Source organism: Paracoccus isoporae (genome assembly GCF_900101865.1).
GTDB lineage: Bacteria > Pseudomonadota > Alphaproteobacteria > Rhodobacterales > Rhodobacteraceae > Paracoccus > Paracoccus isoporae.
The window spans coordinates 221,654-271,091 of the sequence record NZ_FNAH01000004.1 but is presented as its reverse complement, the minus strand read 5'-3'; the positions used below and the strand labels follow the sequence as shown (position 1 = coordinate 271,091).

52 protein-coding genes and 1 other RNA gene (1 of these 53 only partly in view) are annotated in these 49,438 nt (G+C 66.4%); 26 read left to right on the top strand and 27 right to left on the bottom strand.

Going from position 1 to position 49,438, the window contains the following annotated elements; translation table 11 throughout:
* From BLT73_RS09245 to BLT73_RS09230, 4 genes are all read right to left on the bottom strand, one after another.
* A partial coding sequence (locus BLT73_RS09245) for an adenine nucleotide alpha hydrolase family protein (RefSeq protein ID WP_483874354.1) occupies positions 1 to 244 on the bottom strand: 244 nt, incomplete at its 3' end.
* Complete coding sequence (locus tag BLT73_RS09240; protein ID WP_090523092.1) at positions 244 to 1,002, bottom strand: electron transfer flavoprotein subunit beta/FixA family protein; 759 nt, start codon at positions 1,000 to 1,002, stop codon at positions 244 to 246. The genes BLT73_RS09245 and BLT73_RS09240, both read right to left, overlap by 1 nt.
* 107 nt (positions 1,003 to 1,109) lie before the next feature.
* Positions 1,110 to 1,697, bottom strand: coding sequence for a cob(I)yrinic acid a,c-diamide adenosyltransferase (locus BLT73_RS09235; protein ID WP_090523090.1), 588 nt, complete (start codon positions 1,695 to 1,697; stop codon positions 1,110 to 1,112).
* A complete protein-coding gene (locus BLT73_RS09230) occupies positions 1,697 to 1,897 on the bottom strand; it encodes a twin transmembrane helix small protein (protein ID WP_090523088.1) in 201 nt (66 codons plus the stop codon). The genes BLT73_RS09235 and BLT73_RS09230 overlap by 1 nt, the downstream gene beginning before the upstream one ends.
* A gap of 318 nt (positions 1,898 to 2,215) precedes the next feature.
* Between BLT73_RS09230 and BLT73_RS09225 the strand changes: the two genes are divergently transcribed.
* From BLT73_RS09225 to recN, 15 genes are all read left to right on the top strand, one after another.
* Positions 2,216 to 3,379, top strand: coding sequence for an FtsW/RodA/SpoVE family cell cycle protein (locus tag BLT73_RS09225; protein ID WP_090523086.1), 1,164 nt, complete (start codon positions 2,216 to 2,218; stop codon positions 3,377 to 3,379).
* Positions 3,380 to 4,462, top strand: a complete 1,083-nt coding sequence (gene murG, locus BLT73_RS09220; protein ID WP_090523085.1) for an undecaprenyldiphospho-muramoylpentapeptide beta-N-acetylglucosaminyltransferase — start codon at positions 3,380 to 3,382, stop codon at positions 4,460 to 4,462. It abuts the gene before it with no gap.
* On the top strand, positions 4,459 to 5,886 hold the full coding sequence (gene murC, locus BLT73_RS09215) for a UDP-N-acetylmuramate--L-alanine ligase (protein WP_090523083.1): 1,428 nt from the start codon (positions 4,459 to 4,461) through the stop codon (positions 5,884 to 5,886). Before murG ends, murC begins: the two co-directional genes overlap by 4 nt.
* Before the next feature lie 105 nt (positions 5,887 to 5,991).
* Positions 5,992 to 6,366 (top strand): hypothetical protein, encoded by a 375-nt coding sequence (locus BLT73_RS09210; protein ID WP_090523081.1) that lies wholly within the window; start codon positions 5,992 to 5,994, stop codon positions 6,364 to 6,366.
* Between the two features lie 69 nt (positions 6,367 to 6,435).
* On the top strand, positions 6,436 to 6,882 hold the full coding sequence (locus tag BLT73_RS09205; RefSeq protein ID WP_090523079.1) for a hypothetical protein: 447 nt from the start codon (positions 6,436 to 6,438) through the stop codon (positions 6,880 to 6,882).
* A gap of 299 nt (positions 6,883 to 7,181) precedes the next feature.
* On the top strand, positions 7,182 to 8,114 hold the full coding sequence (murB, locus tag BLT73_RS09200) for a UDP-N-acetylmuramate dehydrogenase (RefSeq protein WP_090523141.1): 933 nt from the start codon (positions 7,182 to 7,184) through the stop codon (positions 8,112 to 8,114).
* Between the two features lie 36 nt (positions 8,115 to 8,150).
* Positions 8,151 to 8,984: a glycosyltransferase gene (locus BLT73_RS09195; RefSeq protein ID WP_090523077.1), complete on the top strand. Its 834-nt coding sequence runs from the start codon at positions 8,151 to 8,153 to the stop codon at positions 8,982 to 8,984.
* Entirely contained in the window at positions 8,981 to 9,853 is an 873-nt protein-coding gene (locus BLT73_RS09190) for an NAD-dependent epimerase/dehydratase family protein (protein WP_090523075.1), read from the top strand. The genes BLT73_RS09195 and BLT73_RS09190 overlap by 4 nt, the downstream gene beginning before the upstream one ends.
* Positions 9,854 to 9,963: 110 nt before the next feature.
* Positions 9,964 to 10,890 (top strand): D-alanine--D-alanine ligase, encoded by a 927-nt coding sequence (locus tag BLT73_RS09185; RefSeq protein ID WP_090523073.1) that lies wholly within the window; start codon positions 9,964 to 9,966, stop codon positions 10,888 to 10,890.
* Entirely contained in the window at positions 10,878 to 11,864 is a 987-nt protein-coding gene (locus tag BLT73_RS09180; protein WP_090523072.1) for a cell division protein FtsQ/DivIB, read from the top strand. Before BLT73_RS09185 ends, BLT73_RS09180 begins: the two co-directional genes overlap by 13 nt.
* Positions 11,865 to 11,883: 19 nt before the next feature.
* Positions 11,884 to 13,221, top strand: a complete 1,338-nt coding sequence (ftsA, locus tag BLT73_RS09175; protein ID WP_090523070.1) for a cell division protein FtsA — start codon at positions 11,884 to 11,886, stop codon at positions 13,219 to 13,221.
* 222 nt (positions 13,222 to 13,443) lie between these two features.
* Positions 13,444 to 15,066, top strand: a complete 1,623-nt coding sequence (ftsZ, locus tag BLT73_RS09170) for a cell division protein FtsZ (protein WP_090523068.1) — start codon at positions 13,444 to 13,446, stop codon at positions 15,064 to 15,066.
* Positions 15,067 to 15,296: 230 nt separating this feature from the next.
* A complete protein-coding gene (gene lpxC / locus BLT73_RS09165; protein ID WP_090523066.1) occupies positions 15,297 to 16,235 on the top strand; it encodes a UDP-3-O-acyl-N-acetylglucosamine deacetylase in 939 nt (312 codons plus the stop codon).
* Positions 16,236 to 16,410: 175 nt separating this feature from the next.
* Positions 16,411 to 17,223, top strand: a complete 813-nt coding sequence (locus tag BLT73_RS09160; protein ID WP_425438814.1) for an outer membrane protein assembly factor BamD — start codon at positions 16,411 to 16,413, stop codon at positions 17,221 to 17,223.
* Positions 17,224 to 17,257: 34 nt separating this feature from the next.
* On the top strand, positions 17,258 to 18,898 hold the full coding sequence (recN, locus tag BLT73_RS09155; protein ID WP_090523063.1) for a DNA repair protein RecN: 1,641 nt from the start codon (positions 17,258 to 17,260) through the stop codon (positions 18,896 to 18,898).
* Between the two features lie 3 nt (positions 18,899 to 18,901).
* On the opposite strand, the gene BLT73_RS09150 is transcribed toward recN, so the two are convergent.
* From BLT73_RS09150 to BLT73_RS09125, 6 genes are all read right to left on the bottom strand, one after another.
* Positions 18,902 to 19,117 carry a hypothetical protein gene (locus BLT73_RS09150; protein ID WP_143025652.1) on the bottom strand — a complete coding sequence of 72 codons (216 nt, stop codon included), beginning with the start codon at positions 19,115 to 19,117 and terminating at the stop codon, positions 18,902 to 18,904.
* 216 nt (positions 19,118 to 19,333) lie between these two features.
* Positions 19,334 to 20,209 carry a 3-hydroxyisobutyrate dehydrogenase gene (mmsB, locus tag BLT73_RS09145; RefSeq protein WP_090523059.1) on the bottom strand — a complete coding sequence of 292 codons (876 nt, stop codon included), beginning with the start codon at positions 20,207 to 20,209 and terminating at the stop codon, positions 19,334 to 19,336.
* Positions 20,206 to 21,222, bottom strand: a complete 1,017-nt coding sequence (locus tag BLT73_RS09140; RefSeq protein WP_090523057.1) for an enoyl-CoA hydratase/isomerase family protein — start codon at positions 21,220 to 21,222, stop codon at positions 20,206 to 20,208. Before BLT73_RS09140 ends, mmsB begins: the two co-directional genes overlap by 4 nt.
* Positions 21,222 to 22,367 carry an acyl-CoA dehydrogenase family protein gene (locus tag BLT73_RS09135; protein ID WP_090523055.1) on the bottom strand — a complete coding sequence of 382 codons (1,146 nt, stop codon included), beginning with the start codon at positions 22,365 to 22,367 and terminating at the stop codon, positions 21,222 to 21,224. The genes BLT73_RS09140 and BLT73_RS09135 overlap by 1 nt, the downstream gene beginning before the upstream one ends.
* Before the next feature lie 83 nt (positions 22,368 to 22,450).
* On the bottom strand, positions 22,451 to 23,581 hold the full coding sequence (locus BLT73_RS09130; RefSeq protein ID WP_090523054.1) for a carboxylate-amine ligase: 1,131 nt from the start codon (positions 23,579 to 23,581) through the stop codon (positions 22,451 to 22,453).
* A 148-nt stretch (positions 23,582 to 23,729) separates the two neighbouring features.
* On the bottom strand, positions 23,730 to 25,229 hold the full coding sequence (locus tag BLT73_RS09125; protein WP_090523052.1) for a CoA-acylating methylmalonate-semialdehyde dehydrogenase: 1,500 nt from the start codon (positions 25,227 to 25,229) through the stop codon (positions 23,730 to 23,732).
* A gap of 112 nt (positions 25,230 to 25,341) precedes the next feature.
* On the opposite strand from BLT73_RS09125, the gene BLT73_RS09120 reads away from it, so the two are divergent.
* The 3 genes from BLT73_RS09120 to coaD all read left to right on the top strand — a co-directional run bounded on the left by BLT73_RS09120 (position 25,342) and on the right by coaD (position 27,322).
* Positions 25,342 to 26,259, top strand: coding sequence for a LysR family transcriptional regulator (locus BLT73_RS09120; RefSeq protein ID WP_090523050.1), 918 nt, complete (start codon positions 25,342 to 25,344; stop codon positions 26,257 to 26,259).
* Positions 26,260 to 26,309: 50 nt separating this feature from the next.
* A complete protein-coding gene (locus BLT73_RS09115; protein ID WP_090523049.1) occupies positions 26,310 to 26,753 on the top strand; it encodes a CBS domain-containing protein in 444 nt (147 codons plus the stop codon).
* Between the two features lie 68 nt (positions 26,754 to 26,821).
* Entirely contained in the window at positions 26,822 to 27,322 is a 501-nt protein-coding gene (gene coaD / locus BLT73_RS09110; RefSeq protein ID WP_090523047.1) for a pantetheine-phosphate adenylyltransferase, read from the top strand.
* An 80-nt stretch (positions 27,323 to 27,402) separates the two neighbouring features.
* Here the strand turns inward: coaD and BLT73_RS09105 are convergent, their stop codons facing one another.
* A complete protein-coding gene (locus BLT73_RS09105) occupies positions 27,403 to 27,921 on the bottom strand; it encodes a bactofilin family protein (protein ID WP_090523045.1) in 519 nt (172 codons plus the stop codon).
* Complete coding sequence (locus tag BLT73_RS09100) at positions 27,911 to 29,161, bottom strand: DUF5930 domain-containing protein (RefSeq protein WP_090523043.1); 1,251 nt, start codon at positions 29,159 to 29,161, stop codon at positions 27,911 to 27,913. The genes BLT73_RS09105 and BLT73_RS09100 overlap by 11 nt, the downstream gene beginning before the upstream one ends.
* A gap of 287 nt (positions 29,162 to 29,448) precedes the next feature.
* Between BLT73_RS09100 and BLT73_RS17290 the strand changes: the two genes are divergently transcribed.
* Both BLT73_RS17290 and gap read left to right on the top strand, forming a co-directional pair.
* Positions 29,449 to 29,592 (top strand): hypothetical protein, encoded by a 144-nt coding sequence (locus BLT73_RS17290; protein ID WP_176805014.1) that lies wholly within the window; start codon positions 29,449 to 29,451, stop codon positions 29,590 to 29,592.
* Between the two features lie 73 nt (positions 29,593 to 29,665).
* The gene (gene gap, locus BLT73_RS09095) at positions 29,666 to 30,667 is read left to right on the top strand and encodes a type I glyceraldehyde-3-phosphate dehydrogenase (RefSeq protein WP_090523041.1); all 1,002 of its coding nucleotides are present in this window, start codon (positions 29,666 to 29,668) and stop codon (positions 30,665 to 30,667) included.
* Between the two features lie 100 nt (positions 30,668 to 30,767).
* Here the strand turns inward: gap and BLT73_RS09090 are convergent, their stop codons facing one another.
* The gene (locus BLT73_RS09090) at positions 30,768 to 31,088 is read right to left on the bottom strand and encodes a hypothetical protein (protein WP_090523039.1); all 321 of its coding nucleotides are present in this window, start codon (positions 31,086 to 31,088) and stop codon (positions 30,768 to 30,770) included.
* A 138-nt stretch (positions 31,089 to 31,226) separates the two neighbouring features.
* Between BLT73_RS09090 and pyrC the strand changes: the two genes are divergently transcribed.
* The 3 genes from pyrC (at position 31,227) to BLT73_RS09075 (ending at position 34,630) form a co-directional block, all read left to right on the top strand.
* The gene (gene pyrC / locus BLT73_RS09085; protein ID WP_090523038.1) at positions 31,227 to 32,276 is read left to right on the top strand and encodes a dihydroorotase; all 1,050 of its coding nucleotides are present in this window, start codon (positions 31,227 to 31,229) and stop codon (positions 32,274 to 32,276) included.
* Positions 32,273 to 32,944, top strand: a complete 672-nt coding sequence (locus BLT73_RS09080; protein WP_090523036.1) for an orotate phosphoribosyltransferase — start codon at positions 32,273 to 32,275, stop codon at positions 32,942 to 32,944. The genes pyrC and BLT73_RS09080 overlap by 4 nt, the downstream gene beginning before the upstream one ends.
* A gap of 198 nt (positions 32,945 to 33,142) precedes the next feature.
* Positions 33,143 to 34,630 (top strand): replicative DNA helicase, encoded by a 1,488-nt coding sequence (locus BLT73_RS09075; protein ID WP_090523034.1) that lies wholly within the window; start codon positions 33,143 to 33,145, stop codon positions 34,628 to 34,630.
* A gap of 148 nt (positions 34,631 to 34,778) precedes the next feature.
* Here BLT73_RS09075 and BLT73_RS09070 read toward each other — a convergent pair whose 3' ends face one another.
* Genes BLT73_RS09070 through BLT73_RS09055 form a run of 4 tightly spaced genes read right to left on the bottom strand, consistent with a single transcriptional unit; the run spans position 34,779 to position 37,633 of the window.
* Entirely contained in the window at positions 34,779 to 35,831 is a 1,053-nt protein-coding gene (locus tag BLT73_RS09070) for a FliG C-terminal domain-containing protein (protein WP_090523032.1), read from the bottom strand.
* Between the two features lie 57 nt (positions 35,832 to 35,888).
* Positions 35,889 to 37,199, bottom strand: a complete 1,311-nt coding sequence (gene purB / locus BLT73_RS09065) for an adenylosuccinate lyase (protein ID WP_090523030.1) — start codon at positions 37,197 to 37,199, stop codon at positions 35,889 to 35,891.
* A gap of 28 nt (positions 37,200 to 37,227) precedes the next feature.
* Positions 37,228 to 37,446, bottom strand: coding sequence for a ribbon-helix-helix domain-containing protein (locus BLT73_RS09060; RefSeq protein ID WP_090523028.1), 219 nt, complete (start codon positions 37,444 to 37,446; stop codon positions 37,228 to 37,230).
* A 10-nt stretch (positions 37,447 to 37,456) separates the two neighbouring features.
* A complete protein-coding gene (locus BLT73_RS09055) occupies positions 37,457 to 37,633 on the bottom strand; it encodes a DUF4169 family protein (RefSeq protein WP_090523026.1) in 177 nt (58 codons plus the stop codon).
* Between the two features lie 137 nt (positions 37,634 to 37,770).
* Here BLT73_RS09055 and BLT73_RS09050 point away from each other — a divergent pair, with 137 nt between their 5' ends.
* Positions 37,771 to 38,004, top strand: coding sequence for a DUF3892 domain-containing protein (locus BLT73_RS09050; RefSeq protein WP_090523024.1), 234 nt, complete (start codon positions 37,771 to 37,773; stop codon positions 38,002 to 38,004).
* A gap of 277 nt (positions 38,005 to 38,281) precedes the next feature.
* Here BLT73_RS09050 and fumC read toward each other — a convergent pair whose 3' ends face one another.
* A complete protein-coding gene (gene fumC, locus BLT73_RS09045) occupies positions 38,282 to 39,676 on the bottom strand; it encodes a class II fumarate hydratase (RefSeq protein ID WP_090523022.1) in 1,395 nt (464 codons plus the stop codon).
* A gap of 80 nt (positions 39,677 to 39,756) precedes the next feature.
* Entirely contained in the window at positions 39,757 to 40,233 is a 477-nt protein-coding gene (locus BLT73_RS09040; RefSeq protein WP_090523020.1) for an SspB family protein, read from the bottom strand.
* Between the two features lie 136 nt (positions 40,234 to 40,369).
* Here BLT73_RS09040 and BLT73_RS09035 point away from each other — a divergent pair, with 136 nt between their 5' ends.
* A complete protein-coding gene (locus BLT73_RS09035) occupies positions 40,370 to 41,593 on the top strand; it encodes a cation:proton antiporter (RefSeq protein ID WP_090523017.1) in 1,224 nt (407 codons plus the stop codon).
* A gap of 18 nt (positions 41,594 to 41,611) precedes the next feature.
* On the opposite strand, the gene ssrA is transcribed toward BLT73_RS09035, so the two are convergent.
* Positions 41,612 to 41,968, bottom strand: a transfer-messenger RNA (tmRNA) gene (gene ssrA / locus BLT73_RS09030).
* A 95-nt stretch (positions 41,969 to 42,063) separates the two neighbouring features.
* Here ssrA and BLT73_RS09025 point away from each other — a divergent pair.
* Positions 42,064 to 42,651 carry a nucleoside deaminase gene (locus BLT73_RS09025; protein ID WP_090523139.1) on the top strand — a complete coding sequence of 196 codons (588 nt, stop codon included), beginning with the start codon at positions 42,064 to 42,066 and terminating at the stop codon, positions 42,649 to 42,651.
* 344 nt (positions 42,652 to 42,995) lie between these two features.
* On the opposite strand, the gene BLT73_RS09020 is transcribed toward BLT73_RS09025, so the two are convergent.
* The 7 genes from BLT73_RS09020 to BLT73_RS08990 form a co-directional block, all read right to left on the bottom strand.
* Complete coding sequence (locus tag BLT73_RS09020; RefSeq protein WP_090523015.1) at positions 42,996 to 44,051, bottom strand: ABC transporter substrate-binding protein; 1,056 nt, start codon at positions 44,049 to 44,051, stop codon at positions 42,996 to 42,998.
* A 105-nt stretch (positions 44,052 to 44,156) separates the two neighbouring features.
* Entirely contained in the window at positions 44,157 to 44,900 is a 744-nt protein-coding gene (locus BLT73_RS09015; RefSeq protein ID WP_090523014.1) for an SDR family NAD(P)-dependent oxidoreductase, read from the bottom strand.
* Positions 44,901 to 44,970: 70 nt separating this feature from the next.
* The gene (locus tag BLT73_RS09010; RefSeq protein ID WP_090523012.1) at positions 44,971 to 45,903 is read right to left on the bottom strand and encodes a TPM domain-containing protein; all 933 of its coding nucleotides are present in this window, start codon (positions 45,901 to 45,903) and stop codon (positions 44,971 to 44,973) included.
* On the bottom strand, positions 45,900 to 46,790 hold the full coding sequence (ppk2, locus tag BLT73_RS09005) for a polyphosphate kinase 2 (protein WP_090523010.1): 891 nt from the start codon (positions 46,788 to 46,790) through the stop codon (positions 45,900 to 45,902). Before ppk2 ends, BLT73_RS09010 begins: the two co-directional genes overlap by 4 nt.
* Before the next feature lie 194 nt (positions 46,791 to 46,984).
* Positions 46,985 to 47,914 (bottom strand): homoserine O-succinyltransferase, encoded by a 930-nt coding sequence (locus BLT73_RS09000; RefSeq protein ID WP_090523008.1) that lies wholly within the window; start codon positions 47,912 to 47,914, stop codon positions 46,985 to 46,987.
* A 3-nt stretch (positions 47,915 to 47,917) separates the two neighbouring features.
* A complete protein-coding gene (locus tag BLT73_RS08995; protein ID WP_090523006.1) occupies positions 47,918 to 48,781 on the bottom strand; it encodes an ATPase in 864 nt (287 codons plus the stop codon).
* 119 nt (positions 48,782 to 48,900) lie between these two features.
* Positions 48,901 to 49,438 carry the 3' portion of an OmpP1/FadL family transporter gene (locus BLT73_RS08990; RefSeq protein WP_090523004.1) on the bottom strand. 623 nt of this gene lie beyond the right edge of the window, so only the last 538 of its 1,161 coding nucleotides appear in the window; its start codon lies off the right edge, out of view — the gene reads right to left on this strand; the stop codon is at positions 48,901 to 48,903.

Here is a 49,438-nt window from a genome sequence, read left to right as displayed (position 1 = left end):
CGGCCAGTTCCACCATCAGCGCCGCGGTGGGTTCCGCCAGGCGGTGGCCGTAGAGATCATCCTCGGCCACCAGCACCTTCGCCACGCCGTCGATCTTTGCGGCGTCCTCAGCCGCCGCCTTCGCGCTCGACCCGGCGCAGAGCACCGTCACATCGCCCAGGGATTTCAGCGCAGCCACCGCCTTGGCGGTGGCGTCCCGGTTCAACTCGCCATTGGTGACTTCACCCAGCAACAGAACAGCCATCACACAACCCCCGCTTCTTTCAGTTTCGACACAAGCGCATCGACATCCTCGACGATGATCCCCGCCTTGCGCCCCTCGGGCTCGGCGGTATGGGTGATCTCCAGCCGCGGGCTCACGTCCACGCCGTAATCATCCGCCGTCTTTTCCTCCAGCGGCTTCTTCTTGGCCTTCATGATATTGGGCAGCGAGGCATAGCGCGGCTCGTTCAGCCGCAGATCCGCTGTCACGATCGCCGGCAGCTTCACCTCGATGGTCTGCAGACCGCCATCGACCTCGCGGGTGACCCTGGCGGCCTCGCCATCGATTTCCAGCTTGCTGGCAAAGGTCGCCTGGCCCCAGCCCAGAAGCGCCGCCAGCATCTGCCCGGTCGCGTTCATGTCGTTGTCGATGGCCTGCTTGCCGGCGATGACCAGCTTCGGGCTCTCCTCGTCGATCACCGCCTTGAGGATCTTGGCCACCGCCAGCGGCTCGATATCCTGATGCACGTCATCGGCGGCGACCACGAGGATGCCGCGATCCGCGCCCATCGCCAGCGCCGTGCGGATCGTCTCGGCGGCCTGTTTCACGCCGATCGACACCACCACGACTTCTTCCGCCGTCCCCGCCTCCTTCAGACGGATCGCCTCTTCCACCGCGATCTCGTCGAACGGGTTCATCGACATCTTCACATTCGCCAGATCGACACCGGAGCCGTCGGATTTCACCTTCGCCTTCACGTTGTAATCGATCACGCGCTTCACTGGCACGAGAACCTTCATCGGCACTCTCTCCCTTTCACTGCTTCAGGCAATTCGCCGCAATAGATAGACAGCATACCGGTCCGGGGACAGGACAAAAATCCGGTGACGCTGCGTTGACGGGCCGGTCAATCGCCGCCCTCCCGGCTGGCGCCGGGCTGCCACAGCACGTCGCCGCCCCGGCCCAGATTGGCGTGGCGCGCGGCGACGAACAACCAGTCCGACAGCCGGTTCAGATAGCGCAGCGCAGCCGGGTTGACATCCCCCGTCGCGGCGGAAAGCGCCGTCGCCGCGCGTTCCGCCCGCCGCGCCACGGTCCGGGCCAGATGCAGATGCGCGGCCAGCGCCGTGCCGCCGGGCAGAACGAAGCTGCGCAGCGGGTCCAGATCCGCGTTCATCGCGTCGATCTCGGACTCCAGCCGCGTCACCTGCGGCGCGATCATCCGCAGCACCGGAGTGGGCGCCTCGGCATCCGCGGCGATCCCCGGCCGTGACAGATCGGCGCCCAGATCGAAGAGATCATTCTGGATCACCGCGATGCGCCCGGCCATCCCGCCCGCCGCATGCAGTGCACACAGGCCGAGCGCCGCGTTCAGCTCGTCCACGTCACCGTAGCACGCGACGCGGCGGTCATGTTTCGCCACCCGGCTGCCATCGGAGAGCGCGGTCTCTCCGCCATCGCCGCTGCGGGTATAGATGCGGTTCAGCACGACCATCAGGCGCCGCGCAGCGCGATGAAGATCAGGATCAGCGCGATCGCCACCGCCTGGGCGATGATCCGCCAGCGCATCATCCGATTGCCGTGCTTGGCGTTGAACTTGCCGCCCATGCCGAACCCGCCAATGCCGGTGGCCAGGATCGCCACCACCGCCAGCAGGGAAAACATCATCACGATGAACAGCGGATCGTCGGACATGTCACGGCCTTTCCTTGATCGGCAGAGCCTAGCCGGGCGCGCGGGCAGGGTCCAGCACTGCGGCGGGACGGCGGGCGGCTTCCGTGGCGGCCACGCAGCACGCCCCTGAGCGGCGCCCGCTCGGCCTGTCCTGCTGCCCAGCCGGGGCAGGCGGCCCCTGTCACCGATCCCGGCCCGTGCCCGTCGGGCGCGGCAAAGCGCCGCGCAGGCCAGGCCGCGGCGCGAATCACCTGTGGCGCGGGGGCGGCAATCGCGCTATGCTGAGCCATCAGACCCGGATAACCGGGCGCAAGTTGAGGCAGTGACGGCGGTATTTCCATGACCGAGATGGTCTTTGGCGCGACCCCTGTGCGGGCGGGCGATCCTATTCTTCCCCGGTGGTGGCGCACGCTGGACCGGTGGTCCTTCTTCGCGGTGCTGTGCCTGTTTGCCATCGGGCTGCTGCTCGGGCTCGCGGCCTCGGTGCCGCTGGCGGAGAAAAACAACCTGCCCCCCTTCTACTACGTGACCCGGCAGGCGGTGTTCGGCGCGATGGGGCTGGCGGTGATGCTGGTCATCTCGCTGATGAGCCCGCGCCAGATCCGCCGCATCGGGGTGATCGGTTTCTTCCTGGCCTTCGCGGTGGTCCTTGCCCTGCCGGTGATCGGCACCGATTACGGCAAGGGGGCGACGCGCTGGCTCAGCCTCGGCTTCGGCTCCTTCCAGCCCTCGGAATTTCTCAAGCCCTGTTTCGTGGCCGCGACCGCCTGGTGCATGGCCGCCAGCCAGGAGGTGGGCGGCCCGCCCGGCAAATGGATCAGCTTCGGCATCACCGCGGCGGTGGTGCTGACGCTGATCGGCCAGCCGGATTTCGGCCAGGCCTCGCTGGTGCTGTTTTCCTGGTGCGTGATGTTCTTCGTCGCCGGCGCGCCGATGGTGCTGCTGTTGGGGGTGGCCGGGATCACCGTGGCGGGCGGGTTCTTCGCCTATGGCGCGTCCGAGCATTTTGCCCGCCGCATCGACGGGTTCCTGACCGCCGAGGTCGATCCGCGCACCCAGCTGGGTTACGCGACCCACGCCATCCAGGAGGGCGGGTTCTTTGGCGTGGGCGTGGGCGAGGGGACGGTGAAATGGTCGCTGCCCGACGCCCATACCGATTTCATCATCGCCGTCGCGGCCGAGGAATACGGGCTGGTGCTGGTGCTGGCGATCATCGCGCTTTACGCCACCATCGTCTTCCGCTCGCTGATGCGGCTGCTGCGCGAGCGCGATCCGTTTGCGCGCATCGCCGGGACCGGGCTCGCCTGCGCCTTCGGCGTGCAGGCGCTCATCAACATGGGCGTGGCGGTGCGGCTTCTGCCGGCCAAGGGGATGACGCTGCCCTTCGTCAGCTATGGCGGCTCGTCGGTGATCGCCTCGGGCATCGCGATGGGCATGCTGCTGGCGCTGACCCGCCACCGGCCGCAGGGCGAGATGTCGGACCTGATCGGGCGGGGGCGCTGAATGGCGAAATACGCGCTGATCGCCGCGGGCGGGACCGGCGGGCATATGTTTCCCGCCCAGGCCCTGGCCGAGATGCTGCTGGAGCAGGGCTGGCGCGTCGCGCTCTCGACCGATGAGCGGGGGGCGCGCTATGCGGGCGGGTTTCCCGCGGCGGTGACGCGCGAGATCGTCAGCGCCGCCACCACCGCGCGCGGCGGTCCGCTGGCCAAGCTGGCCGCGCCGTTCCGCATCGCCTCCGGCGTGCTGGCCGCGCGGCGCAGCTTTCGCGCCGACCGGCCCGATATCGTCGTGGGCTTCGGCGGCTATCCGACCGTGCCGGCGATGACCGCCGCGCGGATGCTGGCCATCCCGCGCATGATCCACGAACAGAACGGCGTCATGGGCCGGGTCAACAGCCTGTTCGCCCGCCGCGTCCACAAGGTCGCCTGCGGCACCTGGCCCACCGAACTGCCCGACGGGGTGGACGCCGTCCATACCGGCAACCCGGTGCGCAGCGCGGTGACGGCGCGGGCGGCCAGCCCCTATCAGCCGCCCGGCCAAGGGCCGTTGCATGTCGTTGTGATCGGCGGCAGCCAGGGCGCGCGCATCCTGTCCGATGTCGTGCCCGCCGCCATGGCGCGACTGCCCGAAGATCTCCGCCCCCGCCTGCGCGTCGCCCATCAGGCCCGCGCAGAGGATCAGGACCGCGTCACCGAAACCTATCGCGCCGCCGGGATCGACGCCCGGATCCGCCCGTTCTTCGAGGATGTGCCGGAGCTGTTCGCGCAGGCGCAGCTTGTCATCGCCCGCTCCGGCGCCTCGACGGTGGCCGATCTGACCGTGATCGGCCGCCCCGCCATCCTCATTCCGCTCGCCATCGCCACCGGCGATCACCAGAGCGCCAATGCGCGGCCCCTTGCCGATTCCGGCGCCGCGCTGATCCTGCCGGAAAGTATAGTTGACCCGGACACGCTGGCGCGCGACATGCTCGCAATCCTGTCGGACCCCGACCGCGCCGCGGGCATGGCTGCCGCCGCCCTGTCGCTGGGCCGCCCCGACGCCGCAAGGCGTCTCTATGACATCGTAACGGAGATCGCCGCATGAATGCCGCCACGAAACTGCCCGGAGAGCTTGGCCCCATCCATTTCGTGGGGATCGGCGGGATCGGCATGTCCGGCATTGCCGAGGTGCTGATGACTCTGGGCTATGACGTGCAAGGCTCGGACGCGAAGCGCTCCAGGATCACCGACCGGCTGGAACAGCTCGGCGCCCGCATCTTCGAAGGCCAGAGCGCCGGCAATATCGGCGAGGCCGGCGTGGTCGTCATCTCCACCGCCATCAAGAAGGGCAATCCCGAGCTGGAAGAGGCGCGCCGCCGCGGCCTGCCCATCGTGCGCCGCGCCGAGATGCTGGCCGAGCTGATGCGCCTGCGATCAAATATCGCCATCGGCGGCACCCACGGCAAGACCACCACCACCACCATGGTCGCCACCCTGCTGGATCACGGCAAATTCGACCCCACCGTCATCAATGGCGGCGTGATCCATGCCTATGGCTCCAACGCCCGCGCCGGGGCAGGCGAATGGATGGTGGTCGAGGCCGACGAATCCGACGGATCCTTCAACCGCCTGCCCGCGACCATCGCTGTCATCACCAATATCGACCCCGAGCATATGGAGCATTGGGGCGATTTCGACCGGCTGCGCGAGGGGTTTTACAACTTCGCCTCCTCCGTGCCCTTCTACGGCCTCGCCGTCTGCTGCACCGATCACGCGGAGGTTCAGGCGCTTGTCGGCAAGCTGCATGACCGCCGCGTCGTGACCTTCGGCTTCAACGCGCAGGCCGATGTGCGCGCGATCAATCTCAGCTACGAAAACGGCGTCGCGCATTTCGACGTGGCCTTGCAGGGCGAGGCCGACATCAATGACGGCGAGATCCCGGTGATCGAGGGCTGCACCCTGCCCATGCCGGGCGATCACAACGTCTCGAACGCGCTCGCCGCCGTCGCCGTGGCCCGCCATCTCGGCATGAAACGCGCCGAGATCCGCGAGGCGCTGGCGGGCTTCGGCGGGGTCGGCCGCCGCTTCACCCGCGTGGGCGAGGTGAACGGGGTGACCATCATCGACGATTACGGCCATCACCCGGTTGAAATCGCCGCCGTGCTCAAGGCCGCGCGTCAGGCCACCAAGGGCCGCGTCATCGCCGTGCATCAGCCGCATCGCTACTCACGCCTATCCAGCCTGTTCGAGGATTTCTGCAGCTGCTTCAACGAGGCCGATGTGGTCGGCATTGCAGATGTCTACGCGGCCGGCGAAGACCCGATCCCCGGTGCCAGCCGCGACGATCTGGTCGCCGGGCTGATCTCGCACGGCCACCGCCATGCCCGCGCCGTGGTGGATGAGGATGACCTGGCCCGGCTGGTGCGCGAACAGGCGCGGCCCGGCGACATGGTGGTCTGCCTGGGCGCAGGCTCCATCTCGGCCTGGGCCAATGCGCTGCCCGCGCGGCTTCAGGAAAAGGCGGCCTGAGACGCGGCCAGAGATGCGGGCTGGCGCGGCCGGAGGCGTCTTTCCAGTCCGTTCCGGGGGCGGGCAGGGCGGCAATCTTTGAGGACGCATCCGAGAGGCCCCGTCATGGAACCGTTTCTGTTCGTCGCGCTGATCCTGATCTTCCTGCTCTACGTCGCCCTTGGCGATCAGCAGGTCGCACGGGGCTATCACGGCCATTACGCTGTCCTGATCGCCGTGGCGCTGATCGCAGCGGTGATCTGCGCCACGATGGCCCGGCGCGCTGTCGGCGGGTCCGAGTTTCTGGCGGGTGTCATTCAACTCGCCATGTCCTTCGCGCTGTTCATCTGGCTCGGCGGTCTCCTGATCGGCGGTCTGATCGGCGTGACCCGATCCCGGCGGGGCGGTGATCGCATTGCGTCTCAACCGCGCCCGATCGGGTTGTCGGTGACCTTCTACCTCGTCAATATTCTGGCGCTGACGCTGTGCATCTATGGCTAGCGCCCAACTGCCAGCAGGCGCGTTGCAGGTGGAAACTCCCCTGCCGCGCAATTCGTGGCTGAGCCAGCAATGATCCCGCCGCTCTCCGATGATCTGCTCTATCTGATTGGCGGAATCGCGCTTTGGTCCGGTGCCGCGCTTGCCGCCTGTATCGGCCTGTCACTGCGCCTTGTCCTGATCCTCGCCCTGTGCGCCGGGGCAGTCGTGGCGCTGCTGCCCGCCCTCGTTCAACTCAGCCCGGTCAGTCTCGGGCTGTCGCTCAGCTTCGCGCTTGTCATGGCCTCCGGCCTCGCATCCGGGCTGCGGCTCGGGTGGCGCCGCGCGCGCCATTTGCTGCTGCGCCCCGCGCTGTGGATCGGCCTCGCCGCGCTCTACACTGCCATCGGCATGGCCTATGCGTGGCTCGGCCTCGGCTCCGGCGGCCGGACCACGGGCTTCGCGCTCGGAGTCCAGGTGCTCGGCCTGCCGATCCTCTCCGGCCTGCTCATCGGCCGCGTGCTGCGCCGCCGCCTCTGACCCGTCCGCGCGTGCCCGCCCCAGCCTCCCGAATGCGTTCAGACGATGCGCCGGTTGCTGAGCGCGCCCGGACGCCGGCCGGCGGCGCATCCGTCACCCCCGATGTCTCGCCTGGGGCATCCCGGCAGTGTACGCCCTGTGTACAGCCGGTGTACGCGCTGTGCACGGGCTGTGAGGCCCCGAAACCCAGCAATTACTGGCCCGCCGCGGCCCGAGCCCCGCAGCGGCGCAACACCCGGCGCACGGTCCCGTTGCGCGGAATGTTGACCTGCGGCGCGGGGCTGGCTACCAGCATCGCCATGACCCGTTCGCTTCCCACGCCGCGCGGCGCGCTGACCGCCGACCGCCCGCTCGACAGCCTCACCTGGCTGCGCGTCGGCGGCCCGGCGGACTGGCTGTTCCAGCCCGCCGATCAGGACGATCTGGCCCTGTTCCTGCGCGATCTCAACCCGGCGATTCCGGTCTTTGCGATGGGCGTCGGCTCGAACCTGATCGTGCGCGACGGCGGCATTCGCGGCGTGGTGATCCGGCTCGGGCGGGGCTTCAATGCCATAGAGTTTTCTGATGATGACGTGGTCACCGCCGGGGCGGCGGCGCTGGATGCGCATGTGGCCCGCAAGGCGGCGGATCAGGGGCTCGACCTGACCTTCCTGCGCACCATTCCTGGCAGCATCGGCGGGGCGGTGCGGATGAATGCGGGCTGCTATGGCAGCTACATGGCCGACCACCTGATCGACGCCACCATCGTGACCCGCAGCGGTGAGACGCTGACGCTCACTCCGGATGATCTGCAATTCGCTTATCGCCAGTCCGAGCTGCCAGAGGGCAGCGTCATCACCCGCGCCCGGCTGCGCGCGGGCCGCGACGCGCCCGCCGATCTCCATGCCCGGATGGAGGATCAGCTTGCCCGGCGCGACGCCTCCCAACCCACGCGCGAACGCAGCGCCGGATCCACCTTCCGCAACCCGGCGGGGTTCAGCTCCACCGGCCGCGATGACGACACCCATGATCTGAAAGCCTGGAAGCTGATCGACGCAGCCGGCCTGCGCGGCCACCGCCTCGGCGGCGCGCAGATGTCGGAAAAACACCCGAATTTCCTGCTCAACGCCGACAACGCCACCGCCGCCGATCTCGAAGCCCTGGGCGAGCTCGTCCGCGACCGCGTCCGCGCCGATTCGGGCCATGAATTGCAATGGGAAGTCATCCGTGTCGGCATGTCCGCAAGCAACTGAACTCGGGCCCGTCCCTGTCCGTCAAAGGAATGGCACATGACCGACGGCTTACAACCGGAACGCGCCGCGTCGAGCCGGAATGCCTATGTCACGCTGGCCACGAATGCGGATTATGCGCTCGGCGCGCTTGCACTTGTCAACTCGATCAAGGCCACCGGCACGGCGGCGGATTGCGTGGTGCTGCACACCGAAGTCCCCGAGGCGTCGCTGGCGCCGCTGCGCGTGGCGGGGGCGCGGCTGATCCGGACGGAACTGCTGGAAACATCACCCGAATTCAACGCCACCCATGCCCGCGACGCGCTCCACGCCCGCGCCGCCTTCACCAAGGGCGTCAAGCCGCCCTTCCATACTCCGCTGGACAATTTCGCCAAGCTGCGCCTGTGGCAACTGACCGAATATGCCTCGGTCGTGTTCATCGACGCTGACGCGATCATGCTGAAGAATTGCGACATGCTGTTCGCCTACCCGGAGTTCTGCGCCGCGCCCAATGTCTATGAAAGCGTCGCGGATTTTCACCGGCTGAATTCCGGTGTCTTCACCGCCCGCCCGTCGCTGGAAACCTTCGCGGCCATGCTCGACCGTCTCGACCGGCCGGGCGTGTTCTGGCGGCGCACCGACCAGACCTTCCTGGAGACGTTCTTCCCCGACTGGCACGGCCTGCCGGTGTTCTGCAACATGCTGCAATATGTGTGGCTCAACCTGCCGGATCTCTGGGCGTGGGAGGAGATCCGCATCCTGCATTTCCAGTATGAAAAACCCTGGCAGGACCATGCGAAAGCGGCGCAGATGCGCCCGCTGATCGATCTGTGGCGCGGCTTTGCGGGGCAGGGTCCACGGCTTGATCCCGCCCGGCTTCCGGCCCCCGAATGAGGCTGGCGATCACCGGCGGAACCGGGCTGGTGGGCCGGTTCATCGTCAACGAGGCACTTGCTGCGGGCGACATGGTGACGGTGCTGTGCCGCACCGCCCCGCGCCCGGATTTCTTCGACGCGCCAGTGCGCCACATCCCCTATGACCTCGCCGCCCCGCCCCCGGATCTGCGCGGGTTCGACGCTGTCATCCATGCCGCCTTCGCCCATGTTCCGGGCCGCTACCGGGGCGGCGAAGGCGATGATCCCGACGGCTTCCTGGCGCGCAATCTCGACGGGTCGCTGCGCCTGTTTGCCGCTTCTGCGGCGGCGGGGCTGCCCGTCGTGTTCCTGTCCTCCCGCGCGGTGTATGGCCCGCAAGACGGCGTGCTGACCGAGGATCTGACCTGCCGCCCGGACACGCTTTACGGCCAGGCGAAGCTGCGGGCGGAGCAGGAATTGCTGGGCAGCGGCGCGCCCGCCATGGTGCTGCGCGCGACCGGAGTCTATGGCACGCCCGGCCCCGGTCAGCGCCATAAATGGGCCGGCCTGTTCGCGGATTTCGCCGCCCGTCGGCCCATCACCCCGCGCGTCGGGACGGAAATCCACGGCGGTGATCTGGCCGCCGCCGTGCGTCTTGGGCTCAGCGGCGCGCGAGGGGTGTTCAACGTCTCCGACCTTTTGCTCGACCGGCGCGAGCTTCTGACGCTCTGGCGGCAGATGAGCGGGCAGGACGGGATCATCCCCGCGGCGGCGGACGGCACCGCATTCAACCAGATGGCGACGGAGCGGCTGTGCGCGCTCGGCTGGCGGCCCGGCGGGCGGGTGCGGCTGACGCAGACATTGCGGCAGATCGCCGCCGATGCGGGTTTCGGTGCGACCCCGGCATGAAGCCTCTTCCCTGATTCGCCGGACTCGGTTAAACTTCCCCGCACAGGCATGACCCGGACCAACCGGGCGAATGAAGACCGGACCCGGATCCAACCGGGCAGAAAGGCAAGATGGCGGGCAGGTCGAGCAGGACAGCCCCGAATGTCGTCGTCCTGATGGGCGGCCCCTCGGCCGAGCGCGAGGTGTCGATGTCGTCAGGCGCGGAATGCGCTGCGGCGCTGCGGCAGGCGGGGTTTGACGTCACCGAGATCGACGCGGGGCAGGATCTGCCCGCGCGGCTGCAGGCGGCCGCGCCCGACGTGGTGTTCAATGCGCTGCATGGCCGCTTTGGCGAGGATGGCTGTGTTCAGGGCATGCTGGACTGGCTGGGCATCCCCTATACCCATTCCGGCGTGCTGGCCTCGGCCATCGCGATGGACAAGACGCTGAGCAAGCAGCTTTTCCGCGACGCCGGTCTGCCCGTGGCCGACAGCGTCATCGTGCCGACCGATCAGGCGCGGCGCGAACATCCCATCTCGCCCCCCTATGTGGTCAAGCCGAATGACGAGGGCTCCAGCGTCGGGGTCTATCTCGTGCGCGAAGGCGCGAACGGCCCGGCCGATATCGGCGCGCAGATGCCCGACAAGGTCATGGTCGAGACGTATATTCCGGGGCGCGAGCTGACCACGCTGGTGCTGGGTGAGCGCGCCCTTGGCGTGACCGAGATCGTCAGCGATGACTGGTATGATTACGACGCGAAATACAAGGCGGGGGGCTCGCGCCATGTCGTGCCCGCCGAGATCCCGGCCGACATCACCGCAGCCTGTCAGGATTACGCGCTGCGCGCGCACCGGGTTCTGGGCTGCGCGGGGATGAGCCGGTCGGATTTCCGCTGGGACGACACGCGCGGGCTGGCGGGGCTGTATCTGCTGGAGACGAACACCCAGCCCGGCATGACGCCGACCTCGCTGGCCCCCGAACAGGCCGCGATCCTGGCGGATATGGATTTTCCGGCGCTGTGCGCATGGCTGATCGAGGATGCGCTATGCAGGGCGTGAGCCACCGTCCCGAGGCCGGGTTCAGCCCGCAGCCGACGCCGCCCCGCAAGGGCTGGAACCGGCCGCAGAGCCACGCCGCCAAGCCGAAGCGCGATCCGGCCCCGTCACGGCTGGCCTACCGGCTCAACCGGATGTGGCTGACACCGGGCTTCCGCAAGCTGACGCGGGTGGGGCTGCCGGCCTTCGTGCTGGCCTTCACCACGCTTCTGTGGCTGTCGGACGAGGATCGCCGCGCCTCGCTGGCCGGCGGGCTGACCGGGATGGTCGAGAAGGTGCAGAACCGCGAGCAGTTCATGGTCAACGAGATGACCATTTCCGGGGCCTCGACGCCGGTGGACAAGGCGCTCAGGATGATGCTGCCGGTGGATCTTCCGGCCTCCAGCTTCGATATCGACCTCGATCAGCTGCGCCAGGACATCCTGCTGCTGGATGCGGTGAAGGATGTCGATCTGCGCGTCAAGCCGGGCGGGGTGCTGGCCGCGACCGTGGTCGAGCGCGAACCGGTGCTGCTGTGGCGTCACGCGCGCGGGATCGAGCAGCTTGACGAACAGGGCAAGCGCGTCGCCTCCGTCACCTCGCGGGCGGTGCGCCCGGAACTGCCGCTGATCGCGGGCGAGGGCGCCGATCGCGTGGCGGAGGAGGCGATCCGGATCTTTGCCGCCTCCGGGCCGCTGCTGCCGCGGGTGCGCGGGTTGCAGCGCCTGGGGGAGCGTCGCTGGGACGTGGTGCTCGATGGCGGGCAGCGGGTGCAATTGCCCGCGCAGAACCCGGTCGCGGCGCTCGAACGGCTCATCGCGCTCGATGAGGCAGAGGATCTGCTGGCGCGCGATGTGTCGGTCGTCGATCTGCGCGACGGGCAGCGCCCGACGGCGCGGCTCGGGATGACGGCACAGAACAGCATCCGCGCGGCGCGGGGCCAGCCCCTGCTGGGGCCGGACGGCAAGGAACTGCCGGCCGCGGACAAGAAAAGCTGAAGGTGAGGGGACAGGCAGGATGAAGGATATCTACCAGCTTCAGCGCGGCATGCGGAACATGCGACAGGCGGCCTTGCAGCGCGGTGTCGTTGCGGTGCTGGATATCGGCAGCTCCAAGGTGGCCTGCTTCATCCTGCAATTCGACGGGCCGGGGGTGCTGTATCGCGAAACCGACGGGGTCGGCCCGATGGCCGGGCAGTCGAATTTCCGCGTCATCGGCGCCGCCACCACCCGCTCGCGCGGGGTCCGTTACGGCGAAATCGAGACCATGGCCGAGACCGAGCGCGCCATCCGCACCGCCGTGCAGGCGGCGCAGAAACTGGCCGGGGTGCGGGTGGACCATGCCATTGCGTGTCTCAGCGGTGCGCGCCCGGCCTCCTACGGGCTGGCAGGCGATATCCCCCTCAAGAACGGCAAGGTCGGGCAGGGCGAGATTGCCCATGTGCTCGCCTCCTGCGAGGTGCCGGATTTCGGGCGCGGCCGGCAGGTGCTGCATGCGCAGCCGGTGAATTTCACCGTTGATGGCCGCTCCGGGCTGATGGACCCGCGCGAACATGCCGGGCAGTCGCTCGGCGTGGACATGCATGTGCTGACGGTGGATGCCGACGCCCTCGACAATCTGATCCACGTCATCCGGCGATGCGACATGGAACTGGCCGGGGTGGCCTCGGCCTCCTACATGTCGGCGCTGTCCTCGCTGGTCGAGGATGAGCAGGAGCTCGGCGCGGCCTGCATCGATCTGGGCGGCGGCGCGACGGGGGTGTCGATCTTCGTCAGGAAACACATGATCTTCGCCGATGCCGTGCCGATGGGCGGGGATCTGGTGACGCAGGACATCGCCAAGGGGCTGCGCATCCCGATGGGCGTGGCCGAGCGGATCAAGACGCTGAACGGCGGCACCGAGGCGACCGGGCGCGACGACCGCGACCTGATCGAGCTGGGCGGGGCGACGGGGGATTGGGAGACCGACCGCCGCACCGTCAGCCGGGCCGATCTGATCGGCATCATGCGCCCGCGGGTCGAGGAGATCCTGGAAGAGGTCGCCGCGATCCTGGATGCGGCCGGGTTCGATCACATGCCCAGCCAGCAGGTGGTGCTGACCGGCGGCGGCAGCCAGATCCCCGGCCTCGACGGTCTGGCGGCGCGGATGCTGGGGCGCAATGTCCGCATCGGCCGGCCGCTGCGCATTCACGGCCTGCCGCATCAGCTGACCGGCCCGAATTTCGCCTCGGCGGTCGGGCTGGCGCTGTTCGCGGCGCATCCGCAGGACGAGTGGTGGGACTTTGAAATGCCCGCCGAAGCCTATCCGGCGCGGTCGATCCGCCGGGCCTATCGCTGGTTCCGCAACAACTGGTGACAGGCGTCTGAAATCGTTGATGGTAGGGGTCTTGGGCGAGGCCCCTATATGCTGCGGTATAAGCAAGATACCGCCGGATACCCATGGAATGCCCACAAGATTTTGCGTCTGAAACGTGTTTTTCGGGTGACGATACCGGCCAGCTTGGTTACAGTTTCAGGAATACGGGGGATTCGGCCGGGCGCCAGACCTGGCCCGCAGTCAAAACAGCAGGCGGACACCATGAACCTCAATCTGACGAAGAACGTCGAAGACGATCTGACGCCGCGCATCACCGTGTTCGGCGTGGGCGGTGCAGGCGGCAACGCGGTCAACAACATGATCGAAAAGCAGCTCGATGGCTGCGTGTTCGTGGTCGCCAACACCGATGCGCAGGCGCTGCAGCAGTCGAAATCGGAATCGCGCGTGCAGCTTGGCCCGAAGGTCACCGAAGGGCTCGGCGCCGGCGCCAAGCCCGAGGTCGGCGCCCGCGCCGCCGAGGAGACGATCGAGGATATCGTCGATCACCTGCAAGGCGCGCATATGTGCTTCATCACCGCGGGCATGGGCGGCGGCACCGGAACCGGCGCGGCCCCGATCATTGCGCAGGCCGCCCGCCAGATGGGCATCCTGACCGTCGGCGTCGTGACCAAGCCCTTCCAGTTCGAGGGCAGCAAGCGGATGCGCCAGGCCGATCACGGCGTGGACGAGCTGCAGAAACATGTCGATACGCTGATCATCATCCCGAACCAGAACCTGTTCCGCCTGGCCAACGAGAAGACCACCTTCACCGAGGCCTTCGCGATGGCCGATGACGTGCTCTATCAGGGCGTGAAGGGCGTGACCGACCTGATGGTGCGGCCGGGTCTCATCAATCTCGACTTTGCCGATGTCCGCGCCGTGATGGACGAAATGGGCAAGGCGATGATGGGCACGGGCGAAGCCTCGGGCGAGAACCGCGCGGTCGAGGCGGCCGAGAAGGCCATCGCCAACCCGCTCCTCGACGAGATCAGCCTGAACGGCGCCAAGGGCGTGCTCATCAACATCACCGGCGGCACCGATCTGACCCTGTTCGAGCTGGACGAGGCCGCGAATATCATCCGCGACAAGGTGGATGGCGATGCCAACATCATCGTCGGCTCGACGCTGGATCCCGACATGGAAGGCACGATCCGGGTGTCGGTCGTGGCCACCGGCATCGATGCCGCCGCGGACGAGATCGTGCCGCCGGCGCCGCGCCGCCGGGTGGATGCCGTAGCTGCCGCGCCGCAGGCGCAGCCGGCCCCGGCGCCCGCGCCCCAGCCCGCCGCCGCCGAGCCGCGGCTGGAGATGGATCACGCCCCGCAGCAGCGCCGCGAGCCGGCCCCCGCGCCCGAGCGCAGCGCCGAGCCTCCGCGGCAGGCCCTTGATGACGAGATGCCCGCCCCGGCCTACCAGCCGAAGGAACAGGCGCCCCAGGCCGCCCCGGCCAGCAACCCGATCGGTGACGATGCCGGCAATTTCGTGGCCCCGCGCAGCAACGCCCCGCGCGGCACCCCGCCCGCCGATGTGCTGGAACGCATGCGCCGCGCGGCTGCCGCGCAGCCCGGTGCCGCCGCCCGCGGCCCGGCCGCCCCGGCGCGCCGCAAGCCCGAGCCGGACACGCAGGGCCGCGAAGGCCGCATGGCCGGTCTGGGCCGGATGATCGAGCGCATGTCGGGCCACCAGAACGAGAAACAGTCGGCCGCCTCGATCGCCGACCGGGTCAGCGAGCGTCTGTCGGCGCGCAGGCAGGGCAACCTGGATACGGATTTCGATGATCTCGCCGATGATTCGCAGACCGACAGCTCCGAGATCCCGGCCTTCCTGCGCCGCCAGGCCAACTGATCACAACCCAATTGATGCGCGGTCACGACCGCGTGTCCCGACGCAGGCAAGGGGCCGCCACATGGCGGCCCTTTTTCCATGCAGGACCGCAATATGCTCAATTGCGACCATTTTCCCGGCGGGCTTTGTTACAGACCGTCACAAATCGTTAATTGAGGCGGACAGCCCGAGCGCCTAGGTCGAAGCTGCGGACAGACCACAGGACCGCATAACAAGAAACGGGCAGTATCATGCAGGCTACCATTGCGAAAGCGACAGAGTTCCGGGGCGTCGGCCTTCACTCCGGCGTGGCCGTGCGCATGGAGATCCGTCCCGCCCCGGTCGGTCACGGCATCGTCTTCGAGCGCAGCGATCTGCCGTCCGGCATGAACCGGATCCCGGCGCTGTGGGATCGGGTCGTGCCCTCGAAGCTCTGCACGCTGATCGAGAATGACGACGGCGTGCGGGTCTCGACCATCGAACATATCATGGCCGCACTTGCCGGGACCGGGATCCAGAACGCCCTGCTGCGCATCGACGCGGGCGAGGTGCCGATCCTGGACGGCTCGTCGGCGGATTTCGTGGCGGGCATCCTGGCCGCCGGCATCCGCATGCAGGACGGGGTGCAGCGCGCCATCCGGCTCAAGCGTCCGGTCGAGGTCCGCGAGGGCGAGGCGGTGGCGCGGCTGGAACCGGCCGATCACCTGGAGATCGATTTCCATATCGAGTTTGCCGACAAGGCCATCGGACGGCAGGACATGGCTCTCGACATGGCCAATGGTGCCTTTGTGCGCGAGTTGATGGACAGCCGCACCTTCTGCCGGCAGTCCGATGTTCAACTGATGCGCAATGCCGGGCTGGCGCTTGGCGGCACCTATCTGAACGCGGTGGTGGTCGATGGCGACAAGGTGCTGTCGCCCGGCGGTCTGCGCCACAAGGACGAGGCCGTGCGCCACAAGATGCTGGACGCGATGGGCGACCTGGCGCTTGCCGGCGCGCCGCTTCTGGCGCGCTACAGCGGCCACCGCGCCGGGCACGCCATGACCAACAAACTGCTGCGGGCGTTGTTCGCGCAGCCCGATGCCTGGGAATGGGAGAGTTGCGCGTCTGACCTGGAATGCCGGCTTCCGGGCGCCGGCGTTGCCGCCTATGGCCCGGTCAATGCACCCGCTCTCGTTGCGGTTGCGTGAGGATTCAGCTTGTCCCGCAAGTGTTGGGAAATACACCACATTGCCATTTTGCGCACCCTGATGTTCTGTGCTAGGACGACCGGGCCGCGGCGCGTCCCGACTCGTCGCTTGGTGAGAATGTACTGACAGGCAGGTAGCGATGGTCCGCTTTGTTTCGTCAAAGTCCCTGATGGCAATGGCTCTGGCGGGCTTGGTGCTGACCGGATGCGGTGCGGGCGGGGATGCCGGCGAGCGCGTCCCGGTGGAGAATTTCGCCGCCGAGGAAATCTATCGCCGCGGCGAATACGAGCTGGAAAACAACCGCGATCCCGACACCGCCGTCTATTACTTCTCGGAAATCGAGCGGCTCTATCCCTATTCGCAATGGGCCAAGCGCGCGCTGATCATGCAGGCCTACAGCTATCACCGGAACAAGGATTACGAGGAGGCGCGGGGGGCCGCGCAGCGCTTCGTTGACACTTATCCCGGCGATGACGATGCGGCCTATGCGAAATATCTGCTCGCGCTCAGCTATTACGACCAGATCGACGAGGTCGGGCGCGACCAGGGCCTGACCTTCCAGGCGCTTCAGGCGCTGCGCGAGGTGATCGAGGAATATCCCGACAGCGAATATGCCCGCAGCGCGATCCTGAAATTTGACCTGGCCTTCGACCATCTGGCCGGCAAGGAGATGGAGATCGGGCGCTATTACCTCAAGCGGGGTCATTACGCGGCGTCCATCAACCGGTTCCGCGTGGTGGTCGAGGATTTCCAGACCACGACCCACACGCCCGAGGCGCTGATGCGGCTGGTGGAGGCCTATCTGGCGCTCGGCCTGACCGACGAGGCGCAGACGGCGGGTGCGGTTCTGGGGCATAATTTCCAGTCATCACCCTTCTACGAGGACGCCTATGCCCAGCTTCGCGGCCGCGGGCTCAGCGCCTCGCCAAAGGGTGAGAGCTGGCTGACGAATGTCTATCGTCAGGTGATCCAGGGCAAATGGCTTTGACGGTGCGCTGAAGCGCACCCTGCGGGGTGGGGCGATGCTGCGCGAATTGCATATCCGCGACATGCTGCTGATCGACCGGCTGGAACTGGAGTTCAGTGCCGGGTTGAACGTGCTGACCGGCGAGACCGGGGCGGGCAAGTCGATCCTTCTGGATTGCCTGGGCTTCGTGCTGGGCTGGCGCGGCCGCGCCGAGCTGGTGCGCAGCGGCGCGAGCCAGGGCGAGGTGACGGCGGTGTTCGACCTGCCCCCGGACCATCCCGCCCGCGCGGTTCTGGCCGATGCCGGGATCGCGGCGGAAGACGAGCTGATCCTGCGCCGCGTGAATAGCACCGACGGGCGCAAGACCGCCTGGATCAACGACCGGCGCAGCTCGGGCGAGGTGTTGCGCAGGCTCTCCGATACGCTGGTGGAACTGCATGGACAGCACGATGATCGCGGCCTTCTGAACCCGCGCGGCCACCGGCAGATGCTGGATGCATTCGGCGCCATCGACCTTTCCCCGATCCGCGCCGCATGGGCCGCGCGGCGCGAGGCGGCGCAGGCGATGGAGGCGGCGGAGGCACGGCTGGATCAGGCCCGCGCGGAGGAAGATTTCCTGCGTCATGCCGTGGCCGAGCTGGACGGCTTCGCGCCGGAACCGGGCGAGGATGCGCGCCTCGATACCGCGCGGCGCAGCATGCAGGCGGCAGAGCGCATCCGAGAGGATGTCGCCCGTGCCGCGCAGGCGCTTGGCCCTGACGGGGCGGAAGGCGCGATGCTGGACGCCAATCGCTGGCTGGAAGGCGCGGCCGAGAAGGCCGAGGGGCGGCTGGATGAGGCGATGAACGCCCTGGCGCGCGCGCTGATCGAATTGGGGGAGGCGTCGCAGGGTGTCGAAGATGCGCTCGGCGAGATGCGTTTCGATCCCCATGAGCTCGAAACGACCGAGGAGCGGCTGTTTGCCCTGCGCGCACTCGCCCGAAAGCACGACACCACGCCGGACGACCTGGCCGAACTGGCAGAGACACTGCGGACCCGGCTGGCGGAGCTTGATGCGGGGGAGGAGGATCTGTCCCGGCTGCGCGCCGCCGTTGACGCCGCGGAGCAGGACTACAGCACCGCGGCCGAGGCGCTGTCCGCCGCGCGGGTCCGGGCGGCGTCACGGCTGGATCAGGCCATGTCGGCCGAACTCGCGCCGCTGAAGATGGATCGCGCCGCCTTCGAGACGCGGGTGACGGAGACGGAGGCCGGGCCGGAGGGGCGCGACGCCGTGGCCTTCACCGTCGCCACCAATCCCGGTGCGCCCGCGGGACCGCTGGACAAGATCGCCTCGGGCGGTGAGCTGTCACGCTTCCTTCTGGCGCTGAAGGTCAGCCTGGCGCGCGGCAATGATGCGGTGACGATGATCTTCGACGAGATCGACCGCGGGGTCGGTGGTGCGACGGCCGATGCGGTGGGGCGGCGCCTGGCGCGGCTGGCAGAGGGGGCGCAAGTGCTGGTGGTGACGCATTCGCCGCAGGTCGCGGCGCTCGGTGCCACGCATTTCCGCGTCTCGAAACAGGTCGGGGGCGAGATGACAACCAGCCGGGTGGCCCGGCTCGATCACGCCGCGCGGATCGACGAGATCGCCCGGATGCTGTCCGGCGAGCAGGTCACCGATGCCGCCCGCGACGCCGCGCGCGCGCTTGTCGGCTGATGGTCAATCGACGATGCGCTCGACCCGGCGGATGATAGACTGCACCTTGCGGGTCTCGGCATTCACCCGGACGAGCTGATTGCCGACAACCGCATAATCGCTGCCCGGAATCTCCGGTCCGAGGCCGTAGCGGCCGGGGCGCGAGATGATGTAGATCTGATCGGGCGGAACCACCTCGCCCACCTGGACCGGGTCGGCAGACCCCGTGGCGTAGGTCACGGGGACCACATGCTCACCCGCTGCGCTGGCTCCGTTGCTGGACCCGCCGGCAATGGCCAAGATGCTGACCACGCACATGGACGTGGCGAGGAGGGCGGGGCGAAGTGGCGGTAACACGGTCTGCTCGTTTTGCTTCTTATGCAACCACGTGAACGCAGTTGCGAACCGGCTGGTTCCCGGCCGGGTAAAAATTTTCTCCGGACCGTCGCGCCGCGTTCAGACCCCCCGCCCACGCTGCTCGAAACGCGGCAGCATCGCGGAGAAATCGCGCCCGCTGCCATCCTCTTCAGTGACGAAGCGGTCGTAGAGCTGGGTGGCGAGCGCGCCAAGCGGCGTGTCCGCATCGGCGCTCTCGGCGGCTTGCTGGGCCAGGCGCAGATCCTTCAGCATTAGATCCGCCGCGAAGCCCGGCTTGTAGTCGTTGTCGGCGGGCGATTGCGGCCCGATGCCGGGGGCGGGGCAATAGGCGTTCATCGACCAGCTATACCCCGAGGAGGTCGAGACGACATCGAACATCTTCTGCCGGTCGAGGCCCAGCTTGTCGGCCAGGGCAAATGCCTCGCAGGTGACGATCATCGTCGCGCCGAGGATCATGTTGTTGCAGATTTTCGCGGCCTGCCCGGCGCCGGAGTCGCCGCAATGCACGGCCTTCTGGCCCATGATGTCGAAAAGCGGGCGCACGGTCTCGAACGCGTCCGCGCCGCCCCCGACCATGAAGGTCAGCGTGCCGCCCGACGCGCCTGCAATCCCGCCCGAGACCGGCGCGTCGAGCGCGCCGAGCCCGGCCGAGGACGCGTCATCCGCCACGGCCCGTGCGCTGTCCACATCGACGGTGGAGCAGTCGCAGAGCACGGCACCCTGTTTCATCGCCGGGATGATCTCTGCCGCGACCTCGCGCAGGATCGCGCCATTGGGCAGCATGGTGATGACCACATCCGCGCCCGCCGCCGCCTCGGCGGCCGAGCCGGATGTGGCCAGTGGCGGCTGCGGCGTCGCGGCCGGGTCGAAGGCGCGAACCTCGTGCCCCGCCTTGGCGAGGTTGATCGCCATCGGCATGCCCATATTTCCCAGTCCGACAAATCCGATTTTCATCTCGTCCCCCCTTGGTCGTCAAAATGCAGTTCCGCATCCCCCAGCGGGGCCAGCATGGCGGCCACGCCCTGGGGCGACGCGTCGGCCGTCCAGTTCGGGTTGCGGTCCTTGTCGATGATCTGGGCACGCACCCCTTCGATGAAATCGCCATGCTCGGTCGCGCGATGGGTAAAGCGATATTCCCGCGCGAGGCTGTCCTGCAACCGCTCATCCTCGCGCGCGGCACGGACCAGTTCCAGCCCCGCCGCCATCGACAGCGGCGAATTGCGCCGGATCGGTTTCAGCGCGGTGTCATTGCCCTCAGCTTCCAGCCGCGCGACGATGTCGGTCGTGCTGTCCGCTGCGAAGGCGGAAAGATCGGCCGCGGCGAGGCGCGACTCCGGCACTTGCGCGCCCGTGAGCAGGCGCGCATCGCCGGTCTCGGCCAGCCTGTCGATCAGGTCCGGCCAGTCGGCCTCGGGGATATAGAGATCCGCGAAGCCGGCATGGATCGCATCGCCCGCATCCATGCGATCGGCGGTCATCATCAGATATTCGCCGATCCGGCCCGGCGCGTGGCCAAGCAGCCATGACCCGCCCACATCCGGGATCAGCCCGATACCGGATTCAGGCATGGCGATCCGCGTCGTCTCGCCCACCACGCGATGGCTGGCATGGCCGCCGACCCCCACGCCGCCGCCCATCACGAAGCCCTGCATAAAGGCGATGACGGGTTTCGGATAATCCTTGATCGCCGCATTCATGCGGTATTCGTCGAAGAAGAACTCCTGCCCCTCGCGGTGATCGCCCGCCAGCCCCGCGCGATAGACGGCGGCAATGTCGCCGCCCGCACAGAAGGCCTTGTCGCCCGCGGCGTCGATGATGACCAGATCGACCTCCGGGTCATCGCGCCACTGGTTCAACGCGGCGTGGATCTGCCGGACCATGTCATGGCTCAGCGCGTTCAGCGCCTCGGGCCGGTTGAAGGTCATGCGGCCTGCGCGGCGGTCCGTGCGGATCTCCATCTCTGCCATCAGCCTGCCTCCGCCAGAAGCGCGCGCCCGATGATCAGGCGCATGATCTCGTTCGTGCCCTCAAGGATCTGGTGGACGCGCAGATCGCGCACGATCTTCTCGATCCCGTAATCGGCCAGATAGCCATAGCCGCCGTGCAGTTGCAGGCACTGGTTTGCCACCTCGAAGGCGCGGTCGGTGACGTGCAGCTTGGCCATCGCGCAGTATTTCGTTGCATCCGGCGCGCCCTGATCCAGCTTCCACGCCGCCTGGCGCAGGAAGATGCGGGCCGATTGCAGCGCGGTCTCCATCTCGGCCAGCCGGAATTGCAGGGCCTGGAACTGGTCGAGCGTTTTGCCGAACGCCTTGCGCTCGCCCATATAGGCGATCGTGCGGTCAAGCGCGGCCTGCGCCCCGCCGAGCGCCCCGGCCGAGATGTTCAGCCGCCCGCCATCGAGGCCTGCCATCGCATAGGCAAAGCCGCGCCCGTCCTCGCCGATCTGGTTGTCGAGCGGGACGAGGCAATCATCGAACTGCACCACCGATGTCGGCTGCGCCTTCCAGCCCATCTTGCGTTCCGGCGCGCCGAAGCTGAGCCCGTCCGACCCGGCCTCGACCACCACGGTCGAGATGCCTTTCGGCCCATCCTCGCCGGTGCGCAGCATCGTCAGGTAGCAATCCGAATAGCCGCCGCCGGAGATGAAGGCCTTCGCCCCGTTCAGCCGGAATCCCTGGTTGGTCCGCTCGGCGCGGGTGCGCAGGGCCGCGGCGTCGGAGCCCGATCCGGGTTCGGTCAGGCAGTAGGACCAGACCTTCTCCATGCGGCACAGTTCGGGCAGGAATTTCTGCTTCGCCTCATCCGAGCCGAACTTGTCGATCATGCCCCCGCACATGTTGTGGATCGACAGGAAGCTGCTGACGGACGGGCAGGCCATCGCAAGCGCCTCGAAGATCAGCGTGCCGTCGAGGCGCGACAGCGCGGAGCCGCCATATTCCTCGGACACGAAGATCCCGCCCAGACCCAGCTCGGCCACGCGGGACCACAGCGCGCGTGGGATGGTGCCGTCATCTTCCCACTGCTCGGCATGGGGCGCGATATGTTCGGCACCGAAATCCCGTGCCATCTCGAATATCGCCTGCTGCTCCTCGCTCAGCGCGAAATCCATCCGCGTCCTCCCTGGCTTTGGCTGAATTGAACGATTGTTTATGACCCGAATCTTACGACATTGTTGCAACCTGCGCGGCGCGTTCACAGGCCCTCGCGGAACTCCCCGATCAGTGTCCGAACGACGTCGCGCAGCGCCTCCTGCGTTGAGGCCCCGGCCGCCACACTCGCCTCGAACTGGCGGCGCTGACGGGCGGCAGAGGTGCCCCGCGCCACCATGCCGCGCAGCCCGTCCACCGCCTGCTGGCTGCCGAGCGCGTGGCTGTCGGGAGCGATCAGTTCCAGCCATTCCCGTGCCAGAGCCTCGAAGGGCGCGATTTCATGTGCGCCGAAATCGATCAGACCTTCCGATGTGCCATAGCGCATGGCGCGCCAACGGTTCTCTCCGATCAGGAAGTTGTCATATTGCCGCCAGCGTGTGTTGCGCCGCGACAGGCGCAGCAGCATCCGCAGCGTCGCCTGGATCAGCGCCGCCAGCGTGATCGTGTCCTCCAGCCGCGGGCAGGCGTCGCAGATCCGTGTCTCCAGCGTCGGGAAGCCGGCCGAGGGGCGCAGATCCCACCACACCTTGCTCGCGTCCTCGATGATTTCCAGCCCGGTCAGCACATTGACCGATCGTTCGTATTCGTCCCAGCTCGACAGTTTCGGTGGCAGTCCCGTCCGTGGCAGCCCGTCGAACACCGTCATCCGGTAAGAGGCCAGCCCGCTATCCTCTCCCTGCCAGAACGGGCTGGAGGCGGACAGCGCAAGCAGATGCGGCAGGAAATAGCTGAACTGGTTCATCAGGTCGATGCGCATCGCCCGGCTTTCGATGCCGACATGGACATGCATTCCGCCGATCAGCATCCGATGCGCCACACCTGCCAGATCGCGCGAGAGGGCGCGGTATCGCGCCTTGTCGGTGTGCTCCTGCTCGCGCCAGTCTGCGAACGGGTGGCAGGAGGCGGAGATCGGGGCCAGCCCGTGATCGCCCGCGATCCGCGCGATGGTGCGGCGCAGATGCGCCAGATGGCCGCGCGCTTCGTCAATATCGGCGCAAACCGGCGTGCCGACCTCGATCTGGCAGCGCAGAAATTCGGGGCTGACCTGATCGGCAAGCTCCGCCTTGCAGGCCGCCATCATCGGCTCGGGCGCCTCGGCCAGTTCGCCGGTGTCAGCATCGACGAGGAGATATTCCTCCTCGATCCCGAGTGTGAAATCCGGCTCCTCGATCATGACCACGCCCTCGCCAACAAGACCACAGGGCGCGATGAAAGCAGCAAGCGGGGGCCGCGCGCAAGAGGCGCCTGACCGGGGCGTCGTGGCGGCGGGGCGTACGCCGCCCCGCCATGTCCTGCAGCGGCGAGGTGTGCCGCCGCCCGGATCACTCCATGGCCTTGAAGTTGAACTCCCCGCCTTCCTTGATGCCGGAGGGCCAGCGGGCCGTCACGGTCTTGGTGCGGGTATAGAAGCGGAAGGCATCCGGGCCGTGCTGGTTCAGATCACCAAAGCCCGATTTCTTCCACCCGCCGAAGGTGTGATAGGCCAGCGGCACCGGGATCGGCACGTTGACCCCGACCATGCCGATATTGATCCGGCTGGCGAAATCGCGCGCGGTGTCGCCGTCGCGGGTATAGATCGCGGTGCCGTTGCCGTATTCATGATCAAGCGCCAGCTTGATCGCCTCTTCGTAAGATCCGGCGCGGACGGTGGACAGGACCGGGCCGAAGATCTCGGTCTTGTAGATGTCCATGTCGGGGGTCACGCGGTCGAAGAGATGCGGGCCGACAAAGAACCCGTCCTCATAGCCCTGAAGGCTGAACTCACGGCCATCCACCACCAGTTCCGCACCCTGATCGACGCCGGTCTGCACGAGGCGGTGGATGTTCTCCTTCGCGGCCTTGGTCACGACCGGGCCGTAATCGACATCGTCGCCCGCCGTGTAGGGGCCGACCTTCAGCTTCTCGATGCGCGGCACCAGTCGCTCGATCAGCGCGTCGGCGGTTTCCTCGCCCACCGGCACGGCCACGGAAATCGCCATGCAGCGTTCGCCCGCAGCCCCGTAACCGGCGCCCACGAGAGCATCCGCCGCCTGATCCAGATCGGCATCGGGCATGATGATCATGTGGTTCTTGGCACCGCCGAAGCATTGGGCGCGCTTGCCAGTTTTCGCGGCTTCCTCATAAATATACTGCGCGATCGGGGTCGAGCCGACGAATCCCACCGCCTGGATGGCCTCGCTGTGCAGCAGCGCGTCCACGGCCGATTTGTCGCCGTTGATGACCTGCAACACGCCATCGGGCAGCCCGGCCTCTTTCCACAGCGCGGCCAGCATCAGCGGCACGGAGGGGTCGCGCTCCGACGGTTTCAGGATCATCGAATTGCCGGCGGCGAGGGCCGGACCCATTTTCCACAGCGGGATCATGGCGGGGAAGTTGAACGGCGTGATCCCCGCCACGACGCCAAGCGGCTGGCGCATCGAATACATGTCGATGCCGGGACCTGCGCCGTCGGTGAATTCGCCCTTCAGCAGATGCGGCGCGCCGATGCAGAACTCGATCACCTCCAACCCGCGCTGCACATCGCCCTTCGCGTCCGGGAAGGTCTTGCCGTGCTCGCTCGACAGCATCTCGGCCAGCTTGTCCATGTCGCGGTTCAGCAGAGCGACCATCTTCATCATCACCCGCGCCCGGCGTTGCGGGTTGGTCGCGGCCCAGCCGATCTGTGCCTCGGCGGCGCTGTCGATGGCCGCCGTGATCTCCGCGTCCGAGGCAAGCGCGACCTTGCCCTGCACCTCGCCCGTGGCGGGGTTGAACACATCGGCAGTGCGGCCGGATGTGCCTGCGACCTCTTCACCGTTGATCCAATGTCCGATCTCTCTCATGGCGGGCTCCTTCCTGGAATGGGGATGACGATCTGGACGCAGCCTATCTTGCGAAAATGCGCGGATAAAGCCTAAGTTTGGCAAAACCGTTTTGCAGATATGCGGGGGCTGGATGGATTGGGACGATTTGCGCGTGTTCCTTGCGGTGGCGCGGGATGACAGCCTGTCGCGTGCTGGAAAGCGGCTGGCGATGGATCCCTCGACCGTCAGTCGGCGCGTGGCGCGGCTGGAGGCGGCCCTGGGTCATCCGCTGTTTCTGAAATCGCCCCAGGGTTACGCGCTGACCCCGGAGGGGGCGCGGCTGTTTCCCCATGCCGAGGCGGCGGAACTGGCGCTGAGTGGTGCCGAAGAATCACTTGGCCGACCGGGAGAGCTGACCGGGCAGTTGCGCATCGGGGCGCCGGATGGCTGCGCGAATTACCTGCTGCCACAGGTGGCGGCGGCGCTGTGCGCGGCCCATCCGGGGCTGGAGATCCAGATCGTCGCCTTGCCGCGGGTCTTCAACCTAACCAAGCGCGAGGCCGATTTCGCCATTGCCGTCAGCCGCCCGGAAACCGGCAGGCTGGTGGTGCAGCGTCTGTGCGACTACCGCCTGCATCTGGCCGCGCATGAGCGCTACCTCGCCCGGCACGGGCCGATTGACGAGATCGGACAGCTCCGTGCGGCGCGGCTGATCGGCTATATTCCCGACATGATCTTCGATCAGGAACTGGATTATCTCGGCCCGCTTCTGCACAGCGCGAACGCGCGCCCGGCGCAGCTGACCTCCAACTCCGTCTCCGTGCAGATGCAGGCGATCCGCACCGGGGCGGGGATCGGGATCGTGCATGATTTCGCCATTCCGTTCACACCAGGCGTGCGCCGCGTGCTGCCGGAGGCGTTCGGGCTGACCCGCAGCTTCTGGATGATCCGCCATGCCGATGACCGCCGGTCCGACCGGCTGAACCGGCTGGCGGATGAGCTGGCGCAGGGGCTGAGGGCCGAGGTGGCGCGGCTGGAATCTGCCGTCGATTCCGATGGCGGGGCTTGACCTTGTGAGCAGTTGCGACAGACTGGCCAGACGCAACCACGGAGGGCAGCATGCTGGTCAAGCAGATACTTTCGCTGAAAGGAGCGGGCGCGGGCGATATCGTCACCATCGCCACCACGTCCACGGTGGCCGAGGCCGCCAAGCTGCTGGCGGAAAAGCGGATCGGCGCGGTCGTGGTGAGCGACGACGGCAGCAAGCCCGCGGGCATCCTGTCCGAGCGTGACATTGTGCGCGAACTCGGCAAGCGAGGGGCCGAGATCATGGACGGCCCGGTCAGCGGGCTGATGACCCGCAAGGTGTCCACCTGCCAGCCCGGCGAGGACACGATGGCGGTTCTGGAGCGGATGACCGAGGGGCGTTTCCGTCACCTGCCGGTGGTGGACGAGGATGGCAACATGCTGGGCATCGTCTCCATCGGGGACGCGGTGTCGGCCCGTCTGAAAGAGCTGAATGACGAAAAGGACGCGCTGACCGGCATGATCATGGGGGCCTGACGCGCGCAGTCACTTGAATTTCCCGTGTTCATCGGATCGTCTTGTTGTAACACTGGAAAGGATTGTTCATGCGCGTAGGGCTGTATCCCGGCACGTTCGACCCGATCACGCTGGGTCATGTCGACATCATCGAGCGGGCCATGGCGCTCGTCGATCGGCTGGTGATCGGCGTGGCCATCAACCGCGACAAGGGGCCGCTCTTCGATCTGGAAGAACGCGTGGTCATGGTGCAGCGGGAATGCGACGAGATCATGCGCCGGACCGGCGGCGAGATCGTCGTTCATCCCTTCGAGAACCTGCTGATCGACTGTGCCCGCGATGTGGGCGCGGGGGTGATCGTGCGCGGGTTGCGGGCAGTGTCGGATTTTGAATACGAGTTCCAGATGGTCGGGATGAACCGCGTGCTCGACGACCGCGTCGAGACCGTGTTCCTGATGGCCGATGCGGAACGCCAGTCCATCGCCTCGAAGCTGGTCAAGGAAATCGCCCGTCTTGGGGGAGACGTCTCCAAATTCGTGACGCCGGCCGTCAATGACGCGCTGATGCAGCGCTTTGCCCCTTCGGACTGACCGGCGCTTGCACGACCGCCATCCCGACGCATGAAAAAGGGGGCCGCGCGGCCCCCTTTCCGATACCGTTTCGAGACCGGTCAGCCGCCGGTCTTGGCGTGATCGGAGGCAGGCGGGGCCAGCTTCTTCGTGCCACCCTGCGACAACGGATCTTCCTGGCGCTGCACCGAGCCCTCGAAATGCGCACCGGATTCGATGGCGATGGTCTTGTGGATGATGTCGCCCTCGACCCGCGCGGTGGAGGACAGGCGCACCTTCACGCCGCGCAGCCGGCCGATGACGCGGCCATTCACGATGACCTCGTCGGCCAGAACCTCGCCGCGCACCGTGGCGCTGTCGCCGATGGTCAGTTGCCGGGCACGGATGTCGCCGTCGATCTGCCCTTCGATCTGGACATCGCCCGCGGTCTGAAGATCGCCCTTGATGGTCAGGTCCGACGACAGCACCGAAGGCGTCGTCCGGGGTGCGGGCGCGGCCGGGCTCTGCTGCGGGGCAGGGGCCTTGTCCTTCGGGGCCTCGGCCATCGGGGCCGGTTCCGATTCGGCTGCCGGGGCCGGGTTGCGATTGGGTGTTTCGGTCACGCGAGACTTAGAAAACATTCTGTGCCGCCTTGATGAAGCTCATGGGATCCACGGCCTTGCCATTGACCCGGACTTCATAGTGAAGATGCGGGCCGGTCGACCGTCCGGTATTGCCCATATCACCGATCTGCGCGCCGCGCGACACTTTCTGTCCCTGTTTTACGCGGATCTTCGACAGATGCGCATAGCGGGTTTCGGTGCCGAGCGCGTGCTCGATCTTGACGATGTAGCCATATCCGCTTTGCCGGCCGGCAAAGGTCACGACCCCGTCGCCGGTGGACAGGACCGGGGTGCCGATCGGCCCGGCCAGGTCCATGCCCTTGTGCACGCGCCCCCAGCGGGGACCGAAACCGGAGGTGAAGCGAAACGCGGATTTCACCGGCATATCCAGCGGCAGCTTGGCGCTTGCGATGCGGTAGCGGTTCACCTGGTCCAGGCTGACGATGATTTCGTCGGCGCGGGCCTCGGTCTCGCTGATGGCGGCATTGCCGCTGGTGGACACCGTCGCCTCGGTCAGCGGGCCGCCCTGGCCGGAATAACCCTTGTCGATCTGCGCGAGCAGCTTGTCGGTGTCGAGCCCGATATTGTCGAACATCTCCTGGAAAGGCACAACCGAGGCGGCAACGGCGGTTTCGATCTGGTCGAAAAGCTGGTTGTTTCGGGCCAGCAACTGCTCCTGCTCGGCCTTGGCGGCGGCGGCTTCGGCCTTGGCCAGCCGTGCGTCCTCCGTCGCGGCATCGCGGGCCTCAGCCGTGTCGCGCAGCTTGTCGTTCAGCGCGTTCAGCGCCAGATCCAGCTCGTCCTTGCTCAGCGCATCGTCTTTCGGGATGGCGGCAATCGCACTGCCCAGCTTCTGCTGCACGGCATCCAGCCCGGCTTCCAGTTCGCGCTTCTGCTGCTGCGTGGTCAGAAGCTCCGACTGGTATTTCGACACCTGGTCAAGCGCCACGGCAAAGCGGAGCTGTGCCTCCCTGGCCTCGGCCGCCCGCGCGTCACGCTCATCCGCCAGGGCCGCCAGCCGGGTTTCATAGGCCGATTGCGCACCGGCGCTCTGGCTCTCTGCACCGCCGCCGATATGGTCGTATGCCAGCAGCGCGCCCGAGATGATCGCCCAGCCCATCATCGCGACACCGCCCCCCAGCAGCCCCAGCTGCGTGAGCGGGCGCAGATAGATGACGCGGGTCGCCTGATCGGATTTCAGGGACAGGCGCTTCTCGGGCAGAAGGCGTTCAAGCGCAGTTCTCGGACGGTTGGGCAAGGCAGCTATCCCCGGCTGGTTCACAGAATTTTTCGCCGCAATTCCGCAGCTTGCGCCTTTCCGAGACCCGGCGGCCGGAAAATCCGCTTAGTGTCGTAAACAGGACACAGCATGAAGTTTCAACCGGGTTGGTAAAGCGGTTCACGGGAACGGCATAAACTCGCCAAGTGTGGCGAAAAACCGCCTATCGGGGCGTGTGATGGAACCGGGACGCAACCTTGTGGCGAGCTTGCCGGGGCGTTAGGCGGACGCTATGCAGAACGGGCTTCAGCAGCCAGGGCGGTGCCATGACGACCAGCAACGTGTTCACGATCTTTCTGGCGGTGGTGCTGCTGTTTGTTGCCGACGCGATCTGGCTGCACTGGAACCTTCCTGTCGAAATCGGCAAGCGCTTCGTCGCCTTCGTCGAATATCTGAGCTTCTGGCGCTAACCGGCGCGGTCGGGGTTTGCATCAGCAGCAAAAATCCGCATAAGCACTGCGAAACCAGTCAGCGGAGGTCAATATGGCTGTTAAAGTTGCAATCAACGGATTTGGTCGGATCGGTCGGAATGTGCTGCGCGCCATCATCGAATCCGGCCGCGATGATATCGAGGTCATCGCAATCAACGACCTCGGCCCGGTTGAGACCAATGCCCATCTCATCCGCTTTGACAGCGTGCATGGTCGCTTCCCCGGCGAGGTGACGGTCGATGGCGACACAATCGATGTCGGCCGCGGCCCGATCAAGGTCACGGCGATCCGCAACCCGGCCGAACTGCCGTGGTCCGATGTCGACGTGGTGATGGAATGCACCGGCATCTTCACCGACAAGGAGAAGGCCAAGGTGCATCTGGAAAACGGCGCCAGCCGGGTGCTCGTCTCCGCCCCGTCCAAGGGTGCCGACAAGACCATCGTTTACGGTGTGAACCACGACACGCTGACCGCCGACGACCTGATCGTCTCGAATGCGTCCTGCACGACGAACTGCCTGTCGCCGGTCGCCAAGGTGCTGAACGACACGATCGGGATCGAGCGTGGTTTCATGACCACCATCCACAGCTATACCGGCGACCAGCCGACGCTGGACACGATGCACAAGGATCTCTACCGCGCCCGCGCTGCGGCGATGTCGATGATCCCGACCTCGACCGGCGCGGCGAAGGCGGTGGGTCTGGTGCTGCCGGAGCTGAACGGCAAGCTGGACGGCGTCGCGATCCGCGTGCCGACGCCGAATGTCTCGGTCGTCGATCTGACCTTCGAGGCCAGCCGCGACACGACCGTCGAAGAGATCAACGGCGCCATCAAGGCCGCTGCCGACGGTCCGCTGAACGGGGTTCTGGGCTATACCGACCAGCCGAATGTCTCGATCGACTTCAACCACGATCCCCGCTCGTCGATCTTCGCGCTCGATCAGACCAAGGTGATGGATGGGCGTATGTGCCGCATCCTGACCTGGTATGACAATGAATGGGGCTTCTCGAACCGGATGAGCGACACGGCCGTCGCCATCGGCAAGCTGATCTGAGCCCGTCCCCGGACCCGGCAATGAAAAACGGCCCCCAAGACGGGGCCGTTTTTCTTTGCCGCATATGGCGCGCGGCAGACCGCGTCGGGCAGGTCGTCTGCTAGCGGCGTCGGGCGGTGGAGGATTTGGTCAGCCGCTTGGCATTGGCCCGCGTGCGCTTGCTGTAGGGCTTCAACCCCGCCGCCATGACCTTGTCGGGCGAGGCCCCGCGCGACGCCGCCTTGAACATCGCCAGGCCTGATTCCTGGGCCGCGTCCAGCTTTTCCTGCACCATGCGCTGCGGCTCGCTGCTCTTCTGGGGCAGGAACCCCATCATCCCGGCCAAGCGCATGCCGATCACCATCTGAGATTCGAAGGCGATATGGGCGATCTGCGTCCAGATTCGCGCCGCCTCCGACATCCCCAGTGGAAGAATACTCATTCACTCGATCCCTCTGTTCAGCGCAGTGCATTCTGCGCGTGCAATGCTGCACCTGCAAAAAGAAAAGTGCAACCTGTCGCTTTTGCAAGTCCGCTTCCCGGCTTTTCTCGGGGCGCAGCGCAGTATAATCCGGGGAGCATGAAGAAGTTCCTCACCATCCGCCGTCCCGATGACTGGCATCTGCATCTGCGCGACGGTGCGATGCTCGCGGCCGTCGCCCCGCATTCCGCTGCGTTCGGCCGGGCGATCATCATGCCCAACCTGGTGCCGCCGGTCGTGACCGGCGATCAGGCCCGCGCCTATCGCGACCGCATTTTGTCAGCGCTGCCTGAGGGTGCCGCCCTGCAACCGCTGATGACCCTGTATCTGACCGAGACGACCGATCCGGCGGATGTGGTCGCGTCCCATCGCGATGGGGTGATTTCGGCGGTGAAGCTGTATCCGGCGGGGGCGACCACCAATTCGGCCAGCGGTGTCACCGATTTCAACAAGGTGCGCCCCGTCTTGGAGGCGATGGCCGAGGCGGGCGTCCCGCTTTGCGTGCATGGCGAGGTGACCGACCCGGAGATCGACATTTTCGACCGCGAGGCGGTGTTCATCGACCGGGTGCTGGACCCGCTGCGCCGCGCCACGCCCGGCCTGCGCGTGGTCATGGAACATATCACCACCTCGGACGGGGTCGCCTATGTCCGCGACAACGCGGCGGGCGGCGCGATGGGCGGCACGATTACCACCCATCATCTCGTCATCAACCGCAACGCCATCCTCGCCGGCGGCATCCGGCCGCATTATTACTGCCTGCCGGTGGCGAAGCGCGAAACCCACCGGCTCGCCCTGCGCGAGGCCGCGATGTCGGGGCAGGGGCCGTTTTTCCTGGGCACCGATTCCGCCCCGCATCCCGACACGGCCAAGCTGCAACCCTGTGGCTGCGCGGGCTGCTTCACGGCACCGAACACCATGGCCATCCTGGCAGAGATCTTCGCGCAGGAGGGCCGGCTCGACCAGCTCGAGGCCTTCACCTCGCTGAACGGTCCCGCCTTTTACGGCGTGGCCCCGAACGAGGACCGGCTGCGGCTGACGCGGCACGACGAGCCGGTCCGGTTTCCCGAACAGATCGACGCGGGCGGCGAGCGCGTGACCGTGTTCGATCCGGGTTTCGACCTCTTCTGGCAGATGGAGTCCGCATGAGCCTGTCCTTTCCCGCCCCCGACGAGATCGCCCGGCTGACCGCCCGCGCGCTGCTGGAAATCAAGGCGGTGGATTTCAACGCCGCCGAGCCGTTTACCTATGCATCGGGTCTCAAGGGGCCGACCTATGTGGATTGCCGGCGCATCATCTCCTATCCGCGGGTGCGCGGCACGTTGATGGATTTCCTGGCCGCGACCGCTTTGCGCAATGCCGGGTTCGAGGCGTTCACGAATGTGGCGGGCGGCGAGACGGCGGGCATCCCCTTCGGCGCGATGGTGGCGGAACGGCTTGGCCTGCCGATGAGCTATGTGCGCAAGAAGCCCAAGGGCTACGGCCGCAACGCCCGCATCGAGGGGCGCATGGCGGAGGGCGACCGGGTTCTGCTGGTCGAGGATCTGACCACGGATGGCGGCTCGAAGCTCAGCTTCGTCGATGCGATCCGCGACACCGGCGCGACCTGCGGGCACACGGCGGTGATCTTCTATTACGGCATCTTCCCCGAGACGACGCAGCGCCTGGCCGATCACGGGGTGGCGTTGCACCATCTCTGCACCTGGTGGGACGTGCTGGCGGAGGCCAGGGCACAGGCGGCCTTCGACGACGCGACCCTGGCGGAGGTGGAGGCGTTCCTGTCGGATCCGCGGGGCTGGCAGCAGAGGAATTCCTGACGCCACCTGTCCGGAAAGACAGGTCTGGCGGCGCGCGATGCGGCATTTGCTGGCCTTGCGCCGCCCCGGAATTCACTTATCCCCAACGCGTCCACAGAATCTCCCACTAGATTTTCATGTCCGGTCGTTCTGGTCTGACTTATACTGTGTCATAGAGGCAGCTTCGCAGACTCAAGAACAAGACAAACGGACAGGGCAATGAGCGAGATCAGGGCGTTGCAGCAGGTGTCCCCTGCCGCCGATTCGGATGAACAGGGCGTTCCCTTCTCGATCGAGGCAGAACAGCAGCTTCTGGGGGCGCTGCTGACCAATAACGACGTGTTCGACCGGGTCAGCCAGATCCTGAAACCCGAGCATTTCTATGAGCCTGTCCACAGCCGCATCTTCGAGATCGCGGCGGAGCGGATCCGCCGCAACGCGCTCGCCAGCCCGGTCACGTTGAAGGCCTTCATGGAGGGTGATGCGGGGCTGAAGGATCTGGGCGGGCCGGCCTATCTGGTGCGGATCGCGGCGGCGGCGATCTCGGCCTATGCGGCGCGGGACTATGCCCAGATGATCCGCGAATTCGCCCTGCGCCGCGACCTGATCGCGCTTGGACAGGACATCTCCTCCCGCGCGGCCTCCGTGAGGGTCGAGGACGACGCCGAGGAGCAGATCAAGGCCGCCGAGCAGACGCTCTACAAGCTGGGCGAGCAGGGTGTGGCCGAGCGCGGCTTCCAGTCCTTCCTGAAGGCGGTGACGGGCGCGGTCAGCTCGGCCGCGGCGGCCTATGAGCGTGACGGCAAGCTGTCGGGCATCCCGACCGGGCTGATCGATCTCGACCGCAAGATGGGCGGGCTGAACGATTCCGACCTCATCATCCTGGCCGGGCGGCCGTCGATGGGGAAGACATCGCTGGCCACGAACATCGCCTTCAATATCGCGAAGCTTCACAAGTCCGGCGAACGTGCCGACGGCACGGTGGGCTCGGTCGAGGGCGGGGTCGTCGGGTTCTTCTCGCTCGAAATGTCGGCCGAACAGCTCGCGGCGCGGATCCTGTCCGAAGCCTCTGAGGTGCCCAGCCACCAGATCCGGTCCGGCGACATGAGCGAGGAGGAGTTCCGCCGCTTCGTGCAGGCGGCGAATGACCTGCAATCCTGCCCGCTCTATATCGACGACACGCCGGCCCTGCCGATCAACCAGCTTGCCGCCCGCGCCCGCAAGCTGAAACGGACGCATGGGCTGGACCTGCTGATCGTCGATTACCTGCAACTGCTGAAGGCCGCGAGTTCAAAGGACAGCCGGGTCAACGAGGTCTCCGAGATCACCCAGGGCCTCAAGGCCGTCGCGAAGGAGCTGAACATCCCGGTGATCGCGCTGTCGCAGCTCTCGCGCCAGGTGGAAAGCCGCGAGGACAAGCGGCCGCAGCTTTCGGACCTGCGCGAATCCGGCTCGATCGAGCAGGACGCCGATATCGTGATGTTCGTGTTCCGCGAGGAGTATTACAAGGAGCGTGAGAAGCCGTCCGACCATGAGCTGGACAAGCTGGCCAAATGGCAGGAAGAGATGAATGCCGTGCATGGCAAGGCCGAGGTGATCCTGGGCAAGCAGCGCCACGGCCCGATCGGCACGGTGGAACTGGCCTTCGAGGGGCGGTTCACGCGCTTCGGCAACCTGGAGAAATCGCGTCAGTCGGAATGGGACTGACCCGGACGCAGCGGAGGTGTGTCAGCCCCGTGCTGCGTCCATTCGGGCTTTGCTGCGACGTGATATGCGCTGACGGGCTGCTGCCCGCCGCGCCGCCGCCCGCCGCGCTGCCGCACCGTTCTGAACGGGGTGCGACCATCGGGCGGCATCACGCAACGGTCGCGGTTTCGACCTCGATCCGCTCCGCCGCCGCCGCCGTGTCGCTCCGCTCGATCAGGTAGAGGTCGCCCGCAGCCTCCATCCGCCGGATGGCCTGGGTGATCTCTCCCGTCGCGGCCTCGATCTCGCTGTCCTTCACCCGCCCGGCCTCCGCGATGTCGTCGCGAAGCCCATCCGCCATGCGCGAGGGCAGCGCGCCGAGGATGAAGGCGGCCGCGTCCGCATCTGCGCCGTCCCGCGCTGACAGCGCCTGGCGCAGCGTCACCGGCTCGATTTCGCGGATGATGCGCGGCACGTCGCGCGGATCGACGCGCTGCGGGATCTGGGCCCAGGTGAAGATCGCCTTGCGCAGCGCCCTGGCGAACTCGGCATTGTCCTGATCGAGCCCGTCCAGCACCTCCTCCCGCCGCGCGGAAGGGGTGAGGTTCAGGATGGCGCCGACGGTTTCGACCGGGGCATCGCCAATGGCGGGCCGCGCCATCCCTTCGGTCGCATGCAGAAGCGCCATGCCGATCCGGCGCAAGGCCGGTTCCTCGACCCGGCCCGTCAGTGACATTGCCGCCGCGATCTGCCGGGCGCGCTCGGCTGGCAGCAGGGCGAGCGATGCAGCAGAAATCGCCGCGGGCAGTTTCGAGAACAGCACCGCTGCGATCTCGGTGGCTTCGGCAGCGGCAAGCTGGGCGATCTGCGCAGGCGGCAGAGCCGCAATCCGCGCCCAGGGGTCGCTTTTGCCGGCCATGGCGGAGATGCGGCGCAACCGGTCGGTGATATCCGGCGACAGCGTGCCGCCCAGCACGTCAAGCGTCCGGTCCAGCCCGTCGGGAAAGGTCACGCCGACCTGCTCCAACGCGTCGCAGAACTCCGCCACCACCTGGTCACGCGTGTCGCGATCCACCATCCCCATCAGCGCCATTTCCTGCGCCAGCTCGGCCTGCGCGGCCGCGGGCAGGCCGCCCAGCGACAGCGTCTCGCCCTCCCCCACCAGCAGGCGCACGATCACCGCGGCCTTCTGCCGCGATGTCAGCATCGGTTCCAGCGTCATCCATCGACCCCGCATGATTCGCGAGGTCCAACATGGCAGCGATTGCTTAAATGCGGGTTAGGCGGCCTCTCCGAACACCCGCGCAAAGATCGTGTCGACATGCTTGGTGTGATAGCCGAGGTCGAATTTCTCCTCGATCTCGGCCGGGCTCAGCGCCGCCGTCACCTCGGGGTCGGCCAGAAGTTCTTCCCGGAAATCCTTGCCGTGCTCCCAGACCTTCATCGCATTGCGCTGCACCAGCCGGTAAGCATCCTCCCGCGATACTCCGGCCTGGGTCAGCGCCAGCAACACGCGCTGCGACATGACCAGACCCTTGAACCGGTTCATGTTGGCCAGCATGTTCTCGGGATAGATCACCAGCTTCTCGACCACCCCGGCCAGACGGTTGAGCGCAAAATCCAGCGTGATCGTCGCGTCCGGCGCAATGCCCCGCTCCACAGAGCTGTGAGAAATATCGCGCTCATGCCACAGCGCCACATTCTCCATCGCCGGGATCACCGCCATGCGCACCAGCCGGGCGAGGCCCGTCAGGTTCTCGGTCAGCACCGGGTTGCGCTTATGCGGCATGGCCGATGAGCCTTTCTGGCCGGGCGAGAAGAACTCCTCGGCCTCCAGCACCTCCGTCCGCTGCATGTGCCGAATCTCGATGGCGATATTCTCGATGCTGGACGCGATGACGCCCAAAGTGGCGAAGAACATCGCATGGCGGTCGCGGGGGATCACCTGCGTGCTGATCGGCTCGGGGCGCAGGCCCATCTTCGCGCAGACATGTTCCTCGACCGCCGGGTCGATATTGGCAAACGTGCCGATTGCGCCAGAGATCGCGCCGGTTGCCACTTCCTCACGAGCGGCTTCCAGCCGCGTCTTGTTGCGGTCCATCTCGGCGTAGAAGCGCGCGAAGGTCAGCCCCATCGTGGTGGGCTCGGCATGGATGCCGTGGCTGCGCCCGATCCGCACCGTGTCCTTGTGTTCCATCGCCCTCTTTTTCAGCGCCGCCAGCAGCTTGTCCATATCGGCCAGCAGAATATCTGCGGCGCGGACAAGCTGGACATTCAGCGTGGTGTCGAGCACATCCGACGAGGTCATGCCCTGATGAACGAAGCGCGCCTCCTCGCTGCCGATATGCTCGGCCAGATGGGTGAGGAAAGCGATCACGTCATGCTTGGTGACGGCCTCGATCTCGTCGATGCGGGCGACGTCGAATTCGACATGCTGCGCCTTCCAGACGGCTTCGGCATTCTCGCGTGGGATCACGCCCAGATCGGCCTGCGCGTCGCAGGCATGGGCTTCGATCTCGTACCATATGCGGAACTTGGTTTCCGGCGACCAGATGGCGGTCATTTCGGGGCGGGCATAGCGGGGGATCATCGGGGCCTCCTGTCTTTGGCCCCGTGCTTTACCCGCTGCGTTCGGTTTCTGCCAGCACGAACAGGCGGCACGCCGTGGCGAGCCCCACATCAGGCGGCCGCGCATGGTCAATCTCCGCGATCAGAGCGGCCCGCGTGCTGCCGCGTGCCTTCGCGATCCGCCCGAGCGCCCGCCAGAACGCATTCTCCAGGCTGACCGAGGTGCGGTGCCCGTCAATCGTCAGAGACCGCTTTGACGGGGTTTCCATCGGAGGCAGATCAATCGTCACGCTTGCGCCCGTCGAGATGCTGTGCCGCGCGGTCCTTGTCGGCTTTCTCCACCGCTTTCTGTGCCTTCGTCCGCCCGAACTTCACCGCGTTGGCGTCGGCCTGCTTGCGGGCTGCCTCGAGGGATTTCTGCTTGCGGACGCGGTTGAGGTTGGTGATTTGGGTCATGCAGGCCGGATAGCTAAGTTGATCGATTTTGTAGCTTGATGCATCGAGCCGCCCGCCTCAGTCCAGTCTTATGATACCGTTGATTTAAAGTCAAAAACAATATACGAACAAAAATAATACAAATGAGGAACTAAAGGATGGCATCACGTAAAGTTATCGACGCTCGTGCGGATTCCGAGGGCGACATCACCCATGTTAAACTTGAGGGCAATCAGCGGTTTACCCCTGTGAAAAAAGCCATGGAAATGGCGGACCGAGGGGAAATTGAGAATGCCCATTCGGTTCATCGCCGGAATGCCAAGCCGCATCTGCGGACAAACCCAGACAGCCAGAAGTCCAACAACCTAGACGATATGGCGGGCGATAAGTAGTTCTACCGAAAGACAATATTGAATCTCACATCCGCCCGGAATCAAGGCGCATAGCGCCGCCGGGCAGCGGCCGACCGCCCCATGGGCGGCCGCTTCTTCGCCGGTCCGCGCTGAACGGATGCACGGCGGGGATGCGCGATAAAGTGGCAGACTGAAAGGCCGGCAGCGGCAGCCCGCGGTCGGACGCTGCCCTCTGTGAGGTCCAGAAGGGAGAGGTCGGGGAATTGAAAAAGGCGCGTCCGTCAGGATGCGCCTTCCTCATTAACTATCCATCGGATCAGTCCGAAGGACCGATCATCTTCTCCGGCCGGACAATCTTGTCGAACTCTTCATCGGTCACGAAGCCCAGCCCCACGGCCTCCTCGCGCAATGTCGTGCCGTTTTTATGCGCGGTCTTGGCCACCTTGGTCGCGTTGTCGTAGCCGATGGTCGGCGCCAGGGCCGTCACCAGCATCAGCGATTCCTTCATCAGCTTCTCGATCCGCTCGACATTGGCCTCGGTGCCCACGACCATGTTGTCGGTAAAGCTCGACGCCGCATCGCCGAGAAGCTGCATGGATTGCAGCACGTTATAGGACATCATCGGGTTGTAGACGTTCAGCTCGAAATGCCCCTGCGACCCGGCGAAGCCGACCGCCGCGTCATTGCCCATCACCTGCGCGCAGACCATGGTCAGCGCCTCGGCCTGGGTCGGGTTGACCTTGCCCGGCATGATGGAGGAGCCCGGCTCATTCTCCGGCAGGATCAGTTCGCCCAGACCCGAGCGGGGGCCGGACCCCAGCAGCCGCAGATCATTGGCGATCTTGAACAGGCTGGCCGCGACGGTTTTCAGCGCGCCCGAAAAGAACACCATCGCGTCATGGGCGGCCAGAGCCTCGAACTTGTTCGGCGCGGTGACGAAAGGCAGATCGGTGATCTCGGCGATCTTGGCGGCAATTGCCGTGTCCCAGCCTTTCGAGGTGTTCAGCCCGGTGCCGACCGCCGTGCCGCCCTGCGCCAATTCGTAGATCTGCGGCAGGCACATCTTGACCCGTTCGATCCCCATGCGGACCTGATGGGCATAGCCGCCGAATTCCTGGCCCAGGGTCAGCGGTGTTGCGTCCTGGGTATGGGTGCGGCCGATCTTGATGATGTCCTTGAACTCGTCGGACTTGGCCTCAAGCGCCGCGGCCAGCTTCTCCAGCCCCGGCAGCAGCACGTCGCGGGCCTGCATGCCGATGGCGACATGCATCGCGGTCGGAAAGGTGTCGTTCGAGGACTGGCCCATATTGCAGTGATCGTTCGGGTGCACGGGGTCTTTCGATCCCATCTCTCCGCCCAGGATCTCGATGGCGCGGTTCGAGACGACCTCGTTCGCGTTCATGTTCGACTGCGTCCCCGATCCGGTCTGCCACACGACCAGCGGGAAATTGTCGTCGAACTTGCCGGCAACGACCTCGCCCGCCGCCTGCACCATCGCCTTGCCAAGCCGTGCATCCAGCTTGCCGCTGGCCATGTTCACCTCGGCGGCGGCCTGCTTGATGACGCCGAGCGCGCGGATGATGGCCGTGGGCTGGGTCTCCCAGCCGATGGGGAAGTTGCGGATCGAGCGCTGTGTCTGCGCGCCCCAGTATTTGGAGGCGTCAACCTCCAGCGGGCCGAAGCTGTCGGTTTCGGTGCGGGTGTTGGTCATATGCGGCTCCCTCGCCAATTTGCGGGGGTTTTAGCGGCCGGGGGCGGGATTCGCAATCAGTATGCGATGGTATGCCGCCCCTATTTGCGCCATTTGTCGAGGCTGACGACCTCGCCGCCCTTGGCGTCGCCGGGCCCGTCCGCCTCCTCGGCGATCTCGGCCAGTTCCAGCTCGTCCTCGCCTTCCACATCGGCGTCGTCGCTGTCATGCGTGTCGAAGCGCAGACCGAACTCCACCGAGGGATCGACGAAGGTGCGCAGCGCGTCGAAGGGCACGATCAGCCGCTCGGGCGAGTTGCCGAAATTCAGCGTGATCTCGAACCCGTCCGGGTTGATCTGCAGATCCTCGTACCAGTGCTGGATCACGATGGTCATCTCGGAGGGGTAGCGTTCGCGCAGCCAGTCGGCGATCTCCACCCCGTCCTCGCGCGTGTCGAAGGTGATGAAGAAATGATGCTCGCCCGGCAGACCGTTGCGCGCCACGTCGCCCAGCACCTCGGCAATCAGGCCCTGCATTGCGCGATGCATCATGCCGCCATAGTCGATTGCCCGCGTCATTGCGTTTCCTTCCGCCGCTTCTGCCCCCGGCAAGCCTGCCGCGATTGGGCCGAGTATAGGGATTGAACCCGGCATGAAAAGGGGGCGAGTGTGGGCATCCGGCGCAGAGCCGCTGCGACCGGAGCGCGGAGGATGCATGAATTACGAGTTGTTCCTGACATTGCTGGGCGGGCTGACACTGGCCGCGGCCATCCTGCCGCATTTCCTGCGCAAACTGCCCCTGTCGCTGCCGATGGTGCTGGTGGCGGCGGGGCTGGTCCTGCCGGTGTTCCTGCCGAAATTTCCGCAGCTCGACGTGATCTCGATGGGGGTGTTCATCGAGAAGCTGACCGAGTTCGCCGTCATCATGTCGCTGACCGGGGCCGGGCTGAAGATCGACCGCCGCATCGGCTGGCGCGAATGGGGCACGACCTGGCGCCTGCTGGCCCTGACCATGCCGCTGTCGATCGCGATGGTGGCGCTCGGGGGGCTGTGGCTGGCCGGGCTTCCTCTGGCGGCGGCGCTGCTGCTGGGTGCGGCGATCGCACCCACCGATCCGGTGCTGGCCGCCAGCGTCCAGGTCGGCAAGCCGCGTGAGGGAAATGAACCCGAGACCCGCTTTGCGCTCACCAGCGAGGCCGGGCTGAATGACGGGCTGGCCTTTCCCTTCGTCTATTTCGCGATCTTCTTGGCCCAGGACGGGTTCAGCCAGGCGATGCTGCTGGAATGGCTCAGCGTGTCGGTGCTGTGGAAGATTGCCTGCGGGGTGGGGATGGGCTTGCTGGTCGGCGCGGTCATGGCGCGGCTGGTGTTCCTGCTGGTCGATCCGGGCCGGGGCGCGCAGGGCTTCGTCGCGCTGTCGCTGACGCTGAGCGCCTACGGGCTGTGCGAACTGGCGCAGGGCTACGGGTTTCTGGCGGTCTTCGTCGCCGCGCTGACCTTTCGCGATTTCGAACGCGAGCATGACTACCACGTCACCCTGCATGATTTCGGCGAGGAGATCGAGATGATCTTCCTGGCCCTGCTGCTGCTGATGCTGGGGGTGGCGGTGGCGCAGGGATTGCTGGCGCATCTGAGCCCGGAGCTGGTGATCCTGGCCGTGCTGGTGATCACCGTGATCCGCCCGCTGGCCGGCTGGATCGGGCTGATCGGCAGCGATCTGCCGCATCGGCAGCGTGTCGCGATCTCGGTGCTGGGGATCCGCGGGATCGGGACGTTCTACTACCTGTCCTACGCGCTCAACAACGCGCCGTTCGAGATCGAGCTGGGCCGCGAACTCTGGGCGGTGAGCGGGCTGATCGTGCTGATCTCGGTGGTGCTGCACGGGATCTGGGCGCCAGGGATCATCCAGATGGCGGACCGCGATCATGAGATCAAGTAGCGCAGGCAAGGGGTTGAAAGTGCAGGATTCTGTTGCAAGGCTCCTGCGGGCCCCGCCTTACGCTGCTAGGCGCAAGGAGTTAGGTTTCGGTTACCCGAGCTGCTTACGCAGCCAGAGCCACCGGAGCACGGTTGTCGTTGGCAACTGTACAATTTGCACCGATAACGGTGGTCGCTCACCGGGACAAAGCAAACCCTTTTAGACGTTCGTCGATCCTGTTTCGGCCCCATATCCCCCCAACGAAGGCGAATGATGGTGGAGCCGCCGGGTACCGCCCCCGGGTCCGATCCGCTTATTACGAGCGCGTTTATGTCCATAGTCCGGGCGAACCCGGACGGAACGAATATAGGGGGCGCGGGGGCAGGCTGCAAGGGCGCACAGCCTGTACACCGGGTGTACACCGCGCGTACACAGGGTGTGCAGACGGCAAGCAGCAACCGCGCGGGGCGATGATGGCGGACGGGATCGGGATGGACGACACGCAACTGGCCGCAGCACTGATGGCGGCGATCGAGGATCACATCCTGCCGCTGACCCGCAAGGGCGTGGCGGCGGGCAACAAGATCTTCGGCGCGGCGCTCTTGCGCAAATCCGACGGGGCGGTGGTGCTGGCCGAGACGAATAACGAGACCGAGAACCCGCTCTGGCATGGCGAGGTGCATCTGCTCAAACGCTATCACGAGCGCCGTGACATGCCTCCGCCCGAAGATCTGATCTTCCTGACCACGCATGAGCCCTGCCCGATGTGCCTGTCGGCCATCACCTGGGCGGGGTTCGGCAATTTCTTCGATTTCTTCACCCATGAGGACAGCCGCGACAGCTTCGCCATCCCGCATGACCTGATGATCCTCAAGGAGGTCTTCACGCTCGATCCCGGCGGCTATCGGCGCGAGAACGCTTATTGGAGGGCGCGCTCGGTGGCCGAGGTGATTGCGGGTGCCGATGCGGATGCGCAGGCGGTCCTGCGGGATCGGGCCGATGTGATCCGGGCGGAGTATGACCGCCTGTCGGCGGCGTATCAGCAGGGAAAGGACGGGAACGCGATTCCTCTGAACTGAGCGCCGGCGAAGCGCGCGCGTGCTTTCCCGGCTCGGCTGTGGTGCCGGATCGGCATGGCAGGTGGGTGTGTTCTTGGCCGGGGCTTACGGGCCACCGCGCGATGATATCGAAAGATAACCGCTAGCCTGCCTGTCGCGCCATCGGCAGGCACGCGTCCCCCGCCCAAAGTCGCGCCGGTTCTGCATCTAACCCGGCAGACGCTCCGTTCCGAGCACCAGCCCTCCGCATTGCGTCATGCCTGTCCCATATGTTCCGGCAACGCCGATCCAGCTAAGCCGCCCGACAAGTTAGAAGGGCCGCGTCATGCGCGGCCCCTCCGGTTCAGAATCGGATCGCGCGGGGATCAGAACCCGGCCTTGATCTTTTCGAACTCGGCCAGCTGGCGCTCGCGCTGCTGGGGATCGTTGGGGACCTGGGCCAGCAGGGGGGCGTCGATCGGGCCCAGACCGTCCTGCACGGCGGGTTCGTCCTGGATCAGCTCCATCCCCTTGAGGTTGGAATGGCCGTAACCGATCGTATCGAGCAAGCCCTTGGCGGATTCCGGGGCGAGCCAGGCGTTGATGAAGTCATAGACCTTGTCTTCGCTGCCCAGCCCGTCCTTCATGTTGACGAAACCGCAGATGAAGCTGGAGGAGCCTTCCTCGGCCTCGCGCTGGAAGCCGACCGGGTAGTCATCCTCTTGCAGATAGACCACGCCGTCATTCCAGGACCAGGCCACATCGACCTGGCCCGAGGCCATGAGCTGGGCCTGTTCGGACGGGTCGGACCAGTAGGCCGCAACATTCTGATGCGCCTCGCGCAGCCAGTCGGCGGCGGCCTGGAACTGTTCGTCCGAGACATCGGTCCAGTCGGTCACGCCGGTCGCCAGATAGGCGAGCGCCCAGACATCATCGGCGCTGTCGGGCAGCGAGGTGCGGCCGGCGTAATCGGGGTTGGTGAACACGTCGAGGCTGGCCACGTCCTCCTCCGGCACCTCCTCGGTGTTATATGCGATGGCGGTGGCGCCCCAATCGGTGGGGATGAACCAGACGCCTTCATCGTCCCGGATCGTCTCGCTGTCCATCAGCACCGGGTCGAGATCGTCGAAACTGTCGATCCGCGCGGTGTCCCAGGGCTCGATCAGCCCGGCATCGCGGTATTTCGACACCATCTGGCTGCAGGGATGGACGACATCGGCCTGAAAGCCCGAGGCGATCTTCTGGAATGCCTCGTCATCATCGCCGTAGAACGCGAAGGTCGGGCTGTCGCCATGCTGGTCGATATAGGGCTGGAAGATCACCGGCTCCTCGAATCCCGCCCAGTCGAAGACGGTCAGTTCGGGATCGGCGGCATGTGCAGGCAGGGTGAGGGCGGGGGTGGCGAGGGCCGCGATCATCGCGGTGGAGCGCATCAGGGACATAAGCGGACGGCCTTCCGTTGGAGAATGATCCCCCGACGCTAGCGAGCGCCATTGCCCCGCGCAAGCCGCAAGCGATGTGCTTGCCATCACCGCCACGCGACCGGATCAGCGCATGCGCAGCGCCCCGTCGAGGCGGATCACCTCGCCATTGAGATATTCGCTCTCGATGATGGTGCCGGCCATGCGGGCGAATTCCGCCGGATCGCCGAGGCGGCGGGGGAAGGGCACATCGGCGGCCAGGCTGTCCTGCACCTCCTGCGGCAGGGCGCGCAGCATGGGCGTGGCGAAGATGCCCGGTGCGATGGCCACCACTCGGATGCCGTTGCGGGCCAGATCGCGGGCGACGGGCAGGGTCATCCCGGCGATCGCGGCCTTGGACGCGGCATAGGCCGCCTGACCGGCCTGTCCGTCATAGGCGGCGATGGAGGCGGTGTTGACGATCACCCCCTTCTCCTCGCCCGGATTGCGGGCCATTTCGGCGGCGGCGAGGCGGAGCACGTTGAAGCTGCCGATCAGGTTGATCTCGATGGTGCGGCGGAACGTGTCCAGCCGGTGCGGCCCGTCCCGGCCGATTGTCTTTTCACCTGTGGCGATGCCCGCGCAATTCACGCAGGCGCTCAGCCCGTCCATGGCGGCAGAGGCGGCGTCGATGGCGCGGGTGACGCTGGCTTCGTCGGTCACGTCGGTTTCGACGAATTCCGCACCGATCTCGCGGGCGGAATCCGCGCCTGCCGGATCGCGGTCGAGGATGCAGACGCGGCTACCGCGCGCGCGCAGGAAACGCGCCGTGGCGGCGCCGAGCCCCGATGCGCCCCCGGTGACGATGGCGCGTGTCTGGTCGAGTTGCATGCCGGTCCTCCCGCTGGCTGATGCGCCGCAATTATCCGCGGGGTGCGGGCGGGCGCAAGCCGTGCGGTCCCTACCACCGCCCCGAGGCGCCGCCCCCCGAGGAGGAGCCGCCGCCGAACCCGCCGCCGCGCCCGCCACCGCCACCACCGCCGCTCCACCTGCTGGGGTGGGAGCGGTGGTCGCGGTTCCGGCTGCGGCTGAGGATCTCGCCGCTGCTGCCGATCACGACGCTTTGCACACGCGGCTCGCTGGTGATCTCGGACCAGCCGCATTCGGGGCAATTTTTCTCGATCCGGTCGCGCTCCAGCTTCCAGCTTCCGTCGCCCAGATCGACGCGCAGGGGCGATTGTTCGGTGATGATGCCGCGCGCGCCGCATGTCGGGCAGCGATTCACGTTCCACCAGCTTCGGCCATAGAAGAACGCGCCAAGCAGGCCGACGAGGCCCAGGAAGCCTTCGACCACCTTGTCGGTGTTGCGCTGAAACCAGTTGAGGCGCGGGCGCGGCGGGGTGGTGCCTTGGGCATGGGGACGCGCGATCTGGTCGATCACCGCCAGCGCGCCTTCGCGCAGCCCGGCGGAATAATCCCCGTCGCGGAAGGCGGGCAGCATGGTGCCGTCCATGATCCGCTGCGCGGTATCGTCATAGCCCGCCGGGTAGCCCGCGCCGAGTTCGATCCGCGCCTCGCGGTCGTCGCGCAGGAACAGGACCATGAAGCCGTCATTGCGCTCGGCATTGCCGACGCCCCAGTCGTTGAACAGCCGCGTTGCAAACGGCTCCAGCCCGTCGGTGCCGCCATAGCGGCCGCGGTCGGTCAGGGTGACGACGGTGCCTTCCACGCCGGTCTGTTCGTTCAGCGCGATCAGCGCCTGATCGATGATCCGGGCATCCTCGCCGCTCAGGATCCCCGCCCGGTCGGTGATCGAATTCACATCCCAGTCGGGAAGGTTCTGCGCGGCACAGGGCAGCGCCAGCAGCAGCCATATGACAATGGCGCGGATCACCGCTCGATCATCTCCGGGCCGCCGGCGATGCGGTCGTCGATCCTGCCGATGGCGTCCGCGTCCTTCCCGGCATAATCCACCGCGTTCAGAATGGTCTGGATGGCGGCGATGCGGGCGCGCTTCTTGTCGTCGGAGCGGATCACCGTCCAGGGTGCGAGCTTCGTGTCCGAGCGTGTCAGCGTGTCGCGGATCGCGTCGGTATAGTCGTCCCATTTCGCCAGACCGTCCACGTCGATGGAGGACAGCTTCCACTGTTTCAGCGGATCCTTCTCACGGTCGAGGAACCGCTTGAGCTGCTCGGCCCGGCCGACATTCAGCCAGAGCTTGACCAGGATCGTGCCGTCATCGACCAGCATTTCCTCGAAATTCGGAAGCTGGTCGAAGAAATGGCCGCGCTGCTTGTCTGTGGAGAAGCCGAAGACCCGCTCGACCACGCCGCGATTATACCAGCTTCGGTCGAACAGCGCGATTTCGCCGTTCGCGGGCAGCCAGTCCACGTAACGCTGGAAATACCATTGCCGGGATTCGCGGTCGGTGGGTTTGGGCAGGGCCACGATATAGGCTGACCGCGGGTTCAGGTTCTCGCGCACCCGTTCGATCGTGCCCCCCTTGCCGGCGGCGTCGCGGCCCTCGAACACCACCACCAGCCGTTTGCCGGTCAGCGCGATGTCATGCATCATCTTGACCAGTTCGATCTGCAGCGCCTCCATGTGGTCCTGGTAGTCGCGCTTGCCCATCTCCACGCGATAGGGATAGCCGGGGTCGAGCATGTCGTCCTTGCCTGCCGTCTCGATGGCCTTGCGGATCGCCTTCGGGGCGCCTTCCTCCAGATATTTGGTGATCTCGCCGACATAGGGCAGCGGGTGGGGGGATTTGGTCTTGGCCATTCTGGGTCTCCGTCTGTCGGGGGCAGTATGGGGCGCGGGCGTTGCGGTGAAAAGGGCAGCGTGCCGCGACGATTCCGGCCCGGACCAAGCGGCGCAAACCCCGCCGCGCCTGACGGTCTTTCGGCGGGAATGCGCGATCAAATGGCTTGCGGTCCTGCCGGTCGCGTCAGCCCGCGGCCGGAGGCTGGCCCGGCTCAGCCGATGCGCCCGATCCGGGAGATGTCGTATTCCGTCGTCTGGTAGATCTCGTTGATCCAGTTGCCGTAGAGCAGATGGGCGTGGCTGCGCCAGCGGTTCGACGGGGCGCGGGACGGATCGTCATCGGGATAGTAGTTCACCGGCACGCCGATGGCCTTCCCGACCGCCACGTCGCGGTCATATTCGTCCTTCAGCGTGTCGGAATCATATTCGAAATGGTTGAACACGTAGAGCGCGCGGTGGCTCTCATCCTCCAGCAGACACGGCCCGACCTCGTCGGAGGCGAGCAGCGTCTTCAGCGCCGGGCGGCTGTCCACATCCGGCGCGCGCACCTCGGTCCAGCGGCTGACCGGGATCAGCAGGTCGTCAGAGAAGCCGCGCAGATAGGGCGAGGCGGGGGCGCGGTTTTCATGCCGGAAACAGCCGAAGGCCTTGGCGTCCAGCAGATGCTTGGGCAGGCCGTGGAAATGATGGGCCATGGCCATCCCGCCCCAGCACACGCCGAAGGTCGAATGGACATGGCTCTGCGTCCAGTCGAAGACGCGGCGCAGCTCGTCCCAGTAGGTGACCTGCTCGAAGGGCAGATGCTCGATCGGGGCGCCGGTGATGATGAGACCGTCGAATTTCTCTCCCGTCGCCTCCACCTCGCGGAAGGGGCGGTAGAAGCTGGCCATGTGATCGGCGGCGGTGTTGCGGCTTTCATGCTCCGACATGCGGATCAGTTGAAAGTCGATCTGCAACGGTGTCGCCCCGATCAGCCGGGCAAACTGGTTCTCGGTCTGGATCTTCTTGGGCATCAGGTTCAGCAGCCCGATGCGCAGGGGCCGGATATCCTGCATCGCCGCCCGGCCCGGCGACATGACCATCACGCCCTCATCCGACAGGATGTCGAAGGCGGGCAGGTCATTGGGCAGGGTGATCGGCATGTCTCAGTGGTCCTTGCGGTCGATCGCGCGGGCGATCAGCATCTCGAAATCGGCGGGGCTGCGCACCCCGGTTACCTCCTCGGCGGTGACGGTGACGCCGCGCCGCGCCATGGCGGAATAGCGGGGCTGACGGCTCTCAAGCGCGCTGGCATAGGCCCAGCGGATGAAATCATCGGGGTCCACCTCGTCCTCGCGCAGCCCCTTTTCCATCCGGTAATTGACCCAGGCGCGATCCAGGAATTCGGGCAGGTAATACATCGGCTTGGGCGCGCGGTCGAAACGGCGCACGAGTTCCTCTGTATGGGCGTCGCTGCCCTTGATCCAGACCATCAACAGCCGGGATTCGAGCGCCGAGAGGACGGGATCGCCGGGATCGTCGGGGTCCACAACCTCGCAGATCGAACCGGAGGTGTCGCAGATGAAATTCGGCAGACGGTAGATCTCGGCCGCGCGGTCGATGAAGTCGCCCGTGTCCAGCAGGGCCGCGATCTCGGCCGCGCGGTGCTGGTTCTGGCGGCGCATATATTCGTCGAATTCCAGCCCGCCGCGGGTCGGGCTGCCGGGCTTGCCGAGATAGGTCGAAAGCGGCGCGAGATTGTCGAAGGTGATGTTCGAGGCGATATAGACGCTGTCCGACATCAGCAATTCACGCAGCAGCGGCAGCTTCATCGCCTCGCGCTTGAAGTTGTCGGCGATGTATTCGCCCATGTAGCGGGTGCCGATGCGGTAATCGATGCTGTAGTGGAACCAGTCGCCCGATGCGCGCAGCATGTTCGACAGGTAGGTCTTGCCCAGCCCGGACATGCCGAACAGCAGCGCCCGCTTGCGCGTGGTGTGCAGCCAGTCCTGCCCCGTCCGATAGATCATGCCCGTCCCGACCCCGATAATGGCGTGCCGCCGTCGCCGGGCAATCTAGGCACCGGACGCGCAAGAGAAAAGCCCCGCGAGGAGCGGGGCTTTTGCGGGATTGCCGATGCGGGGTCGGATCAGAACCGGTAGCCCACGCGCAGACCCAGGCTGACCGCGTGGTTGTCGGTCATTTCGGCGCGGGCGGTGTCGGGGGTGCCGGTCTCGGGCTGCGCATCACCCAGCTTGGTGTAGTTGATGCCGCCGGTGATCTTCCAGTTGTCCTGGGTGTAGACGCCGGCCAGCGTCAGGCCCAGACGGCCATTGCTGGGCGCGAGAGGCGAGACCAGGTCGTCGCCCTCGGGCTCATAGCTGATCGAGGCGGAGCCGGACCAGTTCTCGGTGAAGCGGCGGCCGACGCCCAGCGTGTAGGTGGTGGTGTCTTCCAGCGAGACCAGACCACCGCCGGTGACCTGCACGAATTGCTGCGGATCGACGGTGAAGTCGGACCATTTCACATGGCGGATCTGACCGAAGACCAGCGTGTCGGCGGCAACGCCGGTCTGGAAATCCAGCACCAGGGCCGAGGGCGTCTTGACCTTGGTGGTCGAGCTGGCATTCAGCAGCGGCAGCGAGGGCAGCGGACCGGGCCCGTCGGGATCGACCAGCGGGCCGGTT

Excerpts from the sequence above, each read along its gene's own strand:
- BLT73_RS09235 (WP_090523090.1), bottom strand. The coding sequence starts at position 1,697 with ATGGTCGTGCTGAACCGCATCTATACCCGCAGCGGCGATGGCGGAGAG.
- BLT73_RS09115 (WP_090523049.1), top strand. The coding sequence starts at position 26,310 with ATGCTGGTCAAGCAGATACTTTCGCTGAAAGGAGCGGGCGCGGGCGAT.
- BLT73_RS09130 (WP_090523054.1), bottom strand. The coding sequence starts at position 23,581 with ATGATCGAGGAGCCGGATTTCACACTCGGGATCGAGGAGGAATATCTC.
- BLT73_RS09035 (WP_090523017.1), top strand. The coding sequence starts at position 40,370 with ATGAATTACGAGTTGTTCCTGACATTGCTGGGCGGGCTGACACTGGCC.
- pyrC (WP_090523038.1), top strand. The coding sequence starts at position 31,227 with ATGAAGAAGTTCCTCACCATCCGCCGTCCCGATGACTGGCATCTGCAT.
- BLT73_RS09040 (WP_090523020.1), bottom strand. The coding sequence starts at position 40,233 with ATGACGCGGGCAATCGACTATGGCGGCATGATGCATCGCGCAATGCAG.
- BLT73_RS09050 (WP_090523024.1), top strand. The coding sequence starts at position 37,771 with ATGGCATCACGTAAAGTTATCGACGCTCGTGCGGATTCCGAGGGCGAC.
- BLT73_RS09135 (WP_090523055.1), bottom strand. The coding sequence starts at position 22,367 with ATGGATTTCGCGCTGAGCGAGGAGCAGCAGGCGATATTCGAGATGGCA.
- ftsZ (WP_090523068.1), top strand. The coding sequence starts at position 13,444 with ATGAACCTCAATCTGACGAAGAACGTCGAAGACGATCTGACGCCGCGC.
- lpxC (WP_090523066.1), top strand. The coding sequence starts at position 15,297 with ATGCAGGCTACCATTGCGAAAGCGACAGAGTTCCGGGGCGTCGGCCTT.
- BLT73_RS09230 (WP_090523088.1), bottom strand. The coding sequence starts at position 1,897 with ATGTCCGACGATCCGCTGTTCATCGTGATGATGTTTTCCCTGCTGGCG.
- BLT73_RS09190 (WP_090523075.1), top strand. The coding sequence starts at position 8,981 with ATGAGGCTGGCGATCACCGGCGGAACCGGGCTGGTGGGCCGGTTCATC.
- BLT73_RS09140 (WP_090523057.1), bottom strand. The coding sequence starts at position 21,222 with ATGGCAGAGATGGAGATCCGCACGGACCGCCGCGCAGGCCGCATGACC.
- BLT73_RS09015 (WP_090523014.1), bottom strand. The coding sequence starts at position 44,900 with ATGCAACTCGACCAGACACGCGCCATCGTCACCGGGGGCGCATCGGGG.
- BLT73_RS09180 (WP_090523072.1), top strand. The coding sequence starts at position 10,878 with ATGCAGGGCGTGAGCCACCGTCCCGAGGCCGGGTTCAGCCCGCAGCCG.
- BLT73_RS09075 (WP_090523034.1), top strand. The coding sequence starts at position 33,143 with ATGAGCGAGATCAGGGCGTTGCAGCAGGTGTCCCCTGCCGCCGATTCG.
- BLT73_RS09210 (WP_090523081.1), top strand. The coding sequence starts at position 5,992 with ATGGAACCGTTTCTGTTCGTCGCGCTGATCCTGATCTTCCTGCTCTAC.
- BLT73_RS17290 (WP_176805014.1), top strand. The coding sequence starts at position 29,449 with ATGACGACCAGCAACGTGTTCACGATCTTTCTGGCGGTGGTGCTGCTG.
- mmsB (WP_090523059.1), bottom strand. The coding sequence starts at position 20,209 with ATGAAAATCGGATTTGTCGGACTGGGAAATATGGGCATGCCGATGGCG.
- BLT73_RS09080 (WP_090523036.1), top strand. The coding sequence starts at position 32,273 with ATGAGCCTGTCCTTTCCCGCCCCCGACGAGATCGCCCGGCTGACCGCC.
- purB (WP_090523030.1), bottom strand. The coding sequence starts at position 37,199 with ATGATCCCCCGCTATGCCCGCCCCGAAATGACCGCCATCTGGTCGCCG.
- BLT73_RS09185 (WP_090523073.1), top strand. The coding sequence starts at position 9,964 with ATGGCGGGCAGGTCGAGCAGGACAGCCCCGAATGTCGTCGTCCTGATG.
- BLT73_RS09060 (WP_090523028.1), bottom strand. The coding sequence starts at position 37,446 with ATGGAAACCCCGTCAAAGCGGTCTCTGACGATTGACGGGCACCGCACC.
- BLT73_RS08995 (WP_090523006.1), bottom strand. The coding sequence starts at position 48,781 with ATGATCTATCGGACGGGGCAGGACTGGCTGCACACCACGCGCAAGCGG.
- recN (WP_090523063.1), top strand. The coding sequence starts at position 17,258 with ATGCTGCGCGAATTGCATATCCGCGACATGCTGCTGATCGACCGGCTG.
- ppk2 (WP_090523010.1), bottom strand. The coding sequence starts at position 46,790 with ATGGCCAAGACCAAATCCCCCCACCCGCTGCCCTATGTCGGCGAGATC.
- BLT73_RS09000 (WP_090523008.1), bottom strand. The coding sequence starts at position 47,914 with ATGCCGATCACCCTGCCCAATGACCTGCCCGCCTTCGACATCCTGTCG.
- BLT73_RS09070 (WP_090523032.1), bottom strand. The coding sequence starts at position 35,831 with ATGACGCTGGAACCGATGCTGACATCGCGGCAGAAGGCCGCGGTGATC.
- BLT73_RS09225 (WP_090523086.1), top strand. The coding sequence starts at position 2,216 with ATGACCGAGATGGTCTTTGGCGCGACCCCTGTGCGGGCGGGCGATCCT.
- BLT73_RS09160 (WP_425438814.1), top strand. The coding sequence starts at position 16,411 with ATGGCTCTGGCGGGCTTGGTGCTGACCGGATGCGGTGCGGGCGGGGAT.
- coaD (WP_090523047.1), top strand. The coding sequence starts at position 26,822 with ATGCGCGTAGGGCTGTATCCCGGCACGTTCGACCCGATCACGCTGGGT.
- BLT73_RS09020 (WP_090523015.1), bottom strand. The coding sequence starts at position 44,051 with ATGTCCCTGATGCGCTCCACCGCGATGATCGCGGCCCTCGCCACCCCC.
- BLT73_RS09240 (WP_090523092.1), bottom strand. The coding sequence starts at position 1,002 with ATGAAGGTTCTCGTGCCAGTGAAGCGCGTGATCGATTACAACGTGAAG.
- BLT73_RS09120 (WP_090523050.1), top strand. The coding sequence starts at position 25,342 with ATGGATTGGGACGATTTGCGCGTGTTCCTTGCGGTGGCGCGGGATGAC.
- murC (WP_090523083.1), top strand. The coding sequence starts at position 4,459 with ATGAATGCCGCCACGAAACTGCCCGGAGAGCTTGGCCCCATCCATTTC.
- BLT73_RS09025 (WP_090523139.1), top strand. The coding sequence starts at position 42,064 with ATGGACGACACGCAACTGGCCGCAGCACTGATGGCGGCGATCGAGGAT.
- BLT73_RS09195 (WP_090523077.1), top strand. The coding sequence starts at position 8,151 with ATGACCGACGGCTTACAACCGGAACGCGCCGCGTCGAGCCGGAATGCC.
- BLT73_RS09055 (WP_090523026.1), bottom strand. The coding sequence starts at position 37,633 with ATGACCCAAATCACCAACCTCAACCGCGTCCGCAAGCAGAAATCCCTC.
- BLT73_RS09090 (WP_090523039.1), bottom strand. The coding sequence starts at position 31,088 with ATGAGTATTCTTCCACTGGGGATGTCGGAGGCGGCGCGAATCTGGACG.
- ftsA (WP_090523070.1), top strand. The coding sequence starts at position 11,884 with ATGAAGGATATCTACCAGCTTCAGCGCGGCATGCGGAACATGCGACAG.
- BLT73_RS09105 (WP_090523045.1), bottom strand. The coding sequence starts at position 27,921 with ATGTTTTCTAAGTCTCGCGTGACCGAAACACCCAATCGCAACCCGGCC.
- BLT73_RS09125 (WP_090523052.1), bottom strand. The coding sequence starts at position 25,229 with ATGAGAGAGATCGGACATTGGATCAACGGTGAAGAGGTCGCAGGCACA.
- murB (WP_090523141.1), top strand. The coding sequence starts at position 7,182 with ATGACCCGTTCGCTTCCCACGCCGCGCGGCGCGCTGACCGCCGACCGC.
- gap (WP_090523041.1), top strand. The coding sequence starts at position 29,666 with ATGGCTGTTAAAGTTGCAATCAACGGATTTGGTCGGATCGGTCGGAAT.
- murG (WP_090523085.1), top strand. The coding sequence starts at position 3,380 with ATGGCGAAATACGCGCTGATCGCCGCGGGCGGGACCGGCGGGCATATG.
- BLT73_RS09205 (WP_090523079.1), top strand. The coding sequence starts at position 6,436 with ATGATCCCGCCGCTCTCCGATGATCTGCTCTATCTGATTGGCGGAATC.
- fumC (WP_090523022.1), bottom strand. The coding sequence starts at position 39,676 with ATGACCAACACCCGCACCGAAACCGACAGCTTCGGCCCGCTGGAGGTT.